Here is a 56,816-nt window from a genome sequence, read left to right as displayed (position 1 = left end):
GGCCAGCACCTCGGCGTGCGCGGTGGGGTCGCCGACCTTCTCCCGCTCGTTGGCCGCCTCGGCCAGCACGGCGCCGTCCGGCCCGAGGACGACGGCCCCGATGGGCGTGTCACCCCATCCTGCCGCCTCGGCCGCCAGCTCCAGCGCCCGCGCCATCCCGGCATCCCATTCCGTGGCTTCAGCCTGCACGGTTCCACCTGCGCGACCTCGTGCCCTGCGTCGCCGGAGGGAGCAGGCCGTCCTGCGTCGCCAGAGGGAGCAGAACGGCCTGCGTCCCCACAGGGAGCAGAACGGTCTGCGTGCTGGGAGGGAGCAGGGCACGAGCTGCCCGGGGGGAACACAGCGGGGGCCCGCCGAGTCGACATGTCGTCATGTCGACAGGTCGACACCGGTCGCCCGGGCCAGCTCGGCCAGGGCGTCGGCGGGGTCGACCACCTTGATGGTGTGCCAGCCCAGCTCGCGGGCGGGCTTGAGGTTCGGCCCCAGGTCGTCGAGGTAGACGACCTCGGCGTCCTCGATGCGCCGGCCCACCGCAGCCGCCAGCCGGTCCAGCGTCAGCGGGTAGATCGCCGGTTCGGGCTTGCGGATGCCCTCCACCGAGCTCTCGACCACCACGTCGAACAGCGCCATGAGCGCGCCGTGCTCCGACCCCGGGTCCATCGGCGCGGCGTTGTTCGACAGCAGCGCGAGCGGCACGCCCGCCGTCCCCAGTGCCCGGATCGCGGTGACCACCGCGGGCCGGACGGCGCCGTGCAGCGCGTCGAGCACGCGGGTGGCGTCGACGTCGTACCCGCACGAGCGGGCCTCGGCCTCGAACACCTCGACGAACCCGTCGCGGTCGAGCTCGCTGCGCTCGAAGCGCGCCCAGGCGTTCTCGTGCGGGTTGGTGGTGTTCAGCCGGGCGACCAGGCCGATCGGCAGGCCGGCGTCCCGCTCGTAGTCGTTGAAGGCGGCCAGCGGGCTGGTGGTGATCACGCCGCCGAGGTCGAACACGACGGCGGTCACGCCGTCACCGCCGCGGCCAGCTCGTCGGCGAACCCCAGCCGCGCGGCCACCTCGGCCACCATCTCGTCGGCCCACAGGTCGGCGGTGAGGATCTGCTCGAGGTCCGTGCGCGGCAGGCCGGCGTCGGCGAACAGGTCGAGGTCGCCGGCCGGGTGCTCGGACTCGTCGTCGGCGTCGACCTCGACCCCCTCGATGCCGTAGCGCTCCATGGCCTCGGCGGCCAGCAGGAACTCCGGCAGCGCGCCGTCGCTGATCATGGCCCGCACCATGCCGCCGGGTCCGTGGGTGAGCGCGACGAAGTACAGCCGGGTGTCGACGACGAACACGAACGGCCCCGGCCACTCCCCGGCCAGCGCACCCTCGAGCACCGGCAGCTCCGTGGCGGCGTCGTCGGCCAGCAGCTCGACCGTCCAGCCCTCGCCGGTGCGGGCGGCCCGCACGGCGAAGGACCCCAGGCGTTCGCTCATCGGACGCGCAGCAGGGTCAGGCCGTCGGCGACCGGCAGCAGCACGGTGTCGAAGCGGGCGTCGGCGGCGAGCGAGGCCGCCAGCGACGCGATGGCGCGGTCGTCGTCGTCCTGCGGGTCGAGCACCTTGCCCGCCCGCAGCGTGTTGTCCAGCACGAGGAGTCCTCCGGGGTGCATGCGCGGGTGCAGGGCGTCGACGTATCCGGCGTACCCGGTCTTGTCCGCGTCGACGAAGGCCAGGTCGAACGTGGGGCGCAGGGGCAGCGCATCGAGCAGCTCGGCCGCCTCGCCCAGGCGCAGCTCGACCCGGTCGGCCACCCCGGCGCGCTCCCAGTACCGGCGGGCGACGGCGGTCCAGTGCTCGTCGCGGTCCAGGCACAGGAGACCGCCGTCCTCGGGCAAACCTCGGGCGATGGCCAGGGCCGACAGCCCGGTGAACGTGCCGATCTCGACCGCCCAGCGGGCCCGCGAGATGCGGGTGAGCAGGGTCAGCAGGGCGGCCTGCTCGACCGCCACCTGGTAGGTCGGCCTGCCGTCGCCGGCCGCGGTCATGGCGGCGGTCTCGGCCACGAGGTCGGTGACGACGTCGTCCGGCGGGTCGGCCGAGCGGCGCACGAACTCCGCCAGCTCCGGGCTGAGGAGGAACGACTGGGGCGTCATGGGTGCGATCATGGCCGACGTGCCCGAGCCCGACACAGAGCGTCCGGTTCCCCTGCGGAGCAGTGACATCTCCCCGGAGCTGTTCGCCGCCCTGGCCGCCGACCCGCTGGCCGCCCAGCTGGGCATCCGGCTCGAGCAGGTCTCCCCCGGCTACGCCCGGGCGTCGATGACCGTGGGGCCGGCCCACCTCAACGCCGTCGGCACCGCGCACGGCGGTGCCACGATGGCGCTGCTCGACGTCGTGCACGCCGCGGTGAGCAACAGCCACGGCACGGTCGCGGTGGCCCAGGACGTGCACACCGAGTTCCTCGCCCCCGGCCGCCCCGGTGACGTGCTCACCGCGGTGGGCACGGAGGTGCACCGCAGCGCCCGGACGGCGGTCTACCGCATCGAGGCGACGTCGGCCGACGGTCGCCTGGTGGCCACCGCGCTGGCCCGGGTCTTCCGCCTGGGCACCCCGTGGGCGGTGGAGGAGGAGGTCGTCGCGATGGTCGCTCCGCCCCCGGTGCCGCCCACCCTGCAGATCTCCACCGTCGAGCACCCCCCGCCCTCCCCCGGCGAGGGCACCAACCCGGCCGGCGCCACCCCCGCACCCAACGAGCTGCGGTGAACCTCCCCGTCCCGACCATGGAGGCCCCGCCGGTCGGAGTGGTCGGGCTGGGCCAGCTGGGCGGCTCGCTGGCCGCCGCGCTGATCGCCGCCGGGCGCCGGGTCTCCGGCTGGGACACCGACCCCGCCGCCCGCGAGGCCGCCGCCGCCCGGGGGGTCACCATCGGCCGCGAGCTGGGCGGCGTGGTCGTGCTGGCCACCCCCATCCCCGCGCTGGGCACCGCGCTCGACGACCTCGACGTCGCACCCGACGCCACCGTGACCGACCTCGGCTCGGTCAAGGTGCCCGTGCTGGCCGCCCTGGGCGAGCGGTTCGGCGCCCGGTTCGTCGGCGGCCACCCCATGTGCGGCACCGAGCGCAGCGGGCACACCGCCGCCGACCCCGAGCTGTTCCGGGGCGCACGGTGGGCGGTCTGCCTGGAACCGGGCACCGAGCTGCCGCGCTGGCTGCGGGTGGCCGAGGTGGCGCTGGCCGCGGGCGCGTCGGTGGTGCCGGTGACCGCCGCCGAGCACGACGCCGCCGTCGCCGCGATCAGCCACGTGCCGCACCTGCTGGCCGCCGCGCTGGCCGCCGCGGCCGCCGACGCCGGGCCGCTCGCCCTCGCGTTGGCCGCCGGCAGCTTCGCCGGCGGCACCCGGGTCATCGGCAGCGACCCCGCCTTCGTCACCGCGATGGTCGAGGGCAACGCCGGCCCCACCGCCGCCGCGCTGGCCGCCGTCCGGGCCCAGCTGGACCGGCCGTGGCCCGAGCTGGTCGAGGCCGGGCACACGGTCGCGGCGCGGTCGGGCGAGCGGCGCACGGTGCGGGTGCCGCTGGACCGCGCCGCACTGCTGGCCCTGGGGCGCGCCGGCGGCACCGTCGACCGCCGCCTCGCCGCCTTCGTGGAGGCCTCGCTCCCCGCATGACCCGCGCGCCCGCCGGGACGCGCGCGGGCCCGCTGGGCGCCGCGAGATGGTTGCGGGGGACGTCGTCGGGGCAGGCGTCGGTCGGACGTCGACGACGAGGGAGCAGACGATGGACGAGCAGGACATCCTGGGCCGCATCCACGCGCTGGTCGAGGAGGAGCACCGGCTCCGCGACAGCACGGCCGAGCACGGGGACGCCGAGCGGGCCCGGATGGCCGAGCTGGAGCGGCACCTCGACCAGGCGTGGGACCTGCTGCGGCAGCGGCGGGCGAAGCGGCAGTACGGCGAGGACCCCGCCGAGGCCGCCGACCGGCCGGAGTCGCAGGTGGAGAGCTACCTGCAGTAGGTCAGCGCGGGGGACGGGCGGCCGCGGCGACCCGGGTCAGCCCGTCGGTCACCGACCCGGCGGCTGAACCCAAGGCACCCAACAGGTGCGCGAGCAGTTCGTCGTGCGTCTGCCCGGCCCGGGCCATGCGCCCCCGGCCGTGCTCGGTGAGCCGCGCGCACGTGGTGCGGCGGTCGGTGGCGCCGCGCTCGCGGGTGATCCAGCCGTCCTCGGCCAGCCGGGCCAGCGCCTGGCCGACGCCGGCCGGTGAGGACCCGACCTCCTCGGCCAGCCGGCCGACCGACGCCCGCTCGCCCTGCACCGCGTCGACCAGCCGCAGCAGCCTCAGGTCGGCCAGCGACAGGCCGTGCTGGGTGCGCAGCGCGGTGTCGAGCCGGCGGCCGACGCGCTCGTGGGCCTGCACCAGGCGCAGCCACGTCTCGGCTGCCCCCGGCGCCGCGCCGGCCATGCCCCGCAGGTCGCGCGGTGGTGCTGCGGCGGGGGCCGGACGTCGTCCGGCGTGGGCGGGGCGGCCGTGGGGTCCGCGGCGGTCGGCCACGGCTCAGGCCGACCCGGCGGGGGGCTGCCAGTCGTCGGGCCGCGGGCGGCGGGTCGCCGCGACGAGGGCCGCCGCGACGGCGAGGAGCACCAGCCCGGCGGCCACCAGCGGCCACGGGGTGCTGCCGGTGACCGGCGCGGAGTCGCGGGCGGCGACGTCGAGGGCGACCTGGGTGGCGGCGGCGGACTCCTCGCCGACCAGCTGCACGACCGCCGGACCCAGCACGACGTCCTGCGGGATCTGCACGACGGCCTCGACCCGCCCCTGCTCGTCCGCGGTGACGGTGGCCAGCGGGGCGGCGGCGCCCACGAGGGTGACCGTGACCGGCTCGCCCGGGGTGAAGCCGGTGCCGCGGATGGTGACCACGCTGCCCGGCGCCACCTGCCCGGCCGAGGCAGCGCCCCCGGGCGGGGACGTCGCCGAGCCCGCGCCGGTCGTGCCGGTCCCCGCGGAGGTCGACGGTGCCCCCGTGGTGGGCCGCGGGGTGGTGGACGGCGTCGACGGTCCGGTCGAGCTGCTGGCCGGCGGCGCGGTGCTGGTCGCCGACGGCCCACCGGTGGAGGGCGACGCGGTCGAGGGCGTGCTCGGGGACGTGGTCGTCGGCGTCGTCGGGCGCGTCGTCGACGGGCTGGTCGACGGGCTGGTGGACGACGGCGTCGACGGGGGCGCCGAGGACGTCGGCTGCGGGTTGCCGGCGGCGTCGCAGTCGGCCTGCGTCGGGCGGGTGTAGTCACCCAGCGGGAGCGGGGACTCGGCGCCGTCGCCGCCGCTGACCGCGACCTGGACGTCGACCCGTTCGCCGCCGTCGACCTCGGGACCCTCCAGCAGGGTCTCCTCCCCCGGTGCCAGGGTCACCGCGGTGCCGACGTCGGCGCCGTCGTACTGCAGGGTGACGGTGTGGTCGGCCGTGCCGTTGGTGACCTCGACCCGCACGTACCCGTCGCTGCAGTTGGGTCCGTGCACGAGTCGGGCAGTGGGGCGCGCGGGGTCGACGGCCGCGGCCGCGGAGCTGGTGGTGGTCTCGCTGCCGGCGTCGGGGGCGGCCAGCGCGGGGACGGCGAACGCCACGCCGGCCACCACCGCCAGGAGGGCCACGGCACCGGCGAGCAGCAGGGTCGCCGGGCGCACCGGGGACACGCCCGTCGTCGCGCTCTGCACCCCGCCACCTCCCCGGCCGGCTCGCCTCCGTCGTGTCGCCGGGCGATCGCTGCAGGTCGGGCCCGACATGCCATCATCCCCACGAGCTGCCCACCCTTGTCGAGCCGGTCCCCTGCGCCCGGGCGTGTCGGCGGCGTGTCGGGGGCACCTGTGCCGGGTGGGGCCAGGGGCGCCCGCGGGCTAGCGTCGGGGGATGGACGCAGCAGCGCGCAACGGGGCGGGCACCGGTCGGCGGCGGCAGGACGAGGTCTACCGCGCGGGGGTGTACGGCCGCCGTCCGCGGGTGCCCACGGTGCACACCGCGCTGGCCGACGCGGCCCGGCGGCGGTTGACCGAGCGGGCCCTCGGTTACGTCGCGGGCGGGGCCGGCGGGGAGGCCACGGTGCGGGCCGACCGGGCGGCCTTCGACCGCTGGCAGGTGGTGCCGCGGGTGCTCCGCGACGTCAGCTCCCGGGACACCTCGGTCGAGCTGTTCGGACGGCGACTCCCGGCCCCGCTGCTGCTCGGCCCGGTGGGCGCCCTGGAGCTGGTGCACCGCGAGGCCGACCTGGCCGTGGCCCGCGCGGCGGCGGCGACCGGGGTGCCGATGGTGTTCTCCAACCAGGCCTCGGTGCCGTTGGAGACCACCGCCGCGGCGATGGGCGACGGGCCCCGCTGGATGCAGCTGTACTGGTCGACCTCCGACGAGCTGGTCGAGAGCCTGCTGCACCGCGCCGAGGCCAGCGGCTGCGAGGCCGTGGTGGTTACCCTGGACACCACGATGCTGGGCTGGCGGCCCCGCGACCTGGACCTCGGCCACCTGCCCTTCGCGCAGGGCAAGGGCATCGCGCAGTACACCTCCGACCCGGTGTTCCGCCGGCTGGTCGAGGAGCGGGCGGCCGCCGCCGGGCCGCGGCCGCCGCAGCCCCGGCCGACCGTGGCCGCCGTCCGGGCGCTGGTGGGCATGGCGCGGGCCTGGCCGGGGTCGCTGGCCGACAACCTGCGCTCGCCGCTCCCCCGGGCCGCCGTCGAGACCTTCCTGGCGATCTACTCGCGGCCCTCGATCACCTGGGCCGACCTGGCCTGGCTGCGGTCGAGGACGTCGTTGCCGCTGGTGCTCAAGGGGGTGCTGCACCCCGACGACGCCCGCCAGGCGCTGGACGCCGGGGTGGACGGGCTGGTGGTCAGCACGCACGGCGGCCGTCAGGTGGACCGGTCGGTCGGCGCGCTGGACGCGCTGCCCGGTGTGGTCGAGGCGGTCGGCGACCGGGTGCCGGTGCTGCTGGACTCCGGCGTCCGCAGCGGCGCCGACGTGCTGGTGGCCACCGCGCTGGGCGCGCGGGCCTGCCTGCTGGGCCGCTCCTACGTGTACGGGCTGGGGCTGGCCGGCGAGGCCGGGGTCAGGCAGGTGGTGGAGGACGTCGTGGGCGAGTTCGACCTCACCCTGGGCCTGACCGGGCACACCGCGGTCAGCCAGCTGTCGCCGGACGTCCTGCGCCGCGCCGGCTGACCGCCGGGCCACCAGCCCCCACCGGCGGGAACGGCAGCCCCTCCACGGTCTGTCCGGCACGACCGGTCCGGCTGCGGTACGACACGCCCGGCGGCCCTTGACGCCCTGGAGTGGCCTGGGTCACAGTGGTCGTGGGCGGGGCAGCCGGCAAAGAAGTGGCTCCTCAGCACCACCGACGGAGACCGACCAACGCGGCCAGACCGCCAGGACCGGCGCCCCGCCCCACACCTGCCCGGCTCAGGGCTCCTGCTCGTCCGGGGCCGTCGAGCCCGCCGACGTGGGTGGCGCCGAGGACGGCGTCGGCGCCGTTGCCGAGGACTCCGGGGCCGAGGATCCCGTTGCCGAGGATTCCGGGGCGGTCGGCTGCACCGGGTCGGGTTCCGTGGTCGGGGGCTGCGTCGGTGCGGGTTCCGTCGTCGGCGGCTGGGTGGGGGGTGGCGCCGTCGTCGGCGGCTCGGTCACCGGGGGCTCGGTGGTCGGGGGCTGGGTCGTCGGGGGCTGGGTCGTCGGCGGCTGGGTCGTCGGGGGCTGGGTCGTCGGGGGCTGGGTCGTGGGCGGCGCCGTCGTCGGGGGCTCGGTGGTCGGCTCGGGCTCCACCGTGGGCTCGGCGTCCTCCATGGGCTCGGCGTCCTCGGGCGGGGCCTCGGTGGTCGGCGAGGTGGTCGGCGAGGTGCTGCGCGTCCCCCGCACGACGGCCGGGTCGGCCGGCGGGAACGGGACCGCCTCCCGGGCGCCCAGCACCGGCGCCATCGCGTCGTGCCAGATGGTGGCCGCCTTGCCGCCGCCGAACCCGCCGACGTCCTGGTTCTGCACGGGGTCGTAGACCATGACGCCGGCCGCGAGCTGCGGCGTGTAGCCGACGAAGGCGATCGAGTAGTTGTCCTGCGACGTCCCGGTCTTGCCCGCGATCTGGTGCCCGGGGACGTAGGCGGCCCGGCCGGTCTGGCCGGGGTGGCCGGGCTCGACGTCCTTGCGCAGGGCCTGGGTGACGGTATCGGCGATCCCCGGGGCGATCACCCCGGGCGTGCAGCGGTCCGCGGGCACCAGCGGGGCGCCGTCCCCGTCCAGCAGCGGCTCCCCGGCCCGGTCGGTCACCGCGACCAGCAGGTGCGGGTCGCACTGCGTCCCGGACGCGGCCAGCGTCGCGTAGGCGCTGGTGAGCGCCAGCGGGCTGGTCGGCTCGGCGCCGAAGGTGAACGAGCCCCGGTTCTCCGCGACCACCCGGTCGGCGATCGGGTCGAGGCTGGACAGCCCCATCCGCTGGGCCGCCGACACGGGCCCGGCGACGCTGCCCAGCGCGTCCTCCAGCGCCAGGAAGTAGGTGTTGGAGGACATGTAGAGCGCCCGCTCCATATCCAGCGTGCCCGGGTAGCGGCCGGCGTTGCCGACGTCGTAGGCCTCCCCGCCGTCGCGGTAGACCGTGGAGGTGTACGGGTCGCTGGTGGTGATGGTGTGGTCCAGCCCGTAGCCGGCCTCGAGCGCCGCGACCGCGGTGAACACCTTGTAGGTCGACCCGGCGCCCTGCCCGGCCGCGTCGGGCAGGTCCACCACGGTCTGGGCGGGGTCGGCGGCGTCCACGCCGTAGACCCGGTTGACCGACATCGCCAGCACCCGGCCCGTGCCGGGCTCGACGGCGGTGTAGATCGCGGCCCGGCTGTCGGTCTCGGGCAGGGTCGCCCGGACGGCGGCGTCCCCGGCGGCCTGCACCTGCGGGTCCAGGGAGGTCTGCACGACCAGCCCACCGGCCTCCAGCGTGGCCCGGTCCAGCCCGAGGGCGGCCAGCTCGCCGAGCAGGTGACCGCACGCGAAGCCACCGACGACGGCGCCGACGCACCCGCGCGGTGGCCCGGCACCGAGCGCGGGGGCCAGCGGCTCGGCCTGCGCGGCCGTCGCGGCCGCCCGCGTCACCAGGCCGAGGTCGGCCATGCGGCCGAGCACCCGGTCGCGGCGGGCGGTGGCCGCCTCCGCCGCGTCGACCAGGTCGAAGGTGGTGGGGCTGTTCACCACGGCGGCCAGGGTCGCGGACTGGGCGAGCGTGAGGTCGACCGCGTCCACGGAGAACCAGGTGCGGGCGGCGGCCTGGATGCCGTAGGCGCCGCGCCCGAAGTAGACGGTGTTGAGGTAGCGGGTGAGGATCTCGTCCTTGCTGTAGGCCTGCTCCACGGCCAGGGCGACCTGCGCCTCGCGGAGTTTGCGGCCCACCGACTGCTCGGTGGCCGCCGTCCGGCCCTCGGGGTCCTCGGCGGTCTGCAGGCGCAGCTGCTTCACCAGCTGCTGGGTCAGCGTGGAGCCGCCCTGGACGACCTCGCCGGCCGCCAGGTTGCGCGCGAGCGCCCGCAGCAGGCCCTCGCCGTCCACTCCCTCGTGGTCGAAGAACCGGGCGTCCTCGATGGCCACCACCGCGTCCCGCACCGCCGGGGCCATGGCCTCGGCCGGCACCGGTGTGCGGTTGCGCCGGAAGAACTCGGTGATCAGCGACCCGTCGGCGGCGAGCACGCGGGTGTTGCCGGCCAGCCGCACGTCCACCACCTCGGCCTGCCGCGGGTGCAGCAGGCCCGCCCCGCGCTCGGCCACCACCCCGGCGCCGCCGAGCCAGGGCGCGGCCAGACCGGCGACCAGCAGCCCGGCCAGCACCACGGCCAGGACCAGCTGCAGCAGCGCGCGGCCGCGGCGGGCGTCGTCGGCGGGGGCGGGTCGGATGGCTCCTCCACGGGCGTCGGGGTACGGGGGGTGCGGGCCCGCGACGGTGCGGACCCGCCACCCCACCGTGCCCGCGGGGAGCGGACGACGTCGTGCTGGGAGCCAACACTTGCCCATCTGCAACAGGATCGTTACCGGACGAACTAGGCTCGACCGGTGCCCGACCCGCCCCCCGACACCGACCTCGGCACCGATCTGGACGCCGATCTGGACGCCGACCTGGACACCGTGGTGGACGCGGCGCTGCACGCCTCCCGGGCACTGCTGGGCGCGGTCACCCGCTCGTTGGCCGGGGCGCTCGAGCAGGTCACCCTGCCCCAGTTCCGGGTGCTGGTCCTGCTGGCCGGCCGCGGCCCGCAGCGCAGCGGCGACCTGGCCCGCGCCATCGGCGTGCACCCCTCCACGTTCTCCCGCAGCGCCGACCGCCTGATCGCCGGCGGCTGGGCGGTCCGCGCGGGCAACCCCGACAGCCGACGCGAGGTGCTCGTCGAGCTGACCCCCGCGGGGGCCGGGCTCGTCGCCGAGGTGACCGCGCGCCGCCGCGCCGAGCTGCGCGAGGTGCTCGCCCGCCTGGGTCCGGAGGAGGCCGCGGCGGTCCGGGACGCGCTGCGCGCCTACGCCGACGCCGCGGGGGAGGTCAGCCCGGACCCCCTCGGTCCCGGCCTCTGACGTCCCGACCCCCGACGTCCCGACCCCCGACGTCCCGACCCCCGACGTCCCGACCCTCGACGTCCCGACCCTCGACGTCCCGGCCCTCGACGTCGCCGGTGTCCTCCCCGGAGGTCGGCACGCCCGCCTCCTCCTCGACGTCGAACAGGCGCGAGACGGGGACGTCGGTGCTGGAGTGGGCGACGATGGACACCGCGATGCAGACCGCGATGAGGGTGAAGGCCTCCTGCGCCTCCGGGTCGCCCGAGGAGAGCACGAGCAGGCCGTAGACCACCGAGGCGAACCCCTTGGGCCCGAACCAGGCCGCCGTCCACAGTTCCCGGCGGGGCAGCGGGACCCCCAGCTGGGCGACGACGAACGACAGCGGGCGCACCACCAGCAACGCGAGGACGGCGACGACGTAGCCGCCCCAGCCGAGGCCGCCGAACAGGGTGGGGGTGAGCAGGGCCCCGAAGACCAGCAGCGCGGCGAACTTGCCCAGTTCGGCCAGCTGCTCGCCGAGCGCCTCGAAGGCCTCCTTGGCGCGCGGCGCCACCGTCGCCACGGTCGCGCCGCCGAGGAACGCGGCGAGGTACTGGTTGGCCGAGGTCAGCTCGCAGACCGCGTAGGTGATGACGCCGACCGCCAGCGGGCCGAGGGGCTGCAGCTGCGGGGTGGCCCCCAGCAGCGGCAGACGGACCAGCAGCGCCGCGACCAACGGCAGCGCCACCCCGACCACGATGCCCAGCGCCAGCTCACCGGCGACCTCGAGCGGGTGCGGGTCGGTGCCGCTCATGGAGGCCAGCAGGATCACCACCACCGGCAGCGCGAGGCCGTCGTTGAGCCCGCTCTCCACGTTCAGCAGGCGGCGTAGGCGCTGCGGCACCTCGACCCGGCCGACGATGGCGCTGGCGAACACCGGGTCGGTCGGGGAGAGCACGGCCCCGACCAGGAACGCCGCCGGCCAGGACAGCGGGGTCAGCCAGGCGACCAGCACGCCGATCGCCACGATGGTCAGCGGCATCCCGATGCCCAGCGCCCGCACCGGTGCCCGCCCGGCGTGGGCGAGGTCCCGCAGCCCCAGCCGCATGCCGTCGGTGAACAGCACCGTCACGAGCGCCAGGTCGGCGAGGGTCTCGACCACCGGTGAGTCGACCGACACGTCGACCAGGCCGAGGACGCCGGGGCCGGCCAGCACCCCGGCCCCGAGGAAGACCAGGGACGTGGACAGCACCGTGCGCGCGGCCAGCCCGGAGACCAGCACCGAGACCAGCAGGGCGACGCCGAAGACGGCCACGAGGGGGAGCACCTCCCCCAGCGTCCTCCTCCTGCCCGCATCCGGCGCGTCGGGCAACCGTTGTGACAGTGCAACTGTTGCGCCAAGAGAGCATCATGGGGCGTCGTGAGCGTCCTCCGTCCTGTCCCCGCCCGGGCCGCTCGCGCGCTGCGCGGCACCGACACCGGCCTGCTCGTGCTCGCCCTCCTCGTCGGGCTCGCGACCGGGGCGGGTGCGGTCGCCTTCCGGGGGCTGATCACCGTGCTCACCCACGTGTTCACCGGCACCGACGACTACGCGGCCACCCCCGGTGCACCGCACGGCTGGCTGGGGTGGGGCCGGTGGTTCGTGCTGCTGACCCCGGTGGTCAGCGGCCTGCTGTACGGGCCGCTCGTGCACCGGTTCGCCCGCGAGGCCCGGGGCCACGGCGTGCCCGAGGTGATGGTCGCGGTCGCCCGGCACGGCGGCCGCATCCCGGCGAAGGTGGCCGCCGTCAAGGCGCTCGCCTCGTCGCTGACCATCGGCGGCGGCGGGTCGGTGGGGCGGGAGGGCCCGATCGTCCAGATCGGCGCCGCGCTCGGCTCGACGCTGGGCACGCTGGTGCGGGTGGCCGAGGACCGGCAACGGCTGCTCGTCGCCTGCGGCGCCGCCGGCGGGATCGCCGCCACCTTCAACGCCCCGCTGGCCGGCGTGGTGTTCGCGATGGAGATCGTGCTGCGCGACTTCGCGGCCCGCTCCTTCGGCATGGTGGTCGTCTCCGCGGTCACCGCCAGCGTCGTCGGCCGCAGCGTGCTGGGCAGCCAGGCGTTCCTCGACCTGCCCGACTTCACCGTGCCGCACCTGCTCACCTACGCCCTCTTCGCCGGCCTCGGCGTGCTGGCCGGCCTGGTCGGGGTGGGGTTCACCCGGGTCCTGTACGCCGTCGAGGACCTCTGCGACCGGGTCTGGCGCGGGCCCGAGTGGCTGCGCCCGGGCGCCGGCGGTCTGCTGCTCGGTCTGCTGCTGCTCGCCGTCCCGCAGATGTACGGGGTGGGCTACCCGGTGCTCGGGGACGCCGTCGCCGGCCGGTACGCCGTCGGCTTCCTGCTCCTGCTGCTGGTCGCGAAGGCGGTCGCGACCAGCCTGACGATCGGCATCGGCGGGTCGGGCGGGGTGTTCGCGCCGAGCCTGTTCCTCGGCGCCGCGCTGGGTGCGGCCGTCGGGCAGACCGCGGCGGCCCTCGCCCCGGGGGTCACCGGCGCGCCGGGGGCCTTCGCTCTGGTGGGCATGGCCGCGGTGTTCGCCGGCGCCGCGCGGGCGCCGATCACCGCGGTGCTCATCGTCTTCGAGCTCACCGGCGAGTACTCGCTGATCCTGCCACTGATGGCCGCCGTCGTGCTGGCCACCGGCATCAGCCACCGGCTCTCGCGGGACAGCATCTACACCGCCAAGCTGCGCCGCCGCGGCGTCGACCTCGACGCGCCCGCCGCGTCGTGGGCGGCCGGGCGCACCGTGGCCTCGCTGGCCCTCCCGGTGCCCACCGTGCTGCCCGCGACCACCCCGCCGCAGCAGGCCGCCGACGCCCTCGCCGGGTCGGCCGAGCTGCCGGTCGCCGACGACGCGGGCTACCTCGGCGTGCTGCCCGCCCGGGCCGTCGCCGAGGCCCTCGCCGGGTCGGCCGTCCCGCCGTCGCTGGCCGACCTGGTGGAGAGCCGGCCCACCACCACCCCCCACAGCACGGTGGACCGCGCCCTGGACCTGCTGGACACCCACGACGTGGCCGGCGTGGCCGTGGTCGAGGACGGCCGGGTGGTCGGCTGGTTCACCGCCGACGCGGTGCTGGCCGCCCTGCGCCCCCGCTGAGCGCCGCGACGTGCTGGGATGGGCGGCGTGACCACCACCGTGACCCTCGCCGGCATCGACTCCCCCGTCCCCACCGGTCTGCTCGTGGGCGGGCAGTGGCGGGCGGCGTCGTCGGGGGCGACCTTCGACGTCCTGGACCCCGCCGACGGCTCGCTGATCGCGCAGGTCGCCGACGGCACGACCGAGGACGTCACCGCCGCGGTCGACGCCGCCTCCGCCGCCCTGCCCGGGTTCGCCGCCACCGCCCCCCGGCAGCGCTCGGAGATGCTGCGCCGGGCCTTCCAGATCCTCACCGACCGGGCCGAGGAGTTCGCCCGGCTGATGAGCCTGGAGAACGGCAAGGCCCTGCCCGACGCCAAGGCCGAGCTGACCTACGCCGCGGAGTTCTTCCGCTGGTTCGCCGAGGAGGCCGTCCGCATCGACGGTGACTACCGCGTGGCCCCGGCCGGCGGCACCCGCACCGTGGTCACCCACCAGCCGGTCGGGGTCTGCCTGCTGGTCACCCCGTGGAACTTCCCCGCCGCGATGCTCACCCGCAAGCTCGGCCCGGCCCTGGCCGCCGGCTGCACCAGCGTGGTCAAGCCCGCCGAGGACACCCCGCTCACCGCCCTGCTGCTGGCCCAGGTGCTCGCCGAGGCCGGGGTGCCCGACGGCGTGGTCAACGTCGTCCCGACGATGAACGCCAAGGACGTCGTGGCCACCGCCATGGCCGACGACCGCGTGCGCAAGATCAGCTTCACCGGGTCCACCGAGGTCGGGAAGATCCTGCTGCGGCAGGCCGCCGACCAGGTGCTGGTCAGCTCGATGGAGCTGGGCGGCAACGCACCCTTCCTCGTCTGCGCCGACGCCGACCTCGACGCCGCCGTCGACGGCGCGATGCTGGCCAAGATGCGCAACGGCGGCGAGGCCTGCACCGCGGCCAACCGGTTCTACGTCGAGTCCCCGGTGGCCGCGCAGTTCGCCGACAAGCTGGCCCAGCGCATGGCCGCCATGACCACCGGCCGCGGCACCGACGAGGGCGTCACCCTCGGCCCGCTGGTCAACGAGGAGACCGTGGCCAAGGTCGACCGCATCGTCACCGACACCGTCGGCGCCGGCGCCCGGGTGCTCACCGGTGGCACCCGACCCGAGGGGCCGGGCTTCTTCTACCCGCCCACCGTGCTCGTCGACGTGCCCGTGGGCTCGGCCGCGCTGACCGAGGAGACCTTCGGCCCGGTCGCCCCGATCACCACCTTCGACGGCGACGAGCAGGCCCTGGAACTGGCCAACGCCACCCCGTTCGGCCTGGTCGCCTACGTCTACACCGGCGACCTCGCCCGCGGCCTGCGGCTGGCCGAGGCCCTGGAGTCGGGCATGGTCGGCATCAACCGCGGCGTCGTCTCCGACCCCGCCGCCCCCTTCGGTGGCGTCAAGCAGTCGGGCCTGGGCCGCGAGGGCGGCCACGAGGGCATCGGGGAGTACCTGACCACGAAGTACGTCAGCTTCCCGCTCTGACGCGGGAGCGGCGGTCGCTACCGTGACCGCCGTGACCACCGCGGCCGCACCCGACGACAGCGTCGCGCAGGTGGCCCGCCATGTGCTGCGGCACGGGCCGCTGCCGCGCGGGGCGGTCGCCCGCGCCCTCGGCCTGTCGCCGGGCAGCCTGACCCGGCTCGGCGCCCCGCTGCTGGCCGGCGGCGTGCTGGTGGAGACGCCGCCGGTCACCGACCCGGTCACCCGGCGGCCCACCCGCCCCCTCGACATCGTGCTCGACCGGCACCGGTTCGTCGGGGTGGGGGTCGACGCGGGCGGGGCGCGGGCGGTGCTGACCGACCTGCGCGCCACCGTGCTCCGCCGGGCCCGCCGTCCGCTCGCCGGCACCGGTCCCGAGCAGGTCGCCGACGCCGTCGCCGGGCTGGTGGCGGAGCTGGGCACCGACGGCGGGCCGTCCGTGGGCGCCGACGGCGCGCCGTCCGTGGGCACCGACGGCGGGCCGTCCGGGGTGGGGGTCGCCCTCGGCGGGGTGGTCGACCCCGCCGGGCGCGTGCTGCAGGCCGACGCCCTGGGGTGGCGCACCCCGGTGGACCTGGCCGCCCTCGTGGCCGCCCGCACCGGCGGGGACGTCGTCGTCGGCGACGAGCTGGCCTGCCTCACCGCCGCCGAGCACTGGTTCGGCGTCGGCCGCGAGCACCCCGCCTTCGCCCTGCTCACCCTCGGCACCGAGGTGGGTCACGGGCTGGTCGTCGGCGACCGGCAGGTGCACCTGCCCGACCCGACCCTGGTCGGGCACCTGCCCCTGGAGCCCGGCGGCCCGCGCTGCCCGCAGGGCCACCGGGGGTGCGCCGCGGCGCTGGTCACCGTGCCCGCGCTGCTGGCCGCCGCGCACGTGGCCTACGGCCGCCCGACGTCCTGGCGCGAGCTGCTGGTCGACGCCGTCGACGGCGTGGTCCGCGCCCGGCGGGTGGTCGACGACGCCGCCGCCCACCTGGGCCGGGTGGTCGGGCTGCTCACCGCCACCACCGGGGTGACCCAGGTGGTCGTGGACGGCGAGGGGGCCGACCTGGCGGTGGTGGGCTACGAGAGCCTGCAGGCCGCCGTCGACGAGCACCGCCGGCGCGGGGCCGCCGGCATCGAGTTCACCGTGCGCGACCACGACCCCGGCACGCCCGCCCGCGGCGCCGCGGGGGCCGCGGTGCGGGCGTTCGCCGCCGACCGGTGGCTCGGCGGGGGCCACTGAGGCCCCCGCCGCACCTCACTCGGAGACGCGCTTGCCGGTCTCGGTGCTGAACACGTGCAGCTCGTCGGGGACGACCTGCAGGTGGACCGTCTCGCCCTTGCGGGGCACCTCCCGGCCGGGGATGCGCACGGTGATGAGTTGGTCGCGGCCGGGCTCGGTCGCGACGCCGGGGAAGCTGCCGTAGGCGAAGGCGTCCGAGCCGAGCTCCTCGACCACGGCCACCTCGAAGGGGACGCCGTCCTCGCTCGAGGTCAGCGAGGTGGCCTCGGGCCGGAACCCGACGGTGGCGGTGGTCTGGCCCTGCGCGGAGAGCGCGGCGACGGCCGAGCGCGGCAGCGGCACCGTCCGGCCGCCCACGGTGGCGCCCTCCGCGGTCAGCGAGACCTCGACCAGGTTCATGGCCGGGGACCCGATGAACCCGGCCACGAAGACGTTGTCGGGCTTGTCGTACAGGTTGCGCGGGGTGTCGACCTGCTGCAGGTAGCCGTCCTTGAGGACGGCGACCCGGTCGCCCATGGTCATGGCCTCGACCTGGTCGTGGGTGACGTAGACGGTGGTGGTGCCCAGCCGGCGCTGCAGCGCGGCGATCTCGGTGCGGGTCTGCACGCGCAGCTTGGCGTCGAGGTTGGACAGCGGCTCGTCCATGAGGAACGCCTGCGGGTTGCGGACGATGGCCCGGCCCATGGCCACGCGCTGGCGCTGGCCGCCCGAGAGGGCTTTGGGCTTGCGGTCGAGGTACTCGGTGAGGTCGAGGATCTTCGCGGCCTCCTCGACGCGGGTGCGGATGTCGGACTTCCCCATGCCGGCGATCTTGAGCGCGAAGCCCATGTTGTCCGCGACGGTCATGTGCGGGTAGAGCGCGTAGTTCTGGAACACCATCGCGATGTCGCGGTCCTTCGGCGGCACGTGCGTGACGTCCTTCTCGCCGATCCGGATCGCCCCGTCGGTCACGTCCTCCAGGCCGGCCAGCATGCGCAGGGACGTCGACTTGCCGCAGCCCGAGGGGCCGACCAGCACGAGGAACTCGCCGTCGGCGATCTCGAGGTCCAGGGCATTGACCGACGGCTTGTCGGCACCGGGGTACTGCAGGGTGGCCTTGTCGTAGGTGATCGACGCCATGGCGGGGTGGTTCCTCTCTCGGGACGGACGGCGGGCTCGACGCTGTGACCGTGAGCACTCCCGGCCGGCGCGGGCAGCACCGTAACCACCGTCACGGGCACTGCGGCACCCCACCGACGCCGTGGCTTCCGTCGCGGAAGCTCCAGCACTCGACCCGGGGAAGACGTCGGCCCCCGCACTCGCGTGGAGTGCGGGGGCCGACGGCTGTCTCAACCTGACGTGCACCCGAAGGGATTCGAACCCCTAACCTTCTGATCCGTAGTCAGATGCTCTATCCGTTGAGCTACGGGTGCGTGGGTCGTGCTGGTGTTCAGTTGTGTGGCGCGGAGGCTCCGGGATTTGAACCCGGGATGGGCCAAAACCCAAACCGCATTAGCAGTGCGGCGCCATAGACCGGACTAGGCGAAGCCTCCCGGGCCCCCAGGTCTCCCCGGAAGCACCGAGGACGAACGATACCAGCGTCCGCCCCCGGTGCTGCAGGGGGTCTCAGGCCAGCGCGGGCACCCGTCGTCCGGGCACGAGGGTGACGACGACGGCCAGCGCCGCCGCGGCCGTGGCCAGCACCAACGCGCCGCCGACGCCGTAGCGGGTCTCCACCAGCGCCCCGCCGACCGCGGCCCCGATGGCCGAGGCGCCGAAGGCGATGGTGGACAGCCAGGTGAAGGCCTCGGTGGTGGCGTCGGCCGGGGCGATCGACCCCACGAGCGAGCTCTGCACGGTCAGCGTGGGCGCGATGGCCGTGCCGCCGAGGAAGAGCAGGGCGCCCAGCAGCAGCGGGCTGGACACGGCGGCGAGGGGCAGCATGCCGATCGTCGTCCCGAGCAGGCCCCAGCGGTAGAGCCGCGGCAGCGACGTGGAGACCACCCGGGCGCCGAACCACAGCCCGCCGGCGACCGACCCGAGCGACCAGACGCCCAGCAGCACGCCGGACAGCCCGGGCGAGCCGGCGGCGTCGGCGAACGCGGGGACGGCGACCTCGATCGCGCCGAACCCGAGCATGAGCGCGGTGCCGCTGACCAGCACCCGGGGCATGCCAGGCACGGTGACGGTGGCGAACAGGCTCTTCTGGACGGCGACCACCGGCCGCCACGCGCGCATCGCCCCGGAGAAGGCGATGCCCAGCGCGCCGATGACGGTGCAGGCGCCGGCCAGCGCGATGGCGGCGACCGGGCTGGCCAGGAGGGTGAGCACGGCGACGGTGGTGGGGCCGGCGACGAAGACCAGCTCGGTGGTGGTCGCGTCGAGGGCGTAGGCGGTGGGCCGCACGCGGGGGTCGACCCGCGACCACAGGGCGCGCACCGTCCCGCTGACCAGCGGCGTGGAGAACCCGGCCGCGGCCGAGGCGGCCAGGATGACCGCCGTGTTCGTGGTGGTCAGCACCGCGGCAGCCAGTACCGCCAGCAGCAGCGGGTAGCTGACCGACTGGGTGAGCAGGACCAGGCGGGGTCCGCGACGATCGGCCAGTCGCCCGAGCACCGGAGCCATCACGGCCATGGCGACGCCGTAGGTGGCCGAGGCCAGGCCGGCGACGGCGTAGGACCCGGTCTGCTGCTGCACCAGCAGCAGGAGCGCGAGGGGGACCATGGCGGACGGCAACCGGCCGGCGAAACCGGCGACGAGCAGCACCGGCGCGGAGGGAAGCCGCCACACGGTGAGGTACTGACGCATGACTGAGCTCACTTCGGACGTTCTCGGGAGGAATCGTAGGGGGTCAACCCGCGTTGGGTCCCTACGCATTCCTGACGCTACGAGATCGTGCGTAGGGAGTCAAAGCACCATGACCGCCTACACCCAGTCAGGGATGTGAGATGGACTACGACGGCTACGGCTCGGACGCCCTCGAGCTCGCGGTGGACCTCGCCAACGCCGACCAGGCCGGCGACGGCTGGGCGTCGACCTTCTGCGCGGCGCACCACGAGTGGTTCACCGACGGCACGGAGCTGGCGCTCACCCGCACGGAGTCCCGGGCCGCCGGCACGACCGGTGACCTCGTGCGCCAGGTGGCGCTGGCGGAGTCCCAGGCCGAGGTGGTCGAGCGGCTGAACGCGCTGCTCGCGCTGGCCACCCCCAAGCCCTACGCCACCGACCACGACGGGTCGCTGCACCTGCACTACGCCGCCCCCGAGGCCGGGGCGCTGGAGCAGCTGACCACCACCGTGGCGATGGGGCTCTCGCAGGTGGTCGTGCAGCACGGGTGGCAACGGCTGGGCGTCTGCGCGGCCGAGGGCTGCGGCAACGTGTACCTGGACACCTCGCGCAACGGCAGCCGGCGCTACTGCTCCAACACCTGCTCGTCCCGCTCCACCGTCGCCGCCTACCGCGCCCGCCAGAAGGGCTGACGACGTGCTGGAACGGCCTGGTCGAAGGGGCCCGCGACGCGCGGAGCGTGTCGTGGGGGGCGACCAGGTCCTTCCTCAGGCGAAGGCGGCGCGGTGCGCGGCCCGGCGGGCGGCCATGCGGCGGCGGACCGTGGTGCGGCGCGCGCTGATCGCGGCGGCCCCGGCCACGCCGAACCCGAGGACGACGACCGCCCCGAGCGCGTAGACCGCCGCCGCGTCGGGCAGCGGCTCGGACGCCGACGCGGGGTCCACCCGCTCGGCGCGCACCGACAGGGTGGCCACGGCGTCCTCCACGGGGGTGACCGCGGCGGCGACGGAAGCGACGGAGGCGCTGGCCCGGTCCATCGAGACCTGCGCGGCGGCCACGACCTGCTGGGCGTAGCCGGTCTGCTCGGCGACGCCGGCCGCGGTCTGCGGCAGGGCGCGCACCTGGTCGAGCAGGGCCTCCGCCGCGGCGTGCGCCTGCTGGGCCGCGGCCAGGGAGTCGGCGACCGCTGCGCCCTGGTCGGCGACGAGCTGCTGCAGGGTGCGGGCCTCGGCGAGCGCGGTGTCGACGACGTCGGTCGGGGCCCCGAGGTCGAGCACCGCGACCCGGTGCGCCCGCGCGACGTAGCCCTCGACCAGCAGGGCGCCGGCCTCGGCCTCGGCGGCGGACTGCGCACCTGCGCGGGCCACGGTGGCGGCCTCGGCGGCCAGTGCGGTGGCGGTGCCGGCCTCGACCGACCCTCCGGTGGCCGGTTGCTCCGGGACGTCGACGGCGACCGGGGCGGGCCGGGCACCCGGCCGGGGGGTGGTCGAGGACGGTGCGGCGACGGGCGCCGGGGCCGAGGTCGGCGCGGCGGTGGGCAGCGCCACCGGGGTCGGCTCGGGGGTGGGCACCGGGACCGGCTCGGGCGTGGGGGCCGCGGTGGTGGTGGGCGCCGCGGGCGTGCTCGGGGTGCTGTCCGTGGTCGGCGTCGAGGTCACCGGCGACGAGGTGACCGGCGTCGAGGTCACCGGGGCGGACGTCGTCGGCGCGGCGGTCGTGGTGCTCGCGGCGGTGCTGGACGCGCTGCTCGGCACCGGGTCCGCCGCGGCGGGACCGGCGACGGCGACGGCGCCGACGAGCGCGGCGGCGAGCAGGGGCAGCAGGCGGAGGCGGGTACGCACGGGAGGATCCCTCGATCGGGTGGCGGTCGGTCTCGTTCCCCATCGACCCGCCCGGACGTCGTCCTCACCCCCCGGGGTGCGATCTCACCCGGAGGGGGTGCCTCCTCCACACCCACGCCCCGGTGGCCGTCCCACGACGCCTCCGGCGGGCCGGGGGGTTAGCGTGCCGCGCGTGCCCCGCCTCTCCCGCGCCGCCGCCCGCCGGTGGGACGCCCGCCTCCAGGCCCGCATCGGTCGGTTGCCGGCCAGCCGCGCGGACGGCGTCCTGCGGCAGCTGAGCCAGGCCGCCGACCACGGCAAGCTGTGGCTGGCGGTGGGTCTGGCGCTGGGGGCCAAGCAAGGGGCGCCCAGGCGGGCGGCGGCGCGCGGCCTGGGGTCGCTGCTGGTGTCCAGCGCGCTGGTGAACGTCGTCCTCAAGCCGGTGTTCGGGCGGGTGCGGCCCGACCCGGCCGGGGCCGCGGCGGCGGACCGGGTGCTGGACCGGACACCGCACACCCTGTCCTTCCCCAGCGGGCACTCGGCGTCGGCGGCGGCGTTCGCGACCGGCGTGGCGATGGAGAGCCCGTGGGCGGGGGCGCTGGTGGCCCCGGTGGCGCTGGGGGTGGGGTACTCGCGGGTGCACGTGGGCGTGCACTACCCGGGCGACGTGCTGGCCGGCATGGCGGTCGGCGGGGCGGTGGCGGCGGCCACGCGGCACTGGTGGCCGGTGCGGCCGAGCACCCCGGCGCGGGTGCGGCCGACCGAGCGGGCACCGGCGCTGCCCGGTGGTGCGGGGCTGCACGTGGCGGTGAACCCGCGGTCGGGCCGGGCCGACTACGACCCGGCTGCCGACATCGCCGCACTGCTGCCCGGGGCGGTCGTGGTGGAGATCGACGACGAGCACTCGGTGACCGACGTGCTGGAGGAGGCGGTGCGCGCCGGCGCCCGCGCACTGGGGGTGGCCGGGGGCGACGGGTCGGTGGCCGCGGCGGCCGCGGTGGCGCTGGCGCACGGCCTGCCGCTGGCGGTGCTGCCGGCCGGCACGCTCAACCACTTCGCCCGCGACGTCGGGGTGGCCACCCCGGTCGAGGCGGCGCGGGCGGTGGAGGCCGGCGACGGCGTGCTGGTCGACGTCGCGGCGGTCAACGGGGTCCCGTTCCTGAACACCGCCAGCATCGGCAGCTACCCCGAGATGGTGCGCCGCCGCGACGCGCTGCGCGGGAAGCTGGGCACGTGGCTGGCGCTGACGGTGGCCGCCGGCCAGGTGCTGCGCACCGGGCAGCCGGTGGAGCTGGAGGTGGACGGACGGCGGACCAGCGCCTGGATCCTGTTCGTCGGCAACGGCGTCTACACCCCCCGCGGGCTGTCCCCGGCGTGGCGCCCGGCGCTGGACGACGGCCTGCTCGACGTCCAGTACCTGCGCGCCGACCTGCGGTGGGGCCGCACCCGCGCGGTGCTGGCCACCCTGCTGGGCGCCAGCGAGCGCAGCCGTTCCTACCGGCAGTTCCAGGTGCCGCGACTGACGGTGCGGTCGCTGTCGGGCCCGCAGGCGGTGGCCTACGACGGCGAGACCGGCGACGCGGGCACCGAGTTCGTGTTCACCAAGCGCCAGCGGCTGGTCGTCTACCGCCTGCGCTGAGCGTCATCGCCGGCGGGCCGAGCGCGGGGGCGCCTGGCGCATGCGGTCGCGCAGGCGCTGCAGCAGCCGGGTGAGCGCACCGCCGTCGGCGGCGTCGAGGTGGTCGAGCAGCACGCGCCGGACGACGGCCTCGTGGCCGGGCAGCACCTGCTCGACGAGGGCGCGCCCGGCGGGGGTGACGGCGACGACGGTGCCGCGCTCGTCGTCGGGGTCGGCGCTGCGGGTCACCAGGCCGCGGTCCTCGAGCACCCTGGCCTGGTAGGTCAGCCCGCTGCGGCTGTAGACGACGCGGTCGGCGATGTCGGTCATGCGCTGGCTGGGCCGCTCCCCCAGCGCGAGCCCGGCCAGCACCTGGAACTGCACCCAGCTCAGCGGTCCGTCGGCCTTGAGCTGCTGCTCGACCGCGTACTGCAGCAGGCTCGCGGTCTCCATCAGGGCGAAGTAGGTCTCCAGCTGCGCCGGCGACAGCGGGTCTCGGGGGGCCACGACAGAGCACCCTACCGGCCGCTTGCTACGAATTCGAATCACTGCTAACGTTCGAGGTGCTACGAATTCGAATCAACCAGGAGGTCGTCGTGCAGGCAGTGCGGTTCCACGAGTTCGGTTCCCCGTCGGTCCTCGTGCTCGAGGAGGTCGACCTCCCCGTCCCGGGCCCGGGCGAGGTACGGGTGCGCGTCGCGGCCACCTCGTTCAACGGCATCGACGGGAACATCCGCGCCGGGGCGATGACCGGGCCGTTCCCGGTCTCGCTGCCCCACGTCCCGGGGGTCGACGTCGCGGGCACCGTCGACGCGGTCGGGGACGGCGTCACGGGCCGGCAGGTCGGCGAGGCGGTGGTCGGCTTCGTCCCGATGGTCCCCGACGGCGCCGCCGCCGAGTTCGTCGTCGTGCCGGCCGAGGTGCTGGTGGCCGCGCCCACCGCCGTCCCGCTCGCCGACGCCGCCGCCCTCCCCCTCGTCGGCCTCACGGCGTGGCAGGCGCTGTTCGACCACGGCGCCCTCACCGCCGGTCAGCGGGTACTGGTCACCGGTGCCGGCGGCGCCGTCGGGGGCTACGCCGTGCAGCTGGCGGTGGCGGCGGGAGCGCAGGTGGTCGCCACGGCGAGCGCGCGCACCGCGGCCGCCGTCCGGGCCCTGGGGGCCATCCACGTGCTCGACCCGGCCGCCGACCTCGCCATCGACCTGGGTGACCCGGTCGACCTCGTGCTCAACCTGGCCCCGGTCGAGCCGGGGCAGCTGGCCGCCATGGCCGCCCTGGTGCGCCCCGGCGGGGCCGTCGTGAGCACGACGGTGTGGATGCCCGCACCGTCGGACCCCGAGCGGGGCGTCCGTGGGGTCGACGTGTTCGTGCGCAGCGACGCCGGCCAGCTCGCCGAGCTGGTCGCCCGGGTCGACCGCGGTGAGCTGCGGGTCGACGTCGCCGACCGGGTGCCGCTGGCCGAGCTGGCCGGGGTGCACCGCCGGGCCGCCGAGGGCCGGCTGCCGGGGAAGACCGTGGTGCTGATCGAGGAACGCTGAGGACGGCGAGCAGGTCGGACACCCGGCCGGAGGACGGCACACGCCACCGGGCACGTCCTCCGGCCGGGCGGACAGGAGGGCCCTCGGCTGCGTGACGGCACACTGGAGCCCATGCTGAGCAGGCGCGCCGTGCTGACTTCAGCGGTCGGCGCCGTGGCCGCCGCCGCGGCGGTCGGTTGCACCCGGACCATTCCCACTCCCCCCGCCGTGGGCCCCCCGGCTCAGCCGTCGGTGAAGGTCACCGGAGCGCGCGCGGAGGTGCTGCCTGTGGGCTGGTTCGGGATGCTCAACTTCCCGGACGGCCACCTCAGCTACCAGCCGGTCGGTGACGCCTCCCGGGTGTGGTTCGCCACGGGTCTGCCCGCCGGGTCGGGTCGGACGGTGGCCCTGGACAGCCCGGACCTGGCCCGCTTCTCACCGGCTCGGCGCGACCCCGACGGCGACGCCGCCGCCGGTCTGGTGCCCGCCGGCGGCACAGAGGCCTTCGACAGCGACTACAGCGGGCCCGGGGCGGTGCTCCTCGACGCCGACGGGTCCACCCTGTGGCTGGTGTACCACGGCGAGAACCACACCTTCGACGGCGTGACGTACGACCTGGTGCCCTTCTTCCAGACCATCGGTCTCGCCTCCTCCACCGACGGCGGCCTGACGTGGCAGAGGCAGGGGGTCGTGCTTGCCGGCCAGGTACCCCGGGAGGACGGCCCGGCCCCCCGCGAAGCCACCGGTGCCGGCACCCCCTGCGCCGTCGTCGCCGGTGATCACGTCCACGTCTTCTACGTCGACCTCACCCTCGACGCCCCCGATGAGATCCATGTCGCCCGGGCTCCGCTCGCCCAGGTGGGGTCGCCGTCGGCGTGGCGCAAGTGGCACCGGGGGGCGTTCGACAGCCCGCCCGACGGCGGACCCAGCACCCCGGTCGTCGGCCGCCCAGGCGACGGGGAGCGGAGCATCTACGCCGCGTACCCGTCGGTGAGCTGGAACACCGCCCTCGACGCCTACCTCATGGTGTTCGAGAGCCGCGACGGCTTCTGGTGGACCCACTCCGCGGACCTCATGACATGGGCACCCGCCCAGCAGCTGCTGGACATCGAGGGACCCGAGATCGGCGGCCTGGCCTTCGTCTCGTACCCGAGCCTGCTGAGCCCCGGGGCTCCTTCCGACCAGGTCACCGGTGCCGACGCGTTCCTCTACCTGGGCATCGCCGAGCAGCAGGGGACGAGTCACTCGCTGTGGCGGCTGCCGGTCACCGTCACGCCCTGACCGCCGGCCGGCTCAGCGCTGCGGCAGCCGGCGGACGACGACGAGGACCGCGAGCGCGGCGAGGGCCTCCCCGAGCTCCTCCACGAAGGTGGCGGCGGCGACCGGGAGCGGACCAGGGTCCAGACCGGCGACCAGTCCGGTGACGCGGTCCAGGCCCAGCGCGGCCAGGGCGTACACCGCCAGCGCCAGCACGACGTCGCGCGAGCCCGGCACCCGCCAGGCCCGGCCCAGCCAGCCCAGCACGGGCAGCCCCACCACGCTGGCCAGGCTGCCCACCGCCAGGGTCAGCCCCGCGCCGTCGACCCGCTCGAGCACCGAGTGGGCGCTGGCGAGCTTGGCGAACACCAGCCCGACGCCGACGGCGGCGACCGCGGCCCACCACAGGGCGCGGCGCCCGGCCGAGCGGGCGGCCACCCGCACCGCGCAGACGGTCGCGGCCACGAACAGCGAGGTGGTGAACAGCCGCGGCAGCCCGCCGACGGCGTCGAGGTCGAACAGCCACTCGTTCCCGCCGAGGGCGCACCGGCCGACCGAGCACCGCCACCGGACGACGAACCCGAGGGAGAACAACCCGAGCGCGAGCCCGACGAGGGCCCACATCCAGGTGTCGTCGCGCACCCGACCGGGCCCGGGCGCGGTGGTGGTCATCCGCTCAGTGTGACTGCTCCGGCCCTGGGCTGGCTGTGGGCTTCCCCGGGCGGCCGCGGCCCGGGGTCACTACGGTCGCGGCGAGGGTTGGCCGCCGCCCGCACCGGGCACGGCACCCGCCGACTGCCGTCGAGGGAAAGAGGTCTCCCATGCTGGTCCGCAGGATCGCCCGTCCGTTGCTTGCCTCCTCGTTCGTCTACGGGGGTGTCGACACGCTGCGCAACCCCGGCAGCCGCGTCCCCGGGGCCAAGCCGGTGGTGCAGCAGATCGCCGAGGCCGCCCAGGAGCAGCTGCCCGTCGAGGTGCCCCAGGACACCGAGCAGTGGGTCAAGATCGACGCCGGCATCAAGGTCGGCGCCGGTGTGCTGTTCGCCCTCGGCCGCTTCCCGCGCATCTCGGCCCTCGCGCTGGCCGCCTCGATCGTGCCGACGACCCTGGCCGGTCACCGGTTCTGGGAGGACACCGACGACGAGAAGAAGTTCAGCAACCAGGCCCACTTCCTGAAGAACGCCGGGCTGCTGGGCGGGCTGCTGCTGGCCGCCGTCGACACCGAGGGCAAGCCGTCGGCCGGGTGGCGGGTGCGCCGCGCGTCGGACAAGGCGATCGCCGCGGCGGAGGCCAACTACGAGAAGGCGTCCAAGAAGGCGGCCAAGGCGCAGAAGAAGGCCGCCAAGCAGGCCAAGTCGGCGAAGAAGTCCGTCGGGGTCTGATCCAGTGGCACCCGCGGACGCGCTCCGGAGGATCGCGTTCCTCCTGGAGCGTGCCCGGGAGCCCACGTACCGGGTCGCCGCCTTCCGGACGGCGGCTCACGTCGTCGGCGGCCTGTCCGACGCCGAGCTGGACCGCCGCATCGCCACCCGCACGCTCACCGACCTCAAGGGCATCGGCGCGAAGACCGCGGCGGTGGTGGTGCAGGCGCACGCGGGCGAGGAGCCCGACTACCTGGCCGACCTCGTGGCGCAGCACCCGCCGGTCGAGCTCGAGGGTGCCGCCGGCGAGCTGCGCCGGGCGCTGCGGGGTGACCTGCACACGCACTCGGAGTGGTCCGACGGCGGCAGCCCGATCCGTGAGATGGCGCTGGCCGCGATGGGCATCGGCCACGAGTACCTGGCGCTCACCGACCACTCCCCCCGGCTGACCGTGGCCAACGGCCTGACCGCCGAGCGGCTGGCCCGCCAGCTCGACGTGGTGGCCGAGCTGAACGAGGAGCTGGCCCCGTTCCGGATCCTCACCGGCATCGAGTGCGACATCAACGCCGACGGGTCGCTCGACCAGACCGACGAGCTGCTGGCCCGGGTCGACGTCGTGGTCGCCAGCGTGCACTCCGACCTGCGCGCCCCGGCGTCCCAGATGACCCCGCGCATGCTGGCCGCGGTCGAGAACCCGCACACCGACGTCCTGGGGCACTGCACCGGCCGGCTGCTGGTCGAGCGCACCCAGCGCGGCGGGAAGTCGCAGAAGCCGCGTCCCGAGAGCGCGTTCGACGCCGAGGCGGTGTTCCGCGCCTGCGTCGAGCACGGCACCGCTGTCGAGATCAATTCCCGCCCCGAGCGGCTGGACCCGCCGTCCCGGTTGCTGCAGCTGGCCGCCGACCTCGGCTGCGAGTTCGCCATCGACACCGACGCCCACGCCCCCGGCCAGCTCGACTGGCAGGGTGCGGGCTGCGAGCGGGCCGCCGCGGCCGGCATCACCGCCGACCGGGTCGTGAACACCCGGACGGCGGAAGAGCTGCTGGCCTGAACGGACCCCGCACCCGGGCTGGCAAGCTGGGAGGGTCGGACAACCGGTATCGGAGGTGGACATGCGCATCCTGCATGTGAGCCAACCGCTGGACGCCGGCGTCCCGGCCGTGGTCTCGGCGTTGGTGTCGGACGAGGTCCGGCGTGGGTACGAGGTGCACACCGCGAGCCCGTCCCGGTCGGTTCTCGGCGGGCTCGTGCTCGCCGACGGCGGGCATGTCCACACGTGGGAGGCCGCCCGCAGTCCCGGGCCCGGGACGATCGGGGAAGCCGTCCGCCTCGGGCGCATCGTCGACCGCGTCGATCCCGATCTGGTGGTCCTGCACTCAGCGAAGGCAGGGATGGCCGGCCGGCTGGCGGTACGGGGACGCCGGACCACCGTCGTCGTCCCGCATGCATGGTCGTTCTCCTCCGTGCAGGGTCCGTTGGCGCTGGCGGCGAGCCGGTGGGAACGCTGGGCCAGCCGATGGACGCACCTGGTGGTCTGCGTCAGCTCCGCCGAGCTCGCCCGGGGGCGCGCCGCCGGGGTGCGCGCTCCGGCGGTCGTCATCGATAACGGCACCGAGCTCGGGACGGCTGACCGGCCGACCCCGGTGCAGGCGCGGCACGACCTGGGCCTCCACGAGGCCCCGACCGCCGTGTGCGTCGGCCGGCTCGCGCCGCAGAAGGGCCAGGACCTGCTGCTGGACGCGTGGCCGGAGATCGTCCGGCGAGTCCCGGACGCCCGCCTGCTGGTGGTCGGCGACGGGCCCAGCGCTGCGGCGCTGCGTGCGCGGGCGCCGGCCGACGTCGTGTTCACCGGCGCGCGGACCGATGTGCCGGCTCTGCTGGCCGCGGCCGACGTCGTCGTCGTCCCGTCGCGCTGGGAGGGCGCCGCGTTGGTCCCCCTCGAGGCCATGGCGGCGAGCCGCCCCGTGGTCAGCTTCGACGTCGACGGCATGGCCCATGCACTCGGGAACACGGGCGCAGTCGTCCCGTGCGGAGACGTCCCGGCGCTCGCCGCGGCCGTCGCAGCCCGACTGTCCGACCCAGGATCCGCGCGAATGGCCGGGCTCGCGGCCCGGCGGCGGGTCGAGGAGCACTTCGACCTGCGAACAGCGCTGGGCCGCTGGGACAGAGAGCTGCGTGCACTGGTCGCGCGCCCGGGTGGCCCGTCGCGCTGAACCGTCAGCCGCGCGCCCCCAGTGGGGACGCCACGTCGTCCGAGTTACGGGGCGCGGGGCGCAACCGGGCGCCGAGCTCGGGGAGGCGAGCCCGCCCACGGTGGACGACGGACGCCGCGGCGCGCCGGGACGCGGCGGCGATGATGTGCGCGCGCCCGGCCAGGGACCCAGGTCGACCGAGCACCAACCGCTCCGACCGGGTCATGTCCGGGCGCCACCTCATCTTGTAGTCCTCGTCCCCACGGAGCATCGAGTAGGTGACCGCGCCGCGGTCGGCAGCCAGGGTGACGTCGTGCGAGACCAGCAGGCACGAGGTGTCCAGGAGCTGCCGCAGCCGCGGGCTGATCCCCGCCAAGTAGTAGGCGAGCGCGTCTTGGGTGATCAGGTCGATCTGGGACAGCAGCACGTCCCCGTCCACGCTGAACTCCGTCAGGACCGCGACGTCGTCGGCGACCAGCCGACGCAGTGCGTCGACCAGGAACGCCCGGAAGGTGTCGGTCAGGTGCGCCGGGACGACACCACGACCGGCCCACTGCGCCTCGTGCAAGGTCAGGAAGGAGGCGACGGCCGGGAGGACGTCCTCGGCCGGCACACGTCGCTCGGCGACCCCCGCAGCAGCAACCTTCCGCAGCTTGCGCCGGAGCGTGTTGGCGGTGCGCCCAGGCGCCCGGGCCAGCAGTGCCTCGACCGGCTGCGCGGATGCCACGGGCAGCGTCAGGAACGTCGAGGCCGTCCATCGCTGGACCGCTCCGGGCCACGACCGGGCCCATTCCTGCGCGGCCGCGCCGGGGAGCACCTCGGGCAGGTCGATGCTGCACCAGCCCGGACGCCGGCGAAGCGCTCCGGTCACCGAGTCCCACGCGGAGAAGCCCGGCTCGACGAGCAGGTCGGTGATGTCGGTGACCACCCCGCCCAACGGTGACAGGACGGCCCACGGCCCTCGCCGGTCGAGGTGCAAGGGGACCGCTGCCACCAGGTCGTCCCCGCGGGTGGCGACGGCCACGCGCAGGTCACCGTCGTCGACGTGGTGCCGCGCCCATGCAGCGACCCATCCGTGGTGCTGGAAGGCAGATGCGCCCGGAGTCCGGTGCCACAGGGCGTCCCACGCCGGGGCGAGGGCGTCGAGCTCGTCCTGCCTGGTGAGGACGGTGACCGTGGGGTCCGCGAGAGGCATCGTTGGATACTCCCGCACCGCGGTGGTGCCACCGGCGGAGGACCCGGTACTCCACCCCAGCGGATGAGGGAACCGCCGTCGGGGCCGCTGGTGACCGACGGCCGACCTACCCTCGATCCTGGTCCGTCGCCGACCCGGGCGGGACCGGCAGGGAGGTGTCGTGCTGTCCGTCGCCGTGCTGCTCGCTCCTGCGGCCCTCGTCGTCGGTGCGGCTGCGGTGCGTGCCGGGCTACAGGCTCCGGTGCTCTTCCTGGTGGCACTCGTGGTGCTGCTACCGTTCGGCGACCAAAGCATCGCTTCGCAGTCGTTGGTCCACCTGGTGTCCGTCGCCGCGACGGTGGGCGTCGTCGTCGCGCTCGCCCTCCGACGAGAGCTGGGCCGGCGCGGGAGTTGGTTGATCCTCGCCCTGAGCGTGTTCGTGGGTTCGGCGTTCCTGTCCACCACCATGTCGGTGGCTCCTGCACGTTCGCTGGTCGTGGCGACCACCTACCTCTTCGGGCTCGGTGTGGCCTGGGCGCTGAGCCGCACGTGCACGACCTGGGAAGCCCTCAGGTTCGTCGCCACGACGCTGGCCCTCGTGGGCGGGGCCGTCGGGTTCATCGCCGTGGCCGACCTCGGCCAGCTCCGCGGAGCCTTGGGCGGGAACGTCGTCGAGGGTCGCGCGACATCGGTCTTCACCCAACCGAACGAGCTCGGCGCGTTCTGTGCCGCCACCTTGCTGATCGCCGTCGGCTGCTCGGTGGCCCATCGCCGGACTGCGTGGATCTGGGCGTGCCGCGCAGCCGCGGTCGGCGCCACCGTCGGGCTGGCCCTGAGCTTCTCCCGTGGGGCGTGGATCGGGGCCGCCGCGGGGGTTGCCGTGCTCGTCGTCCTGCTGCCCGGTCTGCGGCGCCCGGTGCTGCGAGCTGCCACCGCCGGGCTGGTGTTGCTGGCCACGGGAGCGACCGTGGCTGGCAACACCCCCGTCCTCCAGCTCCTCCTGAAGCGCCTGGACTCGTTGACGGCACCCAGCAACCCCTACGACGAACGCCCCGCCATCTGGTCCGAGGCGATCCACCAGATCGGCCAGTCCCCCCTGCTGGGTACCGGGCCCGGCGCGTTCGCGGAGAAGTCGGTCGCCGACCAGTCCGTCCTGCGCAGCGACCCGGCGGCCCATGCCCACTCCCTGTTCCTGGCGGTGACCAGCGAACAAGGAGCATTCGGGCTCCTCGCGCTGGTGCTCGTCATCGGGTTGGTCGTCGCCGTCGCCCGCCGGGTGCGAGCCGTCAGCGGAGTCGACCTGGGGGCCAGGCCAGGGCACGCCGCGCTGACCGCCGGACTCATCGGTGCGCTGGCTTCAGTGCTGGGACAAGGCCTGACCGACCAGCCCGCCGGGAACCCGATCGTCGGCACCGGCCTGTGGGTCGTGCTGGGTCTCACCGCCGCAGCCGGGTCCCTGCTCTCGTCACCACAGGACGATCGCATCCGGTGGGACGGCGGTCACCCGTTGGAGGTATCGAGCAAGGTCTCGGACGGCGGTCCCGCCGTCCGCACTGCAATGCTCGACACCGGACCGCCCGCCGTCGACCCCAGGAGCAACCCGTGACCGGCCCTGACCCGTTCGGCCCTCCGGCCTCGCCGCGGTCGTTCGCGGGTGCCGCCCGACGACACTGGGTGTGGGGGGTGTCGGTGCTCCTGGTGGTGCTGCTGGCAGGTGGCGCCTACTCGCTGTTCTCGCCGCAGAACTGGGCCAGCGACGCGGTCGTCTCGTTCACCCCCCGCGCGGAGGCTGCGATCGCACCCGACACCGTCGCGCTCGTCGCCCAGCGGTACGCCGTGGTGGTCGCCAGCGATGCCTCCGCCGACGCCATCGCCAGGGACATCTCCGGCGACCTGGACAGCGATGCGCTCGCGGGCAACATCACCGCCACCCTCGAGGCGGGGACCGGCAACCTCCGCATCCAGGTCACCCTGCCCAACCGCGACCAAGCCGTCCGGGCCGCGAACAGCGCCGCAGCGTTCCTGGTCGACCAGGCCGCGGACGACGACCTGATCACCGCAGACTTGTCCTCGGCAGCCACCGACCGGGCAGCGGAGCTAACTCCGCCCCGGTTGATCCAGATCGCCGCCACGGTCGTCGCGGCGATCGTGCTCTCCCTCGCAGCGGTGGCTATCGCGGACCGAGTGCGCTCACCCCGCGCGGGGCGGGCTCCGGCCCGAGCACGCGCCGAGGAACCCGCCTCCGCGCCGCCGGCACCCGCGCGGCCATCGGGTGACACCCCGGACGAGTCCGTCGTCCCCGACTCACCGGCTCAGGAGGACGACCCCGCCGACCGGGATGCGTGGTCTCCCCTCGTCGGGGACGACGGTCGACCACCCCGTCGTCCTCTGGGTGCCGGAGCCGTGGTCCAGGCGGCCCCGTCCGCCCGTACGGGCGAACGCCGCTGGGTGCCCCCGGTCGGCAGGACCCGACGCAGCTGACGGTCGCCGACCGATCCATCAGGCCCGGCAGTCGCCCGACCACGTCGCGGCAGCTGTGGCGACCGGCTTGGGGTTGCCGTCCCGCTCGAGCAGGCCGTAGTTGTCCAGCCGCGGGTCCCCTGTGGCGCGGTCGCGCTCGTTGTACCAGTAGGCCCGCTCGACGTAGGGGAACCGCCGCTCGAGCTCCTGCAGGGTGCTGATGAGGTACTGGGCTTGCTGGTCGCGGGTGACGCCGCGGTCGAGGGGCTCGGCACCCGGCCGGGTCGCGAACGAGCTCCAGCCGAACTCCGTGAACCAGATCGGCACGGCTCCGTCGCCGTTCGCGGCCATGACCTCGTGGACCCGCCCGACGGCAGTCAGGCGGTAGGGCGTGCCGTCGTCCGGGGAGGTGGGTGGCTCATCGCCCACCGCCTGGTAACCGTGGGTGGCCATGACGTCGAAGGACCCCCGTACGCCGGCCCGGTAGGCCGCCTCGATCCAGTCGGCGTCCTGGTACTGGGTGCCGCCGAAGACGACCCGTACCGCGGAGTTGCCTTCGTGGAACGCCGGGTACGCGGCCTGGAGCAGGGCCGTGTAGGCCACCGGGTCGGCCCCGACGAGGAAGTCCTCGCTGTTCGGCTCGTTCCACACCTGCCAGGCGGTGACCTGTCGCCACCGGTCGGCTGCCCAGCGCGCGAAGCCGGTGATGCTGGCCGGGTCGTCGGGGAGAGCGCGCTGACCGCGGCCGTCGTTGGCCCAGGCTGGTGTCAACCACACCATCACCACGGGCTCCAGCCCCGCGGCGTCGATCTGGTCGAGGACGTCGTCCAGCCGGGCGGTCTCGGTACGGTCGAAGCTTCCCTGGGCAGGCTCCAGTGCCGCCCAGGAGACGTCCAGGCGTACCGACCGCACTCCGCTGGCCGCCAGCTCTTCCAGCACCTGCTCCCGGGTGGCGTCGTCGTAGTCGGACCACAGCCCGTGGAACTGCGCGCCTAGCACCGGGGCGGTGCATGGTCCTCCCTGCGCCGCCGGCGTGCCGGCCGAGGAGGCGCACCCGGCCACGAGGGACGCGAGGAGCAGCACCGACAGCAGCATCGTGCCCGCAGTGGTGCCACCGCGCGCTGCGCGGCCCGCCCGGCCACCCCTGGCCCCCATGCCGATCCCCCGTTCGTCGAGCGCTCCCGGCTCGACGATACGAGTGGTGTTCACCCTTCGGGGCGGGGCCGCGGCCACGAGGGTGGCAGCGCGGATCGTCGTCACCTAGCGTCATGCCGACTGGTCGGACCACGCCGCCCCCGCGGGCCGGCCCGCGGAGGTCGTCGACCATCTGACGAGAGGTGGGCGGATGCAGATCGACGACGAGGTCACCGCCGCACCCCCGGTCACCTCCCGCTCACGGCGCACAGCGGTGAACGCCGCGGTGAACTTCGCCGCCGAGGTGCTCGGCAAGGGCGCCACCTTCATCTGGATGGTCGTCGCCACCAGGGTCCTGGCTCAGGAGGACTTCGGCGCGCTGTCCTACGCGCTGGCTCTCGGCGTGCTGGTCTCGGCTCTGCCCGGGTGGGGATTCGACTTCGCGATCGTCACCCGGGGCAGCCGGAACCACCGGGCACTGGAGCGCACCTACACCGAGACACTGGTCTGGCAGGTGGGTGCCGCACTGGTGGTCTACGGCGCCGCCATCGGCGTCGAGTTCTCCATCCGCGGCGCCACCTCGACGGCGGTGGCCTTCGCCCTGGTGCTGGTGTCCACCGCCGTCGACCTCTTCTCGCACACCATGCGCGAAGCCGCCGTGGCCCGGCAGCGGCAGGCGGGGATGGCCGGCGCACTGGTGGTCCAGCGCAGCGTCACCGCCGCGGCCGTGGTGGGCACCCTGCTCAGCGGTGGTGGGTTGCTGCTGGCCGCGGTGGCGATCCTCACCGGGTCGCTCGTCGGCCTGACCATGCACTTCCTGGCGCTGCGCAGGGTCGGGGTACGGGCGCGGCCATCGTCGGTCAGCACGGCCGGCCTGACCGAGCTATGGCGGGCCACGCTGACGACCGGTGTGACAGGCCTGGTGCTGGTGGCCCTCTTCCGCATCGACTCGGTCCTGCTGCAGCTGTTCCTCGGCGAACGCGCCGTCGCTGCCTATGCGGTGTCCTACCGGCTCGTCGAGACCGTGCTCTTCGTGGCCTGGGTGCTCAAGGACGCCGTCTTCCCGGTCATGAGCGCCGACGACGACGCGACGACGACCCGCCGAGGACTGCAGCTGTCCAGTGCCGCCGCCGCCGCCGTCTACCTGCCCTTCGCCGCGGGAGCGGCCGTCCTCGCCCCCCAGGTCATCGGGTTGCTCTACGGCGAGCGCTACATCGACCAGTCGGCCACGATCCTGGTCCTGCTGGCCCCGGCGCCCATGCTCTTCGCGCTGGCCTACTTCCTCATGGCTGCGCTCGCTGCCCGGAGGCTCACGTCGTCCATGCTCATCTCGGCAGGGACCGCCCTCGTGGTGAACGTGGTGCTGAACCTCCTGCTGATCCCGTCCCTGGGGGGCGAAGGCGCCGCTGCCACGACCACGGTGTCCTACCTGGTCGAGGTCCTGGTCGCGTGGATGCTGCTCCGGCGCAGAATCGGGGCCGTCCACCTCGTCCGCGCGATCTGGGTGGCCGCGAGCGCCTCGGCAGTCATGGTCGTCGCCCTGGTCGTCGTCCGTCTCCCGGTGCTCCCCGAGATCGTGCTCGGCGCCGTGGTGTACGCGCTCGCCTACGCCGTGGTCGCCAGGCGGTGGGCGTCCGAACAGCTGGACCTGATCGCCACCCTGATCCGGAGGAAGATGTGACGCGCCCACGGGGTCCGCTGGTGCTGATGTACCACGGGTTCACCGCCGCCGACGAACCACTGGACCTCGACCAGGATCCGCACGAGCTGCTCCTGCCGTTGCGTCGTCTACGGGAGCAGATCGCCGAGCTGAAGCGCCGCGACTACCGCTTCCTGACGGAGGAGGAGTACCTGCTCGAGCGCCGTGCCCCCACGGCGGGGCGGTCGGTGCTCATCACCATCGACGACGGCATGCGGTCGGTCCTCGACATCGGCGCTCCCGTGCTGGAGGAGGAGGGGGTCCCCTCCGTGCTCTACGTCTCGGCCGGGCTGTCACTGGGCGACGCCGCCCCGCCGGTCGACGAGACCCACAAGCCCGACGGGGCACTGCTGACCGCGGACGAGTTGGCCCACTTGCCGGCACGGGGAATGGCCCTGGGCTCGCACGGGTGGGACCACAGCACGGTGGTCGGCAGCGACGACGAGAGCCTGCGGGCGCACACCGCCGGTTCCCGCGAACTCCTCGCCCAGCTAATCGGTTCCCCACCCCGCACGTTCGCCTACCCCTATGGCCGGTGGGACGACCGGTCCGCACGGGCGGTGGCCGCAGCCGGGTACGAACTCGCCTTCTCGCTGCAGGACGGTCGCGACGACTTCAGCGTGGACCGCGTCGACGTCAAGCCGGGGGACTCCCTGACCGCCTTCCGCATCAAGCTCGCCCCGTTCTTCCGGACTGCCTGGCGGGCGACACGGCGCGTGCCGGCGCTGTCCCGGGCCGCCAGGACGGTCACCTGGCGGCTCCGGTGAGCAGTCGTCCGGCCCGCAGCATCATCCACGTGGCCGAACCCATCACCGGGGGTGTTCCGCGCTACGTGGCGGCCCTGGCGAACCACCAAGCCGAGGGCGGGTGGGAGGTGACCGTCGCCGCACCGCCCGATTCCGAGGTCGCCCACCTGCTCCACCCGGCCGTCCGCGTCGCGGCCTGGCAGGCCGGCCCTGCTCCGTCTGCGCGGTTGCCCCTCGAGGTGCACTCGCTGCGGCGCCTGATCGCCGGGGTCGCCCCCGATGTCGTGCACCTGCACGGGGCCAAGGCAGGTCTCGCCGGCCGGTGGGTGGTCCGGGGGAACACCCCGACCGTCCACCAGCCGCACTCGGCGCCGTGGAACGGCCGGGGCCCCACGATGGCCCGCCTCGTCCGCAGCTGGGAGCGGTTCGCCCTGCGCTGGACCGATCGGGTGCTGTTCGTCGCCGCCGAGGAGGCCCGGTCTGCGGACGCGGCGAGCGTGCGAGGACCAGCCGTCGTCGTCGACAACGGTGTGGACCTCAACCACCACCGCGCCGCGGACACCGCCGACCGCGTCGCCGCTCGCCTCCGACTCGGGCTCCCGGGCGGCCCCATGGTCGTCTGCGTCGGGCGCCTGCACCGGCAGAAGGGTCAGCACGACCTCCTCGACGCCTGGCCCGCGGTGCGCCGGGCCGTACCCGCCGCCCGCCTGGTGCTGGTCGGTGACGGCCCCGACGGCCCGGGGCTGTCGGCGCGGGCCGTACCGGGAGTCGAGCTCCGCGGCGCCAGCGACGACGTCGCCACCTGGCTGCGGGCCGCCGACGTGGTCGTGCTGCCGTCCCGGTGGGAAGGCCTGTCGCTGACCTCCCTGGAGGCGATGGCCACGGCCCGCCCAGTGGTCATCACCGACGTCGACGGGAGCTCGGCGGTCGGCAGATCCGGCGGGGGGGCGGTGGTGCCCCGCGGGGACGGTCCAGCACTGGCCGCGGCCGTGACCACCCGGCTGCTCGACCCCGGGAGGTGCGAGGCCGAGGGCTGGGCCGGGCGGCAGTGGGTGGAGCAGCACCACGACCGGAGAGCCCAGCTCGCCGCGGCGACCGCCGTCGACGAGGCCGCTGCCCTCGCCGCGGCGTCCGGCGGGCAGCGCATCGAGGTGGTGGCCGCCCACGGGGTCCTGGGCGGCAGTGAGAACTGGCTGCTGGCGATGCTCGACGAGCTCCCCGGACGGCAGGTCGCCGCCACGGTCCTGCAGGCCGGCCCGTTCGCCGACGCCCTGCGCTCGCGTCGAGTGCCCACGACCGTGCGGCCGGTGGGTCCGTCCCCGTTGGCCGTGCTCGCTGCGGTCCCCGGCCTGGCCCGGCGGTGGCGGCGCCGGCCGCCGGCGGTCGTCCTGGGCAACGGGGTGAAGGCGCAGCTGTTGGCCGCACCCGCTGCGCGCATGGCCGGGGTACCCAGCGTGTGGGTCAAGCACGACCACTCCTACGACCGCGTGCTGGCATACGCACTGGGCCGGTTGTCCACGGCCGTCGTGGGCACCGACGCTGCCGTCCTGGAGCCGGTGGGCAGGCCCGACGGGGTCGTCGTCGTGCCGCCACGACCGGCGTCCCGACCAGCTGGGCGTGCCGCAGCACGGAACCAGCTGCGCGACCACGGAAGGACTCCGCCGGATGACCAGTTGTGGCTCGGCATGGCCACCCGGCTGGTGCCCTACAAGGGTGTCGAGGACGCCGTCCGGGCACTCTGCCTGGACGACGCGGACGGCTGGCACCTGGTCGTCCTCGGTGAGGACGACCCGAGCACCCCGGGCGAGGGTGCGCGGTTGAGTCAAATGGCCTCGGACCTCGGCGTGGCGGATCGGGTGCACCTGCTCGGCAGCGTCCCCTCGGCACCGACCCTCATGGCCGCGTTCGACGCCTCCGCCATGCTCACCCGGCCGGCGGGACGGCGCAGCCCGGGGAAGGAGGGGTTCGGGGGCGCGGCGATGGAGTCGATGGTGGCCGGTACCCCGGTCGTGACCGTCACCGGCAGTCCGGCCGCGGGCCGCGCGGGGGACGAGGCGGGCCGTGTCGTGTTGCCGGCGGACCCGCAGGACCTCGCCCGCGCACTGGGTCAGCTCTCCGACCCCCAGCTCCGTGGCCGCCTCGCAGCCGAGGCGCGGCGGCGGAGCGCTGACCACCCCGACGCAGCCACCTGTGCCCAGGAGCTGGACGGGGTGCTGCGATCTGCAGCCCGGAGCCACCCAGCAGCTGGCCCCCCGGGTGCCGGCAGGCTCCGGGTCCGCCTGGTCCCGCGCTCGGCCGTCGACGACGACCTCGTCCAGCGGTGGGCGGAGCTGGCCGGGCGCGCCGCGGTGGCCAACCCCTTCCTGCGTCCGGAGCTGGCGCTGGCCGCGCTGGACCACCTGCCCGACACCAAGGACGTGCGGCTGCTGCTCGTCGAGGACACCGACGGCCGCGCGCTGCGGCTGCTGACGATGGTGCAGGTGGCTCGGCACTGGCGCCGCGTGCCCGTGCGGGTGGTGCGCACCTGGCTGCACGCGAACATGTTCCTCGGGACGCCGTTGGTCGACCGGGTCGGTGACCCGCAGGTCTGGCGGGCGGTGCTCACCCATCTGCGTGAGCAGCGGGTCGCCCCGTGGTTGGTGCTCGAGGACTGCGACCCGGAGGTCCTCGACGACGTCGAGGCCGCCGTCGTCCTCGCGGGGGGCGGCCCGGCCCGGCGGGCACGACAGGTCGACCGCGCCTGGACGGTCCGTCGTCCTGACGGGACCGTCCCCGTTCCGCTGAGCGGACGCCGACGCAAGGAACTGCGGCGGGTGCGTCGTCGCCTGGGCGAGGCCGTGGCCGGGCTGGCGGTCGCCGACCTGGTCTCCCTCTCGGAAGGCAATTCGGCCGACGACCGGGTGGGTGCAGCACCCGCCGTGGACACCTTCCTCGACCTGGAGGCATCCGGCTGGAAGGGCCGCACCGGTGGCGCGCTGCAGCGGCAACAGGGCCACGCCGAGTTCTTCCGAGCCGGCTGTCTGGCCATGGCCGAGGCGGGGGACCTGCAGATCCTGGCTCTGCGGGGTGGCGAGGGCCGCCCGGTGGCGATGGCGTGCAACCTGCGGTCCGGCGACGGCCTCTTCCATTTCAAGATCGCGCACGACGAAGCGCTCGCGGAGTTCTCCCCCGGTCTCCTGCTGCAGCTCGACCAGGTCGATGCCTTCGCCTCGTCGGGCGCCCGGTACGTCGACTCCTGCGCGGTTGAGGACCACGCCATGGCCAACCGGATGCACCCTGACCGGCGCCGGCTGGCCTCACTGCTCGTAGCGCTGGACGGCGGCCCCGGGCGATGGGCGGTCAACCACGCGCACGACGTGCACCGGGCGTTGGAGCAGCTCAAACGGGTGAAGAAGGCATTGACGACCCACCGCCACCGGTAAGACCCTGACCACGACACGAGAGGAACACCGATGACCTTGCTCGACCTGGACCCCACCTCCAAGGACGCCCTCCGGACCGCCGGGCGCACGGGTGAACCGATGGAGGTCAGCCATCAGCTGAGGTCGCACGACCTGCTGACCCTGCCGGCCCTGGCTGACCTGGCGGCTGCCCTCCCGGAGTCGTCGGTCGAGCACAACGTGGGTGCCCTCCCCCACGTCCTGGCCGGCGGCAACGCCCCCAAGCTGGACCTGTCGGTGCACGACCTGGTCACCGGCATCGAGGACAACGGTGCCTGGGTCGTCCTGAAGAACGTCGAGCAAGATGTCCGGTATTCGCGGCTGCTGGACTCCTGCCTCGACGAGATCGAGGAGCTGGTCTCCGGACCTGGTCAGGCCTTCGGCCGAGAGGGGTTCATCTTCCTCTCCGCTCCCAACTCGGTGACCCCCACGCACATCGACCACGAGCACAACGTGCTGCTGCAGGTCTACGGCACCAAGATCATGGTCACCGGCCGGTGGGAGAGCCCGCAGGCGCGGCAGAGCGAGGCCGAACGTCTGCTGTCCGGGGGCCACCGCAACCTCGCCAGTCCGGCTGTCGACGAGACCCCCCACCACCTCGACCCGGGGATGGGCATCTACGTGCCGCCCTACACCCCGCACACCGTGCTCAACGGCCCCGGGCTGTCGATCTCGCTGTCGGTCACCTGGCGCACCCGCGCCCTGAAGGACGAGGCCGACCTCCACGAGCTCAATGCGCGGCTGCGCAAGGCCGGCTTGTCCCCGCAGGCGCCGGGCGCTCGCAACGGTCGCGACCGCCTCAAGCTGGGCGCCCTGTCCGGCTACAGCAAGCTGAAGGCGGTGGGCGCGGCCGTCCGGTCGCGCTGATCGCTCGGGGCCGCGGGGTGGGACCCGGGCCCCGGCCCGTTCGCGTGCCGGCTCCACGCACCCTTGCCTCATCCGTGTGGGTGACCGGTGCGGTCGGCACGGCTCGCAGGCTCCCGGCGCGGCCTATGGTCCGTCCGACGGCCAGACAGGGGAGCCATGCACGACGACCAGCTCGACCGCTCGGCCCGCCCCACCGTCACGGTGCGCCGGCGGCGCAGGAGCCCCGTGCGCCGTGCGCTGATCGCGCTCGGCGCGCTGGCGGCAGTGCTGGCGGTGGCCTTGGCGGGGACCGCCTGGTTCCTGGTTGATCGCTACACCGGGAGCATCGCGTCGGCTGGTGACGTGTTCGACGCGCTCGACGACGGTGACCGGCCGGCCCCGGCGAGCCCTGTCGCGCCGGTGCCCAGCGACCCGGTCACGTTCCTGCTCGTGGGGTCGGACACCCGGGAACTGGTGACCGGCACCGAGCTCCCCGATGCCCGCTCCGACGCGATCATGGTTGCGCGGTTGTCCGGGGACCGGCAGCACGTGCAGGTCATCTCCATCCCCCGGGACTCCTGGGTCGACATCCCCGGGTACGGGATGAACAAGATCAATGCAGCGTATTCGTACGGCGGACCGGCCCTGCTGATCCAGACTGTCGAGCAGGTCACCGGGGTGCGCATCGACCACTACGCGGCGATCAGCTTCGAGGGCCTCATCTCGATGACGGACGCCCTCGGCGGCGTGGACGTCGACGTGCCGACCACCACGTCGTGGGGCCCGTACACCTTCACCGCCGGGCCGAACCACCTCGACGGGGACGCGGCCCGCTGGTACGTCGGACAGCGCTACGACCTGCCCGGTGGCGACTTCGACCGGGTCAGGCGGCAGCAGAACTACCTGCGGGCGATGTTCGGCAAGCTCTTCGCGGCCGGTACCTTCAGCGACCTGTCGCAGGTCGACTCCGTCCTGACCACGATCAGCAGCTCCATCGCCGTCGACGACTCCCTGGACACCGGGACCCTGCTCTCGCTGGCCCTCTCCGCCCGGAACATCACCCCGGACGGCATCGACTTCTTCACCGCGCCGGTACTGGGCACCGGGACCGAGGGCGCGGCCAGCGTGGTCTACCTCGACGACGTCACGGGCGCCCGCATGTGGGGCTACCTGCAGACCGACTCGCTGGGCCAGAACGCCGCCGAGTTCGCCGACGAGGCCCTGGGCGACGTCGTCAACTGATCAGCCGGCGCGTCGCCCCAGGGCGCGGTAGGACCAGCCGGCGGCGACCCACGCATCGCGGTCGAGGGCCTGCCGGCCGTCGAGCACGGCCTTGCGCGCGACGACGTCCCCGAAGGCGACCGGGTCCAGCTCGCGGAACTGCTTCCACTCCGTCAGCACCAGGACGGCGTCGGCGCGGTGCGCGGCCTCCTCCGCGGTGTCCACGACGTCCAGCTGCGGCCAGGACCGGCGGATGTTGTCCCCCGCCGCCGGGTCGGTGACCCGCACGGTGGCGCCCTGCAGCTGCAGCTGGGCGGCGACGTTGAGCGCCGGGGAGTCGCGGATGTCGTCGGAGTCGGGCTTGAACGCCGCCCCCAGCACGGCGATCCGCTTGCCCAGCAGGGAGCCGTCGCAGACCTCGCGGGCCAGCTCGACCATGCGGATGCGGCGCCGCATGTTGATGTTGTCGACCTCGCGCAGGAACGTCAGCGCCTGGTCGGCACCCAGCTCCCCGGCCCGGGCCATGAACGCCCGGATGTCCTTAGGCAGGCAACCCCCACCGAACCCGAGACCGGCGTTGAGGAACTTGCGCCCGATGCGGTCGTCGTAGCCGATCGCGTCGGCCAGCTGCTTCACGTCGGCGCCGGTGGCCTCGCACAGCTCGGCCATCGCGTTGATGAAGGAGATCTTGGTGGCCAGGAACGAGTTCGCCGCCGTCTTCACCATCTCGGCGGTGGCGTAGTCGGTCACCACCTGCGGGGTGCCGTCGGCCACGATCGAGGCGTACACCTCGTCCAGCAGCGCCCGGGCGGTCTCCCCGTCCGCGCCCGCGGGCAGGCCGTAGACCAGCCGGTCGGGGTGCAGCGTGTCCTGCACCGCGAAGCCCTCGCGCAGGAACTCCGGGTTCCACGCCAGCAGCGCCCCGGGCACCTTCCCGGTCACCAGCTCGGCCAGCCGCGCCGCCGTCCCCACCGGGACGGTGGACTTGCCGACCACCAGCTCACCCGGCGCCAGCACCTCCAGCAGCGACTCCGTCGCCGACTCCACGTACCGCAGGTCGGCGGCGTACTCCCCGCGCTTCTGCGGCGTCCCCACGCACACGAAGTGCACCTGCGACCCGGCCGCGTCGGCCATCGTCGCGGAGAACCGCAACCGGCCCGACGCCAGCGAGTCGGTCAGCAGCTCGTCGAAGCCGGGTTCGTGGAAGGGGGTGCGCCCCGAGGCCAGCAGCTCGGCCTTGGCGACGTCGACCTCGATGCCGACCACGTCGTGCCCCAGCTGGGCCATGGACGCGGCGTGCACCGCACCCAGGTAGCCGCACCCGATCACCGAGATCTTCATGGAACCCCCGCCGCCGACGAACCGGACGGGGGTGATCCTGTCAGGCGGCGGCGCGCGCCCGGGGGGTCGGGACCGCACGGACCAGCAACCCGGCCGTGAGAGCGGACACAGCGGTGCGCCCGTGCGCGGGGAACGCCGCGCAGGCGCCGGCCGGCGGCGCGAGCAGGGCCGGGATGAGGGTGACGGCGGTGGTGTCCATGGTGGTGGTGTAGTCGGCAGCGGCGACCGGGAAGTGGAGTCGAGTCATCCCTCCGGGGTCATCGAGGCAACCTCTGCGACCACGGTGCGAACCAGTGCTGCTGGCCGGCGGTGAGCCCGACCCGCCAGGCCTCGCCGTCGTCGGTGCGCCGTCCGTCGCCGTGCAGGAGCGGCCGGCCGCGGGCGGCCTGCACGCCGAAGGCGGCCGTGGCGAGTGCGGTGGCGACGCCCCGGCGGCGGTGCTGCGGGGCGACGTAGATCTGGTGCACCAGCCCGGTGGCGGTCCACCACCGGACGGCGGCCACCTGCTGCTCGCCGCGCACGCCGCCGGCCCGGGCGTCGGTCGCGGTCAGCACGGCGCCGTGCGGGTACCGGGCGTCGGAGAACGCGAGGAGGGTCTCCGCGTCGGGCTCGGCCACCTCGACGAACCACAGCAGGGGGACGCCGGGGACGTTGACCAGCACCTCGTGCACCCGGCCGCCGTCCTCGTCGTGGGTCACCGAGAGCGTCCAGGACGGCGGGCGGCGCCCGTCGGGCTGGTCGACGACGCTGCCGAAGGGGTACTGGTCGGTGTCGACGCCGGTCAGCGTGGCCCGGGCCGGTGCGCCCGGGGCCACCGGGTGGCGGTACCGGGCCCACCAGCCGCGGGGCTCAGACCCGCTGGTGGGCACGGCGCCGCGCGAGGGTGCCCATGGCCAGCGCACCGCCGCCGAGGGCGACCAGGCCGGTGCCGACCAGCAGCATCGGGACCACCGGCGAGCCGGTGGCGGCCAGTGCGGCACCGGTGGTTGCCGGGGAGGCCGCCGACGGCGTGGCCGGGGCGGCGGGCGCCGGTGAGTCGGACGGCGGGCCCGACGGCGCGGCGCCGGCGACGTCCGGCGTGGTGGTGGGGGGCGCGCTGCCGGCGGCCAGCGGGTTGGTCACCGTGCGCGCGACGCCCGCCGGGGTCCGCGCGGCGGCCTCCTGGGGGGTGGTGACCACGCCGAAGGCGCCGGCCGGGTCGGGGGTGTAGCCGGCCGGCATGGTGGTGGGGGTGAGCAGGTAGCCCTCGGCCGGCAGGAAGAACCCGGTGAAGGTGATGCGGCCCGCGGCGTCGCTGACCCCGGAGCCGAGGGCGACGTCGTCCCCGCGCGCGAAGCCCAGCGGCACGACCGCCTCGGGGTCGGTGCTCGTCGCGTCGTCGGTGGCGGGCGCCGAGGAGCTGGGCGAGCTTTCGTCGGCGGGGGTGGTCGTCGGGGTCGACGTCTCGGGCGTGCTGGTCTCGGGCGCGGTGGTCTCGGGCGCGGTGGTCTCGGGCGCGGTGGTCTCGGGTGCCGGCGGGGCGGCCGGTGCGCACTCGGCCGGCACCTCGCCGCCGGAGGTGACCTCGGGGGCGCGGACGTCGTCGTGCGGGTAGTCGGGCCCGCTGAGCTCGAAGCCCGCGCAGGCGACCGGCGCGCCGGTGGCGGAGTCGGTGACGGTGGTGACCAGGGAGGTGCGGAACAGCGAGTCGACGCCGACCGGCACGGTCGTCCCGCCCCAGGGGCCGCAGCCCGGGGAGGTGCAGACCGTGAAGGTGGCCGATCCCGGGTTGCGGGCCAGCCCCGCCGAGGCCGACACCTGTGTGAGCACGTAGTCACCCGCCGGCAGGAAGGCGTTGGACTGCACAGCGGTGGCGAACCGGGGGTACCCGCCGCTGGTGGAGCGGAACGAGCAGGCGCCCTGCGTGCCGGTGGTGCACTCGTAGAGCACGCCGGTGCTCGGGGTGGGGGTGGCCCGGAAGACGGCGCCGGAGAGGTCGAGGTCGCGGGGCACCGGGCCGTGGGCGCCCACCTGGACCTCGAAGTCCTTGCCCGTGCCGAACCCGCCGCTCAGCGGTGCGGCGTACTCGTGGCCGTCGGCGGCGGCGGGCACGGCCTGGAGCGGGGCCGGGGCCGGTGACAGCTCCTCGGGTGTCCCGGCGGCGGGGTCGACGGTGGGGTCCTCCATCGCCAGCGCGGCCGGGGCGGCGACGCCGCCGGCGACGAGCAGGCCGAGGCCGAGGGCGGAGCCGCGGAGCACGCGGCGGGTGGTGCGGGGACGCGACAGCGCCACAGGGGTTCTCCTTCGCACGCCGCCGGCTTCTTCGGCGGGGTCGTGCGTCCCATCGGCGGGCAGCAACCGGAACGGCACCGTCCCGGGCGGCCTTCCTCGTTCCGGAGCACCACGGGCCCCACGGGTGGCGTCAGTAGGCGCCCGAGCCGCGGAGGACGGCGCCGAGGGTCTTCCACAGGATCATGAAGTCGAAGGTCAGCGACCAGTTCTCCACGTACCGGACGTCGATGCGCACCGAGTCGTCCCACGACAGGTCCGACCGACCCGAGATCTGCCAGAGTCCCGTGATCCCCGGCTTCACCAGGAACCGCCGGTGCATGTCGAACCCGTACCGCTCCACCTCGGTGGGCAGCGGCGGCCGCGGGCCGACCAGCGACATGTCCCCCCGCACCACGTTCAGCAACTGGGGCAGCTCGTCGAGGGAGTAGCGGCGCAGCACCTTGCCGATGCGGGTCACGCGGGGGTCGGTGCGCTGCTTGAACAGGACGCCGTTGCCGTCGTTGTCCCCGGCGAGGTGGTCGGCCATCCGGTCGGCGCCGGCGACCATGGAGCGGAACTTCAGCATGGAGAAGGTCTGGCCGTCCCGGCCGACGCGCTCCTGCCGGAAGAAGACCCCGCCGCGGCTGGTGAGCCCGACGGCGGCGGCGAGGGTGAGCAGCACCGGCAGCATGAGCAGCAGCGCCAGCGCCGACGCCGTGCGGTCGGTGGTCTCCTTGGCCAGCCGGCGGATGCCGCGCAGCTCGGGTTTCTCCATGTGCAGCAGCGGCAACCCGCACACCGGCCGGATCCGCACCCGCGGCCCCACGATCTCGGTCACCGCCGGCGCCAGCAACAGCTCCGCCCGGGTCTTCTCCAGCTCCCAGCCCAACCGGCGTAACCGCGACCCGTCCAGCTCGGGGCAGGGCAGCACGGCGATGGTGTCCACCTCGAACCGGCGGACGACGGCGGCGACGTCGTCGAGCCCGCCGAGCACGGGCACCCCGGCGAACAGGCTCTGCGGCGGGAGGTCGTGGCCGCCGGGCAGCAGGCACCCGACCACGGCGTAGCCGTGGTACCTCTCCCGCTCGATCTGCTCCTTCAGGGCGGCCACGCCGTTGCGGTGCCCGACGAGCACGGCGGTCTGCAGGTGCAGCCCGCGTCCGCGGGCGCGGTGCAGCCGCGCCCGCAGCAGGTAGCGCACGAGCAGGGTGGAGACGGTGGCCAGCGGCAGGGCGACGACGACGAACCCGCGAGCCAGGTCGAGCTTGAACGCCCACGACACGGTGCCGACGGCGGCGAGCATGAGGGTGGCGGCGAAGAACACCCGGCGGAACTCCTCGGCACCCAGCCACAGGAAGCGCTGCTCGTAGCTGCGGGCCACCAGCATCGCGCCGACCCACGCGATGGGAAGGACGAGCGCGATCCAGAACGGCACGTGCTCGTACGAGCCCGGGCCGAAGCGCACGGTGTAGCCGACGACGGCGGCCACCAGCGCGCACAGGAGGTCGGCGACGACGACGCGGCGCACGTAGGTGGTCTGCCAGGTGCGGCGGGCCTCGGTGCCCGGGCCGCGCAGCCGCGCGGTGGTGAACAGTCCGCGGTCGCCGTGCTGCGGCGCGACCGTCCCCGTCATGCATCCCCCGTCGTGGCCGTGACGGGGGCAGGTCGGACGAGTCGGACCCAGCCCCCGTGCCAGATCCGCGCACGACCCTAGGAGTCGGAACTGCGGGGTATCGCATTCGTTGTACGCAACCTGTCCCGCCCTGCTCGTGCCGCTACGAGAAGTCACCAATCCTGGACCGAGGGTGCAGGTCAGACCCGCGTGACGTCCCCCGCGCAGGGGACATCGCCCGCGAGCGGGGCGACCGGCAGGCGCCAGGCGCCCCGGGCCTCGGCGATGCGCACGGCGGCGCCGACGAAGAGGGCGAGCAGCAGACCGGCGACGAACCAGCCGACCATGAGGGCGATGACCACGCCGGGTTCATCGACACCGCCGACCCCGAGCTTGATCCCCCGGATGAGCGGGTCGGGGGCGGGATCAGTACGCGCCGGAGCCGCGCAGGACGGCGCCGAGGGTCTTCCACAGGATCATGAAGTCGAACGTCAGCGACCAGTTCTCCACGTACCGCACGTCGATGCGCACCGAGTCGTCCCACGACAGATCAGACCGGCCGCTGATCTGCCAGAGCCCCGTGATGCCGGGCTTCACCAGGAACCGCCGGTGCATGTCGAACCCGTACCGCTCCACCTCGGTGGGCAGCGGCGGCCGCGGGCCGACCAACGACATGTCCCCCCGCACCACGTTCAGCAACTGCGGCAGCTCGTCCAACGAGTAGCGCCGCAGCACCCGGCCGATGCGGGTCACGCGCGGGTCGGCCTTGGACTTGTAGAGCACCCCGTTGCCGTCGTTGGCCGCACCCAGCACGTCCTGCATCGCGTCGGCGCCGGCCACCATCGACCGGAACTTCAGCATCGAGAACACCTGGCCGTCCCGGCCGACGCGCTGCTGCCGGTAGAACACCCCGCCCCGGCTCGAGACGCCGATCGCCAGGGCCACCCCCAGCAGTACGGGCAGCATGAGCAGCAGCGCCAGCGCCGACGCCGTGCGGTCGGTGGTCTCCTTGGCCAGCCGGCGCACGCCGCGCAGCTCGGGCTTCTCCATGTGCAGCAGCGGCAACCCGCACACCGGCCGGATCCGCACCCGCGGCCCGACGATCTCGGTGACCGCCGGCGCCAGCAGCAGCTCGGCCCGGGTCTTCTCCAGCTCCCACCCGAGCCGGCGCAGCCGCGGCCCGTCCAACTCGGGGCAGGGCAGCACGGCGACGGTGTCCACCTGGTGCCGGTTGACCACGTCGGCGACGTCGTCGAACCCGCCGAGGACCGGCACGCCGTCGAACGTGGCTCCGGGGAGCAGGTGCTGCCCCCCGGGCAGCAGGCAGCCGACCACGGCGTAGCCGTGGTACTTCTCGCGCTGGATCTGCTCCTTGAGCGCGCCGACGCCGTTGCGGTGCCCGACCAGGACGGCGGTCTGCACGTAGCGGCCGCGGGACCGGGCCCGGTGCACCCGGGAGCGCAGCAGGTACCGCGCGAGCAGGGTGGAGACGGTGGCCAGCGGCAGGGCGACGACGACGAACCCGCGGGCCAGCTCGAGCTTGAACGCCCACGACACCGTGCCGACGGCGGCGAGCATGAGCATCGCGGCGAAGAACACCCGCCGGAACTCCTCGGCGCCCAGCCACAGGAAGCGCTGCTCGTAGCTGCGGGCCACCAGCATCGCGGCGACCCAGGTGAGCGGGAAGGCGACGACCACCCAGAACGGCACGTGGTCCAGCGAGGCCGGGCCGAACCGCACGCCGTACCCGACGAGGGCGGAGACCAGGGCGCACAGCAGGTCGACCAGGACGACGGCGCGCACGTAGGTGGTCTGCCACGACCGGCGCGCCTCGGTGGCCGACGGGCCCGGTGCCGCCGCGGTGGCGGTCGCGGCGGTCGTGGTGTCGGCCCCGAGCGTCTGCACCAGCACTCCCCCGTGTGCTCCGCGGGTGTGCGGTGCCCGTGCTGGCCGCGCGGTCCGTTCCCCCGATCAGGTGACGACGCTAGAGGGCGACGGTCCCGAACTGAACCCATTGTAACGCACGGCACAGGTACTGGCGACGATTCGTCACATCGACGCAACCTGATCAGGTGGTCTCGTCACCTTCGCCGGGTTGACCCCACCCCGGCGGGTCTGCTCAGTGCGGCGCCACCCGCAGGCCGCCGACCTCCTGGAGCAGCGGGAGCAGTGCCCCGGCGATCTCGGAGGCGACCTGGCGGTGCACGTCGGCCGGGCGCCGGTAGGGGTCGGCGATGTCGGTGGCCCCGCTGCTCCCCCGCCATGCGTTGCGCCGGCGGGCGAGGGCCGCGACGAGCTGGGTGCCGCGTTCGTGCACCGCCGTCGCGGTGGGCAGCTCGTCGGGTCGGAGCAGGGCCAGGACGGCGGCCGCCTCGCGCAGGGTGAACGTGCGGCGCAGCGCCCGCGGGGCGCGCTCGAGCACCAGGGAGCGGTGCCCGCGCTCGAGGGTGAGCACGAGGTCGGCGGCGTCGGCGAGGGCGGGGGTGAAGGCGCGGGCACGGAAGCCCTCGTCGTCGCCCCCGAGGTCGGCCAGCGCTCGCGCGGCGTCGGGGTCCATGCCGTGGCCGACGAGGGCGCCGGTGCCCGCGCTGCCGGCGGTCAGCTCGTCGGTGCCGAGCTCGGCGGCGAAGGCGGTGGTGAGCCGCTCGGCGAGCGGGGAGCGGCAGATGTTGCCGGTGCAGACGAAGAGGACGTGCACGGCTCAGCCGCGCCGGGCGACGGCGACGACGCCGACCACGAGCAGCAGCACCACGAGGGGCACCGCCACGGTGAGCCAGACCGAGACGACCAGCAGCATGCCGGCGAGCACCGTGGTGAGCACGGCGATGAGCACGACCATGAGCACGACGGCGGTCCAGCCCAGCGCGGTGAGCACGGGGCGCGGCCCGGTGGCGGGTTCAGCTGTCGCCTCGCGCGCAGCCGTGCCGGAGACGGCCCGGCGGAACCCGCAGACCCGGCAGCGCTCGTACACCTTCTCGTGGGCGTCCCAGAACGGGTTGACCCGCGACAGGCCCGACCGGACGTCGCGCGAGCGCATGAGCCGCAGTTCCTCGCGCTCGCACCGCGGGCAGCCGACAGCCGCGCGGGGCAGCACCACCCGCACCCGGTCCTTCACCCCGTCGGCCATCACGACATGTTCGCCGGTGAGACGCGAGCGGTTCAATCTGCGTGACGGAAACGACGCGTCGCCGCAACCCGTAGGGGTGACGTTCCTCAGGGTCACAGGCCACGATGGACCCGTGGCGGACAGGAAGCGGAAGCGGACGATCATCGGCAGCACGGAGATCCCGTGCCCGCACTGCGGCGGCGGCCCCCTCATCCTCACGTCGTCGCGCTACCGCAAGCGGCTGCGCGACGTGCTCAACCCGCGGTTCGACGCCAAGGTCGCCTACCGCGAGGTGTGCCAGGCGTGCCGCATGCGGTTCACGGTCAGCACCGACGTGCGCCCGGGCGTCGTGCGGTCGGCCGCGCTCACCCCCGCCGCGCCCGCGCCGTTGTTCGCCGCGGCCGACGAGCCGGCGCCCGAGGACGACGCCCCGGTGCGGCCGGCGACGCCGATCCGGTCGAGCAAGCCGACTCAGGCGGCGTTCTTCACCGACGACGACGAGCTCGACGAGGACTGACGGTCACCTCGCGCTCTAACGCCAAGCCGGCAGGTCGGACGTCGTAGTCGCCTGCTCCAGTGCATCGACAGCCACGTAGCGCTGGCGTTGCACATAAGCGCTCCCTCGACCGCGGCGGCCGTGTTCGACCTGCGAAGCCAGTGATACGTGGCCGCTGCCGGGCGGATCTGAGTCCGAGGTGAGCAGGAATACCTGGTACTGGTCACCGGTCCAGCCCGCAGATCGGGCGGCCTTGATGACATGTGCCAGCCGAAGGTCGCGTGGGTGCCTCGTTGCCCTCAGTCGGCTGATCTCCTGCGGCGTCCAAGGCACGTGGTCCATGCGATCGACGATTTTGGCCACCTGCGGCTGGATGGCTCCGCCGGCGTAGAAGGCGACATGGCTGACCGGTTGGAAGTAGCGGCCGGGCTGGCAGACGTACGCCGCCACGGTTTGGTACAGAGGCCAGGCCTCAGCAGCTGGTACCACTACCGCCAGTGGAGGAACCGGCCCCGGTTGACGAGAGAGCAGATCGGGAACCCTGCTCCACGACTCGGTCCAAGCTTGCGCGTCCGGGTCGATCCATCCGATGAGTTCGAGTGCCTGCTCGTGCAGCTCCGCCAGGGGCTGACGGTGCACGGGCTGGTGATGGGCTACCGAGTTGCGCAGCTTGCGGAGATCTTCGAGCCGCGAGCTGACCGACTTTCTCTCGAACCCTTTGTCCGGACGGGCCGAGAACGTGTTCTTGAGGTGGTGCCGGAACAGCTCGTCGTACTCGGGCCCGAAGAGTCCGGACCAGAAACCGAAGCTCAGTTGCGCAAGAACTTTGTCGCGGTCTCCCTGCTCTGGCACTCGGAGTCGGTCGCGTGTGGCCCGAAACACCGCGAGCCCCTTCTCGGTCAAGATGGTGCTATCGCCGAACCACCATCCGTCGTGGGGCCGCATGCGAGCGGTGGCCGGCACTTCAAGCTGGGTCAAGGTCGCATCGACGGCGTTCCGCAGAACGACTTCCAGAGCGGCAAAGACCTCCATCCACGCACCCGAGACCTCGGTGTTCCAGTGGTACAGGTCGATGGCGGTGCCGTGGTGCCCGTTGGCGGCGTTGAGGTAGTGCCGGTAGCGGTACCGCGAGAACCACGTCTCCGCCTGCGCAGGCGACGGTTGCGGGCTCGACACTCGCTACCTCCGGCCGTTGAGGGTGGCGCCTGTTGTGCTCCTCGGGTACCGTACCGCCTAACGCCCCAGACCCGCCTCTGCCGTCAGGCATGCGCCTGGGGCTCCTCTTTTTATCCTCCAGCCGACTCAGGCGGCGTTCTTCACCGACGACGACGAGCTCGACGAGGACTGAACCCGCTCGACCGACTGCAGCACCGGCGCGGGGGCCCAGAGCTCGGCGGCGAACTCGGGCAGCACGAGGGCGCGCAGCAGGCGGCCCAGCCGCTTCTCGATGGCCTGGGCGACCTCGACGTGGGCCTGGGCGGGCTGGCCGATCGGGTCGGCGACGTCGTCCTGGCCGGGCTCGGTGACGCGGTTGCGGCGGGCGTCGGCGAGCAGGGCCACCAGGGCGCGGGCGTGCGCCTCGCCGTCGGCGCCCATGGGGGCCACGACGGGCGGCAGGGTGCGCAGCAGGCCGACCGCCTCGCGGAGGGTGAAGACCTTGCGCAGCCCGCGGGGGTAGAGGGCGAGGACGGCGGCGCGCTGCTCCTCGGTCATGGTGATGACCAGGTCGGAGCCGGCCACCGTCTCCTCGGTGAGCTGCTTGGCGACGTGGCCCTTGCCGGGCACCCCGCGCAGCTCGAGCGCGCGACGGGAGGCCGGGTGCATGGCCGAGCCGACGACGGCGGCGGTGCCGGCGCTGGTGACCTCGATCTGGTCGGCGTCCCCGGGCAGCCAGTCCTGCAGGCCACGGCGGGTCATCCGCTCGGCGACGGCGGAGCGGCAGATGTTCCCGGTACAGACGAAGGTCACGCGCACGGCCGGAACGTTAGGGACCGTTCGTTCACAACGTGTGACGACACGCTTTCTTTGTGTTCAGGTGGGCGGACTTCTCGGGCCGGAATCCACCCCGCCCCGTCCGTCCCACCCGCCCCATCCGCCACGGTCAGATGGCGCCATCCGCGAGGGTCCGGGGTGTGCGATGGTGCCAAACGATCACCGCACCGCCCCGGGTCCGCGGGCGCCGAGCAGGCCGTCTGCGCCGGTCGAGGCTCTACCCTCGGGCCGATGACGGGGACGGGAGCGGCACGTGACCAGGTTCGGTGACCTCGACGCCGACGACCTGTTCGGCGACGAGGACGACCCCGCAGCCGCACCGCGCCGTCCTCACGGCCGGCGACGCTCGCCGCTGGGTCGACTCCTGGCCGGGTTCGGCGTGCTCGCCCTGGTGCTGGCCCTGGGCGTGGGTGGCGGCGCGCTGTTCCTCACCGACCGGTACGCCGGGAACGTCGACCGGGTCGAGGGCGTGTTCGACGACATCGACGAGGCCGAGCGCCCGGCACCCGTGACGCCCGCCGAGCCGGCCGCGGTGGTGGCCGACCCGGTGACGTTCCTGCTGGTGGGGTCCGACACCCGGGCCGAGGTCGTGGACGGCGAGCTGCCCGACCAGCGCTCCGACGCGATCATGCTGGCGCGGTTGTCGGGCGACCGGGAGCACGTGCAGGTGGTGTCGATCCCCCGCGACTCGTGGGTGGACATCCCCGGGTACGGAATGAACAAGATCAACGCCGCGTACGCGTTCGGCGGGCCGGGGCTGCTGATCCAGACGGTCGAGAACCTGACCGGGGTGCGCATCGACCACTTCGCCGCGATCAGCTTCAACGGGTTGATCTCGATGACCGACCAGCTGGGCGGGGTCGACGTACAGGTGGCGGAGACGACGCAGAACGGGCCGTACACCTTCGAGGCCGGGTTGAACCACCTGGACGGCGACATGGCCCGCTGGTACGTGGGTCAGCGGTACGACCTGCCCGGCGGGGACTTCGACCGGGTGAAGCGGCAGCAGAACTACCTGCGCTCGATGTTCGGCAAGCTGTTCGACGCCGGCACGTTCGACAGCGTGGGGCAGATCGACTCGGTGCTGCAGGCGGTGACCAGCTCGATCGCGGTGGACGACTCGTTGAGCAACGGTGGCCTGCTGGAGCTGGCGTTGTCGGCGCGGGACCTGACGCCGGCGGGCATGGAGTTCTTCACCGCGCCGGTGCTCGGCACGGGTACCGAGGGCGCGGCGAGCGTGGTCTACCTCGACCAGGCGACGGGTGACCGCATGTGGGGCTACCTGCAGACCGATTCACTCGGCCAGAACGCCGACGAGTTCGCCGACGAGGCGCTGCCGGCGACGCCTCGGTAGATCAGAGCTGCGGGCCGCGCAGGAAGTGGGCGTTCCTGCCCTTGCCGTCGCCACGGACGAGGTATCCCGCTTCCTCCATGCGGTTCAGCTGGTTGAGCGCTCCCACCTGGGTGATGCCCGTCAAGCGCGCGTGGTCGCCGCTGGTGATCTTCGGACTGTCAGCCAGCCAGTCCCGCACCACGGCGACCGGGTCGGCGGGACGCCGGTAGGTCAGGATCGTCCGGCCAGGTCGGGTCGCTGCGGGACCTGCGCTCTCGAGTACCCTGATCGCGGCGGTCGACAGCAGCCACACTCCCTTGTACTGCTCGACGAGGGGTTCGGCGTCCACGCGGCACTCCGCCGCGGTCTCGAGCGCCTCGAGCGCTTCCGCCGAGGTCCGCTGCAAGACGTGGGCCATGTGCTCCGGGGTGGCGTGGGCCCGACGGAGCAACGTGTCCACGATGAGGGCGATCCGGACGTCTCGTCGGCGCGCTTTCGGCTCGATGCGCCCGGCGAGAGCCATGACCGGGACGACCGGCTGCCCGCCCACGAGCCGGACCCGGACGACTGGCCCTTCCTCCTGCACGATCACCGGTGGACGGTGCCCCAGCGACACCATCTCCCGGACCATGCGGTCGACGCCGAGCCCCTGCTTCTCCACCAGGCTCAGCGCCCGGAACAGGTCCGCCAAGGCGGGATGCCGGGCGTAGCGGCGGGTCAGCAGGTTCTCGGGGGTGATGCCGCCGGAGAACCCACCGGGGCTGATGACCGTCAACGATGAGTCCTGCTGGACCCACACCAGCCGTACGGGCTCGGGGGTCATCCAGTCGCGGTGGGCCAATGCGTTCAGCACCGCCTCGCGAACGGCTGTCGGGGGCAGCCGCCGCACTGGGCGCTCGGCGAACGATCCGCGCAGGGTGATGGATGTGTTCTGCCCGTCCAGCCGACCCTCGATCTCGGCCAACTGCTCGATGAGGCTCAGGTGCGACAGGTCGTCGGGCGCGGCGAGCACATCGCCACCCTCGACGTCGAGCACGGTCAGTTCCAGGTGCGTGTGCTCGCCCGCGCAGAACACCAACGCGCCCGCTTGCGTCAGCCGGCCCGAGGGCTGGAGGACCCCGAGCCTGCGGAGGACGTCGGCCGGCGAGTCGCCGCGCCCGGTCTCTGCGGGTACCTCGCCGACCAAGTAGCGACGCACCGCGACCATCGCGCCCGGTGGGACGTCCGCCAGTGTGCGTCCCGTTGACACGGCCATGCTGTCGTACCCCGCTTGCTGCTGGCGGTGCACCCACCACTCGGCGCGGTCCACCGGTGCGCACGAGTCGTCGACCCGCCAGCGGATGCGGTTGCCGGTGTCCTCGACGGGCTCGCCAGCCATGGCGACGTAGATGATCAACAGCCTCGTGCCGCTGACGACTCGTTCCTCGACGACGGGAGCCAGGTCGACCCGTTCGTAGATGCTGCGCCGTAGCCAGTCCGGGTCGAGTGCCGTTCCCAGGAGGTCGCCGGTCTTGTTCTCGACCCCGAGGACGAGCGCTCCCCCGCCGAGCGTGTTCGCGAAGCAGGCAACCTCGTCCGCGAGGTGCGCTGCGGCCGCCAGGTTGTGCGCCTGGCCCGGCAGGAGCACTCCTCCGACCCCTCGACGCCCCGCCTCTTCCTTCAGGTCGACGCGCTGACGCTCGATGTCGTCCGGCCGCTCACCGCGGGAGAGCTTGTCCAGAACGACGTCGACGAGCGCGCGGAGCTCATCCCGCTCGCGGAGTAGGTCCATCGACGGCAGAAAGGACAACACCGACCCCCTGGCACACAAGAAGTTGTAGATTAATGACTCGCTAATCTACAACAGGGCCACCCGCCTGCGTCAGCTGACGAGGTAGAGATGCGGCGTGCCGCCGTCGTCATCGGGCGTGTCCATGGACGCCGAGGGGACGGGACGGAGAGCCGTCAGACGCGCGAGCAGCGGGATCAGCGACGCGGCGATGGTCTCGGCGACCTCCTGGTGCACCTCGAGCGGCCGGCCGATGGGGTCGGTGATGTCGTCACCGGCGTCGGAGGGACGGCGGGAGCGGGCGGCGGCCATCCGCTTGACCAGGCTGCGGCAGCGCTCGGCGAGGTCGTCGCCGTCCAGGGCGGTGTCGGGGTCGACGAGGGCGACGAGGTCGGCCGCCTCGCGGAGGGTGAAGGTGCGCTGCAGGGCACGCGGGGCGACCTTGAGGACGGCGCGGCGGTGGCTGCGGGTGAGCGCCAGGGTGAGATCGGCGTCGATGGCCATGTCGTCGAGCAGCTGACGGGCGACGTGGCCGCCCGGGTCCCCGCCGAAGCCCTCGAGCACGGTGGCGCTGTCGGGGTGGACGCCGGCGCCCGTGACGGCGTGCGTGCCGGCGCTGACGACCTGGATGCGGTGGGCGTCGTCGCCGAGGGCCTCGTCGAGGTAGGCGCGGGCCAGGCGCTCGGCCATGGCGGAGCGGCAGATGTTGCCGGTGCAGACGAAGAGCACGGTGAACACGGGGTTCGGGGACCAGTGCCGTGCCACTGGGTCATCCTCCCCCAGCGCAGCGTGATCGGCCGGGAGCCGATCGGGGAGTCAGCTGCGGATCAGCTGGTGTCCGGCGCCGCCGGATCGGGTTCGTAGCCGTAGTTGTAGCCGTACCCGTACGCCGAGGTCACCTCGGCCTTGGGCGGCACGATGTTGAGGACGACGCCCAACGTCTTGCCTCCCACCCGGTCGATGGTGGCGCGGGTCTGGGCCAGCTGGTCCTTGGTGGTGTTGCCGTAAGCCTGCTCGAGACCGGCGACTTCAGATCCGGACTACACCCCCGATTGCAATGAGTCATGAAAGGCGCAGATCGGATCAGCGAAGACAATGCCGCCGACGCAACTTCGCTGCCAGGATCGGCGGTCCGCAATCTCCGTTCCGCGCAGGCGACCAAGCAAGAACGATCGTCATCGGGGACTGCTGCACGGATAGGTGACAGTCGGGGTCACGCGGCTTGTGTAGCCGGTGTGGTGATGATGGACTCGAACTCGATGGGGGTCAACCGACCCAGGCCGGCTTGCCTTCGTCGGCGGTGGTAGG

The 56,816-nt window shown here is 74.3% G+C and carries 53 protein-coding genes and 2 tRNA genes (1 of these 55 running past the window's edge); 24 read left to right on the top strand and 31 right to left on the bottom strand.

Translation table 11 applies throughout. The features are described 5' to 3' along the window. From TEK04_RS16070 to TEK04_RS16055, 4 genes are all read right to left on the bottom strand, one after another. Positions 1-189, bottom strand: the start of a protein-coding gene (locus TEK04_RS16070) for a nucleoside deaminase (RefSeq protein ID WP_336405364.1). It extends 285 nt beyond the left edge of the window; the window shows 189 of its 474 coding nt (coding positions 1-189); the start codon lies at positions 187-189; its stop codon lies off the left edge, out of view. Positions 190-369: 180 nt separating this feature from the next. Continuing rightward, the gene (locus tag TEK04_RS16065) at positions 370-1,005 is read right to left on the bottom strand and encodes an HAD-IA family hydrolase (protein ID WP_336405363.1); all 636 of its coding nucleotides are present in this window, start codon (positions 1,003-1,005) and stop codon (positions 370-372) included. Next, complete coding sequence (locus TEK04_RS16060; RefSeq protein WP_336405362.1) at positions 1,002-1,472, bottom strand: tRNA adenosine deaminase-associated protein; 471 nt, start codon at positions 1,470-1,472, stop codon at positions 1,002-1,004. The genes TEK04_RS16065 and TEK04_RS16060 overlap by 4 nt, the downstream gene beginning before the upstream one ends. Continuing rightward, the gene (locus TEK04_RS16055) at positions 1,469-2,131 is read right to left on the bottom strand and encodes an O-methyltransferase (RefSeq protein WP_336405361.1); all 663 of its coding nucleotides are present in this window, start codon (positions 2,129-2,131) and stop codon (positions 1,469-1,471) included. Before TEK04_RS16055 ends, TEK04_RS16060 begins: the two co-directional genes overlap by 4 nt. Positions 2,132-2,141: 10 nt before the next feature. Between TEK04_RS16055 and TEK04_RS16050 the strand changes: the two genes are divergently transcribed. From TEK04_RS16050 to TEK04_RS16040, 3 genes are all read left to right on the top strand, one after another. Further along, positions 2,142-2,741, top strand: coding sequence for a PaaI family thioesterase (locus tag TEK04_RS16050; RefSeq protein WP_336405360.1), 600 nt, complete (start codon positions 2,142-2,144; stop codon positions 2,739-2,741). Next, positions 2,738-3,646: a prephenate dehydrogenase/arogenate dehydrogenase family protein gene (locus tag TEK04_RS16045; RefSeq protein ID WP_336405359.1), complete on the top strand. Its 909-nt coding sequence runs from the start codon at positions 2,738-2,740 to the stop codon at positions 3,644-3,646. Before TEK04_RS16050 ends, TEK04_RS16045 begins: the two co-directional genes overlap by 4 nt. 109 nt (positions 3,647-3,755) lie before the next feature. Beyond that, the gene (locus tag TEK04_RS16040; protein ID WP_336405358.1) at positions 3,756-3,992 is read left to right on the top strand and encodes a DUF2630 family protein; all 237 of its coding nucleotides are present in this window, start codon (positions 3,756-3,758) and stop codon (positions 3,990-3,992) included. Between the two features lies 1 nt (position 3,993). On the opposite strand, the gene TEK04_RS16035 is transcribed toward TEK04_RS16040, so the two are convergent. After that, the gene (locus tag TEK04_RS16035) at positions 3,994-4,440 is read right to left on the bottom strand and encodes a MarR family winged helix-turn-helix transcriptional regulator (RefSeq protein ID WP_336405357.1); all 447 of its coding nucleotides are present in this window, start codon (positions 4,438-4,440) and stop codon (positions 3,994-3,996) included. Positions 4,441-4,533: 93 nt separating this feature from the next. Beyond that, positions 4,534-5,688, bottom strand: coding sequence for a hypothetical protein (locus TEK04_RS16030; RefSeq protein WP_336405356.1), 1,155 nt, complete (start codon positions 5,686-5,688; stop codon positions 4,534-4,536). A 193-nt stretch (positions 5,689-5,881) separates the two neighbouring features. Here TEK04_RS16030 and TEK04_RS16025 point away from each other — a divergent pair, with 193 nt between their 5' ends. After that, positions 5,882-7,177 carry an alpha-hydroxy-acid oxidizing protein gene (locus tag TEK04_RS16025; RefSeq protein WP_336405355.1) on the top strand — a complete coding sequence of 432 codons (1,296 nt, stop codon included), beginning with the start codon at positions 5,882-5,884 and terminating at the stop codon, positions 7,175-7,177. A gap of 237 nt (positions 7,178-7,414) precedes the next feature. Here TEK04_RS16025 and TEK04_RS16020 read toward each other — a convergent pair whose 3' ends face one another. Next, entirely contained in the window at positions 7,415-9,994 is a 2,580-nt protein-coding gene (locus TEK04_RS16020) for a transglycosylase domain-containing protein (RefSeq protein WP_336405354.1), read from the bottom strand. Positions 9,995-10,033: 39 nt separating this feature from the next. On the opposite strand from TEK04_RS16020, the gene TEK04_RS16015 reads away from it, so the two are divergent. Then, positions 10,034-10,546, top strand: coding sequence for a MarR family winged helix-turn-helix transcriptional regulator (locus tag TEK04_RS16015; RefSeq protein ID WP_336405353.1), 513 nt, complete (start codon positions 10,034-10,036; stop codon positions 10,544-10,546). Here TEK04_RS16015 and TEK04_RS16010 read toward each other — a convergent pair. After that, complete coding sequence (locus TEK04_RS16010; protein WP_336405352.1) at positions 10,515-11,834, bottom strand: cation:proton antiporter; 1,320 nt, start codon at positions 11,832-11,834, stop codon at positions 10,515-10,517. The two genes, TEK04_RS16015 and TEK04_RS16010, sit on opposite strands and share 32 nt — an antisense overlap. A 93-nt stretch (positions 11,835-11,927) precedes the next feature. On the opposite strand from TEK04_RS16010, the gene TEK04_RS16005 reads away from it, so the two are divergent. Genes TEK04_RS16005 through TEK04_RS15995 form a run of 3 tightly spaced genes read left to right on the top strand, consistent with a single transcriptional unit; the run spans position 11,928 to position 16,359 of the window. Further along, the gene (locus TEK04_RS16005) at positions 11,928-13,643 is read left to right on the top strand and encodes a chloride channel protein (protein WP_336405351.1); all 1,716 of its coding nucleotides are present in this window, start codon (positions 11,928-11,930) and stop codon (positions 13,641-13,643) included. A 27-nt stretch (positions 13,644-13,670) separates the two neighbouring features. After that, positions 13,671-15,137, top strand: a complete 1,467-nt coding sequence (locus TEK04_RS16000) for an NAD-dependent succinate-semialdehyde dehydrogenase (RefSeq protein WP_336405350.1) — start codon at positions 13,671-13,673, stop codon at positions 15,135-15,137. Between the two features lie 31 nt (positions 15,138-15,168). Further along, positions 15,169-16,359 carry an ROK family protein gene (locus TEK04_RS15995; protein ID WP_336405349.1) on the top strand — a complete coding sequence of 397 codons (1,191 nt, stop codon included), beginning with the start codon at positions 15,169-15,171 and terminating at the stop codon, positions 16,357-16,359. Between the two features lie 15 nt (positions 16,360-16,374). Here TEK04_RS15995 and TEK04_RS15990 read toward each other — a convergent pair whose 3' ends face one another. The 4 genes from TEK04_RS15990 to TEK04_RS15975 form a co-directional block, all read right to left on the bottom strand. Next, on the bottom strand, positions 16,375-17,478 hold the full coding sequence (locus TEK04_RS15990; protein ID WP_336405348.1) for an ABC transporter ATP-binding protein: 1,104 nt from the start codon (positions 17,476-17,478) through the stop codon (positions 16,375-16,377). Positions 17,479-17,698: 220 nt separating this feature from the next. Beyond that, positions 17,699-17,771 (bottom strand) — tRNA-Arg (locus tag TEK04_RS15985). Between the two features lie 31 nt (positions 17,772-17,802). After that, positions 17,803-17,891, bottom strand: a tRNA-Ser gene (locus tag TEK04_RS15980). Positions 17,892-17,964: 73 nt separating this feature from the next. After that, positions 17,965-19,146 carry an MFS transporter gene (locus tag TEK04_RS15975; protein ID WP_336405347.1) on the bottom strand — a complete coding sequence of 394 codons (1,182 nt, stop codon included), beginning with the start codon at positions 19,144-19,146 and terminating at the stop codon, positions 17,965-17,967. A gap of 140 nt (positions 19,147-19,286) precedes the next feature. Between TEK04_RS15975 and TEK04_RS15970 the strand changes: the two genes are divergently transcribed. Then, positions 19,287-19,817, top strand: coding sequence for a CGNR zinc finger domain-containing protein (locus TEK04_RS15970; protein WP_336405346.1), 531 nt, complete (start codon positions 19,287-19,289; stop codon positions 19,815-19,817). Between the two features lie 75 nt (positions 19,818-19,892). On the opposite strand, the gene TEK04_RS15965 is transcribed toward TEK04_RS15970, so the two are convergent. Then, positions 19,893-20,966, bottom strand: a complete 1,074-nt coding sequence (locus TEK04_RS15965; protein ID WP_336405345.1) for a hypothetical protein — start codon at positions 20,964-20,966, stop codon at positions 19,893-19,895. A 172-nt stretch (positions 20,967-21,138) separates the two neighbouring features. On the opposite strand from TEK04_RS15965, the gene TEK04_RS15960 reads away from it, so the two are divergent. After that, complete coding sequence (locus tag TEK04_RS15960) at positions 21,139-22,584, top strand: bifunctional phosphatase PAP2/diacylglycerol kinase family protein (protein ID WP_336405344.1); 1,446 nt, start codon at positions 21,139-21,141, stop codon at positions 22,582-22,584. Positions 22,585-22,587: 3 nt separating this feature from the next. Here the strand turns inward: TEK04_RS15960 and TEK04_RS15955 are convergent, their stop codons facing one another. Continuing rightward, positions 22,588-23,070, bottom strand: a complete 483-nt coding sequence (locus tag TEK04_RS15955) for a MarR family winged helix-turn-helix transcriptional regulator (RefSeq protein ID WP_336405343.1) — start codon at positions 23,068-23,070, stop codon at positions 22,588-22,590. A gap of 89 nt (positions 23,071-23,159) precedes the next feature. Here TEK04_RS15955 and TEK04_RS15950 point away from each other — a divergent pair, with 89 nt between their 5' ends. Next, positions 23,160-24,101 (top strand): NADP-dependent oxidoreductase, encoded by a 942-nt coding sequence (locus tag TEK04_RS15950; RefSeq protein ID WP_336405342.1) that lies wholly within the window; start codon positions 23,160-23,162, stop codon positions 24,099-24,101. Positions 24,102-24,212: 111 nt separating this feature from the next. Continuing rightward, positions 24,213-25,361, top strand: a complete 1,149-nt coding sequence (locus tag TEK04_RS15945; protein ID WP_336405341.1) for a glycoside hydrolase family 183 protein — start codon at positions 24,213-24,215, stop codon at positions 25,359-25,361. A gap of 12 nt (positions 25,362-25,373) precedes the next feature. Here TEK04_RS15945 and TEK04_RS15940 read toward each other — a convergent pair whose 3' ends face one another. After that, positions 25,374-26,009 carry a DUF8692 domain-containing protein gene (locus tag TEK04_RS15940; RefSeq protein ID WP_336405340.1) on the bottom strand — a complete coding sequence of 212 codons (636 nt, stop codon included), beginning with the start codon at positions 26,007-26,009 and terminating at the stop codon, positions 25,374-25,376. 149 nt (positions 26,010-26,158) lie between these two features. Between TEK04_RS15940 and TEK04_RS15935 the strand changes: the two genes are divergently transcribed. The 3 genes from TEK04_RS15935 (at position 26,159) to TEK04_RS15925 (ending at position 28,911) form a co-directional block, all read left to right on the top strand. Beyond that, positions 26,159-26,719 carry a DoxX family protein gene (locus tag TEK04_RS15935; RefSeq protein WP_336405339.1) on the top strand — a complete coding sequence of 187 codons (561 nt, stop codon included), beginning with the start codon at positions 26,159-26,161 and terminating at the stop codon, positions 26,717-26,719. Between the two features lie 4 nt (positions 26,720-26,723). Further along, positions 26,724-27,749 (top strand): PHP domain-containing protein, encoded by a 1,026-nt coding sequence (locus TEK04_RS15930; RefSeq protein ID WP_336405338.1) that lies wholly within the window; start codon positions 26,724-26,726, stop codon positions 27,747-27,749. A gap of 61 nt (positions 27,750-27,810) precedes the next feature. Further along, positions 27,811-28,911: a glycosyltransferase gene (locus TEK04_RS15925; protein WP_336405337.1), complete on the top strand. Its 1,101-nt coding sequence runs from the start codon at positions 27,811-27,813 to the stop codon at positions 28,909-28,911. 4 nt (positions 28,912-28,915) lie between these two features. On the opposite strand, the gene TEK04_RS15920 is transcribed toward TEK04_RS15925, so the two are convergent. Continuing rightward, positions 28,916-30,085: a GNAT family N-acetyltransferase gene (locus TEK04_RS15920; RefSeq protein WP_336405336.1), complete on the bottom strand. Its 1,170-nt coding sequence runs from the start codon at positions 30,083-30,085 to the stop codon at positions 28,916-28,918. Positions 30,086-30,245: 160 nt separating this feature from the next. Between TEK04_RS15920 and TEK04_RS15915 the strand changes: the two genes are divergently transcribed. Continuing rightward, positions 30,246-31,670, top strand: a complete 1,425-nt coding sequence (locus TEK04_RS15915) for an O-antigen ligase family protein (protein ID WP_336405335.1) — start codon at positions 30,246-30,248, stop codon at positions 31,668-31,670. Between the two features lie 77 nt (positions 31,671-31,747). Next, on the top strand, positions 31,748-32,545 hold the full coding sequence (locus TEK04_RS15910) for a hypothetical protein (RefSeq protein WP_336405334.1): 798 nt from the start codon (positions 31,748-31,750) through the stop codon (positions 32,543-32,545). Between the two features lie 18 nt (positions 32,546-32,563). On the opposite strand, the gene TEK04_RS15905 is transcribed toward TEK04_RS15910, so the two are convergent. Beyond that, a complete protein-coding gene (locus TEK04_RS15905; RefSeq protein WP_336405333.1) occupies positions 32,564-33,607 on the bottom strand; it encodes a cellulase family glycosylhydrolase in 1,044 nt (347 codons plus the stop codon). Between the two features lie 262 nt (positions 33,608-33,869). Between TEK04_RS15905 and TEK04_RS15900 the strand changes: the two genes are divergently transcribed. The 5 genes from TEK04_RS15900 to TEK04_RS15880 all read left to right on the top strand — a co-directional run bounded on the left by TEK04_RS15900 (position 33,870) and on the right by TEK04_RS15880 (position 41,631). Beyond that, the gene (locus TEK04_RS15900) at positions 33,870-35,339 is read left to right on the top strand and encodes an oligosaccharide flippase family protein (protein ID WP_336405332.1); all 1,470 of its coding nucleotides are present in this window, start codon (positions 33,870-33,872) and stop codon (positions 35,337-35,339) included. A 26-nt stretch (positions 35,340-35,365) separates the two neighbouring features. Beyond that, positions 35,366-36,124, top strand: a complete 759-nt coding sequence (locus tag TEK04_RS15895) for a polysaccharide deacetylase family protein (protein ID WP_336405390.1) — start codon at positions 35,366-35,368, stop codon at positions 36,122-36,124. Between the two features lie 29 nt (positions 36,125-36,153). Beyond that, a complete protein-coding gene (locus TEK04_RS15890; RefSeq protein WP_336405331.1) occupies positions 36,154-39,525 on the top strand; it encodes a GNAT family N-acetyltransferase in 3,372 nt (1,123 codons plus the stop codon). Between the two features lie 30 nt (positions 39,526-39,555). Beyond that, positions 39,556-40,410, top strand: coding sequence for a hypothetical protein (locus tag TEK04_RS15885; RefSeq protein ID WP_336405330.1), 855 nt, complete (start codon positions 39,556-39,558; stop codon positions 40,408-40,410). A 156-nt stretch (positions 40,411-40,566) separates the two neighbouring features. After that, positions 40,567-41,631, top strand: coding sequence for an LCP family protein (locus TEK04_RS15880; protein ID WP_336405329.1), 1,065 nt, complete (start codon positions 40,567-40,569; stop codon positions 41,629-41,631). On the opposite strand, the gene TEK04_RS15875 is transcribed toward TEK04_RS15880, so the two are convergent. The 9 genes from TEK04_RS15875 to TEK04_RS15835 all read right to left on the bottom strand — a co-directional run bounded on the left by TEK04_RS15875 (position 41,632) and on the right by TEK04_RS15835 (position 49,940). Next, positions 41,632-42,951: a UDP-glucose dehydrogenase family protein gene (locus TEK04_RS15875; protein WP_336405328.1), complete on the bottom strand. Its 1,320-nt coding sequence runs from the start codon at positions 42,949-42,951 to the stop codon at positions 41,632-41,634. Positions 42,952-42,991: 40 nt separating this feature from the next. Continuing rightward, a complete protein-coding gene (locus TEK04_RS15870) occupies positions 42,992-43,198 on the bottom strand; it encodes a hypothetical protein (protein WP_336405327.1) in 207 nt (68 codons plus the stop codon). Between the two features lie 10 nt (positions 43,199-43,208). After that, a complete protein-coding gene (locus tag TEK04_RS15865) occupies positions 43,209-43,766 on the bottom strand; it encodes a GNAT family N-acetyltransferase (RefSeq protein ID WP_336405326.1) in 558 nt (185 codons plus the stop codon). A gap of 34 nt (positions 43,767-43,800) precedes the next feature. Further along, positions 43,801-45,222, bottom strand: coding sequence for a hypothetical protein (locus TEK04_RS15860; RefSeq protein ID WP_336405325.1), 1,422 nt, complete (start codon positions 45,220-45,222; stop codon positions 43,801-43,803). Positions 45,223-45,352: 130 nt separating this feature from the next. Then, positions 45,353-46,834, bottom strand: coding sequence for a sugar transferase (locus TEK04_RS15855; RefSeq protein WP_336405324.1), 1,482 nt, complete (start codon positions 46,832-46,834; stop codon positions 45,353-45,355). A gap of 179 nt (positions 46,835-47,013) precedes the next feature. Then, on the bottom strand, positions 47,014-47,175 hold the full coding sequence (locus tag TEK04_RS15850) for a hypothetical protein (protein WP_336405323.1): 162 nt from the start codon (positions 47,173-47,175) through the stop codon (positions 47,014-47,016). A gap of 64 nt (positions 47,176-47,239) precedes the next feature. Continuing rightward, positions 47,240-48,718, bottom strand: a complete 1,479-nt coding sequence (locus tag TEK04_RS15845; protein ID WP_336405322.1) for a sugar transferase — start codon at positions 48,716-48,718, stop codon at positions 47,240-47,242. Between the two features lie 214 nt (positions 48,719-48,932). Further along, positions 48,933-49,511: an arsenate reductase/protein-tyrosine-phosphatase family protein gene (locus tag TEK04_RS15840; RefSeq protein ID WP_336405321.1), complete on the bottom strand. Its 579-nt coding sequence runs from the start codon at positions 49,509-49,511 to the stop codon at positions 48,933-48,935. Positions 49,512-49,514: 3 nt separating this feature from the next. Further along, positions 49,515-49,940, bottom strand: coding sequence for a hypothetical protein (locus tag TEK04_RS15835; protein WP_336405320.1), 426 nt, complete (start codon positions 49,938-49,940; stop codon positions 49,515-49,517). A 112-nt stretch (positions 49,941-50,052) separates the two neighbouring features. Here TEK04_RS15835 and TEK04_RS15830 point away from each other — a divergent pair, with 112 nt between their 5' ends. Then, positions 50,053-50,436, top strand: a complete 384-nt coding sequence (locus TEK04_RS15830) for a hypothetical protein (protein WP_336405319.1) — start codon at positions 50,053-50,055, stop codon at positions 50,434-50,436. Between the two features lie 15 nt (positions 50,437-50,451). Here the strand turns inward: TEK04_RS15830 and TEK04_RS15825 are convergent, their stop codons facing one another. Then, entirely contained in the window at positions 50,452-51,591 is a 1,140-nt protein-coding gene (locus tag TEK04_RS15825) for an Abi family protein (protein ID WP_336405318.1), read from the bottom strand. Positions 51,592-51,717: 126 nt separating this feature from the next. Further along, positions 51,718-52,383 (bottom strand): arsenate reductase/protein-tyrosine-phosphatase family protein, encoded by a 666-nt coding sequence (locus tag TEK04_RS15820; protein ID WP_336405317.1) that lies wholly within the window; start codon positions 52,381-52,383, stop codon positions 51,718-51,720. A 277-nt stretch (positions 52,384-52,660) separates the two neighbouring features. Between TEK04_RS15820 and TEK04_RS15815 the strand changes: the two genes are divergently transcribed. Further along, the gene (locus TEK04_RS15815; protein WP_336405316.1) at positions 52,661-53,761 is read left to right on the top strand and encodes an LCP family protein; all 1,101 of its coding nucleotides are present in this window, start codon (positions 52,661-52,663) and stop codon (positions 53,759-53,761) included. 1 nt (position 53,762) lies between these two features. Here the strand turns inward: TEK04_RS15815 and TEK04_RS15810 are convergent, their stop codons facing one another. The 3 genes from TEK04_RS15810 to TEK04_RS15800 form a co-directional block, all read right to left on the bottom strand. Then, positions 53,763-55,532 (bottom strand): DUF5635 domain-containing protein, encoded by a 1,770-nt coding sequence (locus TEK04_RS15810; protein WP_336405315.1) that lies wholly within the window; start codon positions 55,530-55,532, stop codon positions 53,763-53,765. Between the two features lie 69 nt (positions 55,533-55,601). Next, positions 55,602-56,273 (bottom strand): arsenate reductase/protein-tyrosine-phosphatase family protein, encoded by a 672-nt coding sequence (locus TEK04_RS15805; protein WP_336405314.1) that lies wholly within the window; start codon positions 56,271-56,273, stop codon positions 55,602-55,604. A 62-nt stretch (positions 56,274-56,335) separates the two neighbouring features. Continuing rightward, positions 56,336-56,461, bottom strand: a complete 126-nt coding sequence (locus tag TEK04_RS15800) for a hypothetical protein (protein WP_336405313.1) — start codon at positions 56,459-56,461, stop codon at positions 56,336-56,338. Positions 56,462-56,816: the final 355 nt, after the last annotated feature.

The sequence above is a fragment of the Klenkia sesuvii genome (genome assembly GCF_037083825.1).
In the GTDB taxonomy this organism is placed as follows: Bacteria; Actinomycetota; Actinomycetes; order Mycobacteriales; family Geodermatophilaceae; genus Klenkia; species Klenkia sesuvii.
Note: the sequence above shows the minus strand (reverse complement) of the source record. Positions and strands in the feature narration are given on the sequence as shown.

Coding starts and splice junctions, on each gene's coding strand:
- TEK04_RS16060 (WP_336405362.1), bottom strand. CDS start 1,472: ATGAGCGAACGCCTGGGGTCCTTCGCCGTGCGGGCCGCCCGCACCGGC.
- TEK04_RS16055 (WP_336405361.1), bottom strand. CDS start 2,131: ATGACGCCCCAGTCGTTCCTCCTCAGCCCGGAGCTGGCGGAGTTCGTG.
- TEK04_RS16050 (WP_336405360.1), top strand. CDS start 2,142: ATGGCCGACGTGCCCGAGCCCGACACAGAGCGTCCGGTTCCCCTGCGG.
- TEK04_RS16040 (WP_336405358.1), top strand. CDS start 3,756: ATGGACGAGCAGGACATCCTGGGCCGCATCCACGCGCTGGTCGAGGAG.
- TEK04_RS16035 (WP_336405357.1), bottom strand. CDS start 4,440: ATGGCCGGCGCGGCGCCGGGGGCAGCCGAGACGTGGCTGCGCCTGGTG.
- TEK04_RS16025 (WP_336405355.1), top strand. CDS start 5,882: ATGGACGCAGCAGCGCGCAACGGGGCGGGCACCGGTCGGCGGCGGCAG.
- TEK04_RS16020 (WP_336405354.1), bottom strand. CDS start 9,994: ATGGGCAAGTGTTGGCTCCCAGCACGACGTCGTCCGCTCCCCGCGGGC.
- TEK04_RS15990 (WP_336405348.1), bottom strand. CDS start 17,478: ATGGCGTCGATCACCTACGACAAGGCCACCCTGCAGTACCCCGGTGCC.
- TEK04_RS15975 (WP_336405347.1), bottom strand. CDS start 19,146: ATGCGTCAGTACCTCACCGTGTGGCGGCTTCCCTCCGCGCCGGTGCTG.
- TEK04_RS15970 (WP_336405346.1), top strand. CDS start 19,287: ATGGACTACGACGGCTACGGCTCGGACGCCCTCGAGCTCGCGGTGGAC.
- TEK04_RS15945 (WP_336405341.1), top strand. CDS start 24,213: ATGCTGAGCAGGCGCGCCGTGCTGACTTCAGCGGTCGGCGCCGTGGCC.
- TEK04_RS15940 (WP_336405340.1), bottom strand. CDS start 26,009: ATGACCACCACCGCGCCCGGGCCCGGTCGGGTGCGCGACGACACCTGG.
- TEK04_RS15935 (WP_336405339.1), top strand. CDS start 26,159: ATGCTGGTCCGCAGGATCGCCCGTCCGTTGCTTGCCTCCTCGTTCGTC.
- TEK04_RS15925 (WP_336405337.1), top strand. CDS start 27,811: ATGCGCATCCTGCATGTGAGCCAACCGCTGGACGCCGGCGTCCCGGCC.
- TEK04_RS15920 (WP_336405336.1), bottom strand. CDS start 30,085: ATGCCTCTCGCGGACCCCACGGTCACCGTCCTCACCAGGCAGGACGAG.
- TEK04_RS15900 (WP_336405332.1), top strand. CDS start 33,870: ATGCAGATCGACGACGAGGTCACCGCCGCACCCCCGGTCACCTCCCGC.
- TEK04_RS15895 (WP_336405390.1), top strand. CDS start 35,366: ATGTACCACGGGTTCACCGCCGCCGACGAACCACTGGACCTCGACCAG.
- TEK04_RS15885 (WP_336405330.1), top strand. CDS start 39,556: ATGACCTTGCTCGACCTGGACCCCACCTCCAAGGACGCCCTCCGGACC.
- TEK04_RS15880 (WP_336405329.1), top strand. CDS start 40,567: ATGCACGACGACCAGCTCGACCGCTCGGCCCGCCCCACCGTCACGGTG.
- TEK04_RS15875 (WP_336405328.1), bottom strand. CDS start 42,951: ATGAAGATCTCGGTGATCGGGTGCGGCTACCTGGGTGCGGTGCACGCC.
- TEK04_RS15870 (WP_336405327.1), bottom strand. CDS start 43,198: ATGACTCGACTCCACTTCCCGGTCGCCGCTGCCGACTACACCACCACC.
- TEK04_RS15855 (WP_336405324.1), bottom strand. CDS start 46,834: ATGACGGGGACGGTCGCGCCGCAGCACGGCGACCGCGGACTGTTCACC.
- TEK04_RS15835 (WP_336405320.1), bottom strand. CDS start 49,940: ATGGCCGACGGGGTGAAGGACCGGGTGCGGGTGGTGCTGCCCCGCGCG.